The organism is Mangrovimonas futianensis (genome assembly GCF_021245805.1).
Taxonomy (GTDB): Bacteria; Bacteroidota; Bacteroidia; order Flavobacteriales; family Flavobacteriaceae; genus Mangrovimonas; species Mangrovimonas futianensis.
In genome coordinates, this window is sequence record NZ_JAJJNF010000005.1 from 288358 (window position 1) to 346028 (window position 57671).

Below are 57671 nucleotides of genomic sequence, written 5' to 3' on the forward strand. Positions count from 1 at the left end.
CCCTAACTCACCAATCCCAATGGTTTGTGATATGAGTAGTGATATCTTTTCGAGACAATTGGATTTCTCAAAATTTGATTTGATTTATGCTGGTGCCCAAAAGAACATGGGACCTGCAGGAGTAACCTTGGTAGTGGTTAAAGAAGATATCCTAGGAAAGGTGTCTCGTAAGATTCCTTCCATGATGGATTATAAAGTACATATTGATAAAAGCAGTATGTTCAATACACCTCCTGTTTTTGCTGTTTATACGTCTATGTTGACTATGGAATGGCTTAAAAACCTTGGTGGAATTGCTGCTATTGAAAAGGAAAACGAGAAAAAAGCACAGCTTATCTATTCTGAAATCGACTTAAATCCATTGTTTAATGGATTTACTGTAAAAGCCGATAGATCAAATATGAACGCGACCTTTACATTAGCAAATGAAGACTTAAAAGAAACTTTTGATACCATGTGGAAAGAAGCTGGTATCAATGGCTTAAACGGTCACAGAAGTGTGGGTGGATATCGCGCTTCCATGTACAATGCCCTATCGCTTGATAGCGTCAAGGTATTGGTGGAAGTCATGAGTGAATTAGAGAGAAAAGCATAATAATATACATTTAAAATATAGAAACAAACAGGCATGAAAGTATTAGCAAATGATGGTATTTCAAAAAGCGGTATCGAGGCACTCGAAGCTGGCGGATTTAATGTAAACACCACAACGGTTGCTCAAGAACAATTAATCGATTATATCAACGAAAATGATATTGATGTTCTTTTAGTTCGAAGTGCAACCCAAGTTAGAAAAGACTTGATTGATGCATGTAAGAATCTTAAAGTGATTGGACGTGGCGGTGTTGGTATGGATAATATCGATGTGGATTATGCCAGAAATAAAGGAGTTCACGTGATTAATACACCTGCGGCTTCTTCCCACTCTGTGGCAGAATTGGTTTTTGCGCACATGTTGGGGCTAGCACGTTTCTTACACAATGCCAACAGAGATATGCCTTTGGAAGGAGAAACTAAATTCAAAGCCCTTAAAAAGAGCTATTCCAAAGGAATCGAACTTAAAGGCAAGACCATTGGTATATTAGGTTTTGGAAGAATCGGTCAAGCGACTGCCAAAGTGGCCTTAGGATTAGGGATGAAAGTTGTGGCTTTTGACCCGTTTATGGAAGAAGCTTCTTTGGAATTAGACTTTTTTGACGGACAAACAGTAACCTTCAATATCAAAACCATTTCTAAAGAAGAGCTTTTAAAGCAATCTGATTTTATTACCCTTCACGTACCAGCGCAAGACGAATATGTAATTGGTGCACCAGAATTTGAAACCATGAAAGATGGTGTTATTTTGGTTAATGCAGCACGTGGTGGTGTGATTGATGAAGTGGCTTTGGTTAATGCAATTGACTCTGGGAAAGTTGCTAGAGCGGCATTGGATGTTTTTGAAAAAGAACCTACTCCAGAAATTCAATTATTGATGAATCCTTCCTTGTCGTTAACTCCTCATACAGGTGCGGCAACCAATGAGGCTCAAGACCGTATTGGAACAGAATTGGCAAGTCAAATCATTGCCATTTTTAAAGGGCAGGAAGCTTAAAATAAAATTGACTATATCTTAAAGTCCATAACAACTGCTTATGGACTTTTTTTTGTACCTTATTTTCTCATAACCAAAAATTTAAACACATGTCAGGAATACTCGATATACTGAATAGCGATTTAGGCCAATCCATCATCAGTGGTGCTGCCAACCAAACCAATCAACCTCAAGATAAAACCGCCAGCGTGCTTACCATGGCACTACCCGTCATGATGCAGGCCATGAAACGAAATGCTTCTTCTCCTGAAGGTGCCGCCAATTTGTTAGGTGCCCTCAACAATAGTAAACACGACGGAAGTTTATTGGACAACTTGGGAGGCTTTTTTGAAGGAGGTGTCAATGATAACATGTTGGAAGAAGGTAGCAAGATTCTGAACCATGTTTTGGGAAGCAAGCAACAAGGTGTTAATAAATTAATTGGCGACAAATCTGGAATGGATGCCAACCAAGTAGCTGAAATCCTTAAAGTGGCCGCCCCTATCCTATTGGGATTATTAGGAAAACAAACACGGCAAAACAACGTATCTAGTCCTGCCGGTCTAGATGATTTGTTGGGAGGTATGATCAAAGGTAATTCTGGTGATAACGAACAATCCTTCTTGGAAGCCATCTTAGATGCCGATGGTGATGGCAGTGTGGTTGATGATGTAGCCGGTATGGTTTTGGGGTCTAGTAAAAACAAAGGTGGGCTTGGTGGGCTTCTGGGTGGTTTATTTGGAAAATAAACATTACTCTATTTAAAGTTAAAATGGAGGCTCTTATGAGTCTCCTTTTTTATATGTAATAATGAATGTGGTGTTCTTGAGCTTAAGAAAATATAATTGCTAAAGAGGCACCAATTATCACGGTTGCTAGAATACCGATGGCTCCATTAAAATCCATATCATCATTTAGAAATTCTTTGAAACTTTTATCTGAACCCCATAATCTAGAAACTGCCCACCTTATCGCAGCACCCGGATATTGAAACAGCGCATAAACTATTACTTCAATAATGAATTCTCTCATGTTTGATTAGACTTTTAAATCAAGAAAAATCTTGTAAATAATTGCATCATAAACTTAGTTCAGAGTAGTTTTATTCTACATTTTCAGAATGTGTTTCTTTAGTGATCTTTGAATAATGACATCTTAATAGGTGCCACTTCCCATCTGTTTTTTGAAAGATCCAGGTTTCCTTGTACGGTGCATAAAGCTTCTCCCCTTCCGGCAATAAAAAAGTAGCCTCATTGACCACACCTACAAGAGCCCAATCTTCACCGCCTTCATACTCATATTGTGACAATGTCCGTTCTCTGGGATACCAAGGTTCGGTTGTTTTGATGATTTCCAACATCTCCTTGGCACTTGTTGTTACGCCACTATGGTGCACCAATTTGGTTTGAGGTGCCATCATTGCCTCCATCTGATCGTAATCTCTAGCATCAAAGGCTTTGAAAAAAGCACCAACCATTTGGGTCACTGCTGCTGAATCTGTTTTACGAGTCACTTGAGGATCTTCATCTAGTATTTCATTCCCCTTCTTTTGTGTTGGGTTGTTACACGACAAAAATGCCAAAACAGGGATAAAAAATAGATATTTCATGCTGGTATTGGTTTTGAGAATTAATGCTTTGGTATTGAATGTTCTCTAAAAAATGTGTATTCAATACATAATCAAAAAAGCTACTATTAATTCTAGGGAGTTAGGCTTAAAACTAGCCAATAATTTTCTTTAAGAAAAGGAATTGCTTGATAATTAGTTGATTTTAATGAAACCTATAAATAACTTCCAATATTATGTATTCTTCCTTTCAATTTATGCCTATTAAAATTACTTACTCGATTTTGATCTTGGCGGTTTAAAATGGCGTATATGAATACTGGAAATAGTAAAAAACCTACTACTGAATAAATTAAATAATGACTTGTTCCCGTTTTCAAAAAAGGATTAACCACTAAAAATATTAATGGAGTCCCCATCAACAAAACCAAACCTGAAGAAATCTGTGCTAACTTAGAGGGGTTAGCAAATAATTCATCGACGTGGAACTTTGTTTCGGTTTTACAACTCTTACACTTCAAGGTAACAAACTCTCCAATCCGCATAGCAAATTCAACTCGAGTATAAGCTTGAGTGATAAAGGGTATTTCAGATTGACACGATTGGCACTTTCCGAAAACTTTCATATTCTTTATTTTACTTTATCACAAGATTAATAAAAAATCTTTTTAACCTCTTATTAGTGCTAATATTTACTTAGATTAAAATTTTAACTTCAACAAAAGTGATTTCTAATCAAACTATAAGCTAACAGGACCGTTGCCACTGGTAGAAAGTTAAGAAAGACACTATAAATAATATAATAATTTTTATGCTTCAAATCTCCTTTGTTATCAACCCAAATTCCATCTGACAATTCATGACGATATGTTTGATATGGTTCTTTGTCAAATAATTTTCTAAATATAATGGTAGTCGCTTTTATAATATTTACTGTCAGGAACGGTGAAAAAGTGAGAAGGACGCAATTGATAGGACATAAATAATTCCAGCCCAATAATTCCATAGTAATACCTCCAAGCCCTATAAATAAGAAATATTTCCTATACCAATTGTAACGTTTTTCATCCTTTAAGTCTTCTGAAGTAAAAATCACGAAAAAGGTAAGACCGATACAAATGAAAATTACCATGTAAAAATAGACTTCTGAAAGGGTCATGTTTTCTATCTCTTGTAAAAAGGTTGTGTTTCGGTTAAAAAATATTGAGATAAATCATTTTTTGTGTCCAATTGAATAAAGTCAATAATCCCTTCTTTAAAAATTCTTTCAGCCAAAGGACCAGCTTCATTGGTAACAGCCTTCATAGTTCCATCCATATCAAGTGCAATCATTAAATGTGGGCGCGTTTCGCTTTGCCCCATGCTTATGGCGGCCAAATATGCCGCTTTAACAAGGCCTTGTCTCCTAAACAAATCACTCATAGCATTTACCAATTCTGTTGGATAGGCTGCTGGTTGACCAATTTGGATCTGGGTATCCTCTTCAATCACTTTATCGTTACTTTCTTCAAAAATGGAACCATCCATCAATTTTTCGATTTCTTGAGGAATAAGTTCCTTACCATAGTCAGAATAAGGATTTAGAATCAAGGTGGCACCTTTGGTCATTCCAAACAAATCCTGACCTCTAATGGCTAAATAAGGCACCTCCTCTTTAATGATGTCTTTATCAAAAATACGATTCGTTGATGTAAACACTGGAATTTGTCCATTTTCAAATGTAACTAAAGCCACGGTGCTATCTTTTTCCAATGTCTGCATCCCCTCTGAAATACCATGGTTACCATTGGTTAAAACAATAAGGTCATTCCATAGTAACTTTTGATAAAACTGCGGTCTAGCCGATGCTTTTGTAGCAGCTTCCATTAAGGTTTTTTCCAATTCATTTTCTGGAAAACTGCTTCCTATTTTCTTCTTTTTAAAGATGTCAAATAGTCCCATTTTATAGTTTTTTCAGATGTTAAAACTTAATCCATTTAATCACAATACTTCTTTTTTAATTCCTGGGCTTCCTCATAGGTGTTATACCCAATTAGCAGTAAACCTTCAGTGCAATTTATTCTACTAGCCTTCAATTGTTTGCCAACATATTCTCGGTACTCTTCATATTTCCTGTAGCGTTCTGGAATTAATTTGATGGACTTTTTAGCATCAATATATTTCAATTTTTCATGAATGACCAATTCATAAATATTTCGCTCCAAAACATTTTTATGAGATTCATTCTCAAGTTTAAAATTAAACATTCGTGTTTTTGATTGGTGGGTAATTTTCAAAGTATTACTAATTCCTAAACTTAGTTTCTCCGCAGGAGCTCGATTGGCTATATTAATTTTTTCATTGTAATAGGCATCAATAAACATTTCAAAATCAGTCAACTCTTCATATTTTATTTTCTCTGTATAGTTTAAAATCAATTCATCTGAACCCAATTCCAAAAAGCCAACTTTCTCATGTATGATTTTCTCAAAATCATAAAACTGATAAAATTGACTAAAGACCATAACCAAACTCCCAATGACAATTAAAGTCCAAACTGGAGGAATTCCAGGTATGAAGTAATAGGTGTTTTTAAACAGGTAATAAAAAATCACTCCAAAGACAAGGAAAACAAATCCAGACAAGGCTAGGATTTTTGTATTAGAAATTTCATGTTTCACAATATGAAATATATAGGCTTTAAAAGTCATGTCATTTTTATAACCCATGGTTACAGTTGTAATTTATTAGGAATTTCTTAAGGCCAAATATCAGGATTTCTACCACACCTTTTCACTAATACCCATTAACTTTTTCATTACTTGATTGTATCGATATACAATCCTTATTTTAGTTCTGTTTACTATACAACCAAAAAGGTATTCGTAATTCAAATCGTATTTTTCAGCTAACAGTTTATTTTTTTGAATGGTATAGTCGGATAAAAAACCGCCTGTACTGAAAAGACGTCGGATTCCGTTGTTGAAGTCTATATATGCCTGCTTTTCACTGTACTTATTATAGAATTCCGGTTCAACTAAAGAATCACGATAAACAGCTAATTTTCTATCAGATATCCGAAGTTTTAAAGTATCGCTAAGTTCGTATGAGTCGAACTTAAAAATTTCATTGAAAAAATTTGAATGGTGGTTTACATTAATATGAATGGAATCATTCAAATACGTTCTAAATTTGAAAATCCCACTGGAGTCTGTTTCTAATTCAAAGAGTCTGTTTTTTTGTTTTATCCTAATCTTGTGTTTTCGGTTGGTCAAATTTTGAATTGTCCCGTCTGGAAAGGATTCTAAAATTTTGTATTCGCTTTCCACCGACTTATAAAATTCAACTTTACCAACAATTTCCCTTTGTGAAAAAAGGAACTGTGGTATAACCAGACTCAATAATATGATAAAAAAAATTCTCAAAATAGGAGGAAGTCATTCTCTGTCTCTAAAAATACATTAATTTCTTACATTTTAACTACTAATATATTATGGAGACATTTAGAGGGAAACTAATATAATTTTGAGCAGGAAAATATTACTAAAGATATCTAAACTTCGAATTAGAGCTAGTTATTAAAACTAACCTTATAAGTTACAAAATATTATCCTAATATCATATGATTTCCATCATCCGAAAATTACAATTAAAAGCTTAAATTCAAACGCTTTAAGCACAAGCTTTACTCCTTTTTAGAGTATAAAATGGCTAGGTATTTTATGTACCGAATAAATCTTAACCAACTACCTTCCCGATCACCATTATTGGTACTATTCGATTTATTAATTTTAAATTTTTCAAAAAATGAAGCGTTTAAATTTAATTTGGATGGCCCCTATCTTATTGTTGATTTTCTTTTCTTGTTCTCATGAACAATTAGATTCTTATGAAGTTGCAAATAATGAATCCTTGCGAAAGGCTGAACCTAGAGCCGTCACGGTACCATTTAAGGCAACGTTCTATACGCTTAGAGATTATTCCTTTGCACTTGACTGTTCTGCCTTTGGGTCTGAAAATCCAGAAGAAGATTTTGGTGCTCCCGGAAATTATCAAGTTGGTGGTGGAAATGGAACGCATTTAGGTGAATTTATGACAACCATCTCTTTTTGTGGTGGACCTAATTTCCAGTATCGTGCAGGAGAAGGTGTTTTTGTTGCGGCCAATGGGGATGAATTGTATTTCAATATTCCACCAACAGACGTTATCGGACAAATTTACCAAGTATTTGATGACCCTCTCTACGAATTATGGTTTGGGGATGCCTTCGAATTTACTGGAGGTACTGGTCGCTTTGCTGGAGCAACTGGTAGTGGTACCACAGATAGTTGGGTGAATTTAATTGATGGAGGGTGGAGCAATTTCCCTGATGGTTTCATAGCTGAACATCAAACAGATCATGTATTTACAGGTACCTTAACATTTTATCCAGGCGCCAATTCCAATTAGAAAGTTATTACATTATGGAGCTACCCCAGGTAGCTCCATTTTTCTTGTATTAAGTAAAGTGTTGAAATTATTTAAATAACCGCAAACAACTTATTCATAAGGCACATCATATTTCAAACAATATTCGACTACTTCTAATCAAATTTAATTTTCGTATTTTTAAACTTATGAAACAATTATATCTCATAGGAATACTTGTTATGTGCATTTGGGCTTGTGGTTCAACCAAATCCAATTCTAACCAGTCAATTACCCAAGTAGCCAAGGATTCCATTAAAACTATTGAAAATGATACGGTAAGAATTGCTAATGAGGAAGTAGAATATGAAATCATTATTATTGAACCCGGTTTTAATACTTGGTTGCAATCTACTGCCAGACCTGAAGGTTTTTATACGCAGTCTTTCTTAGAAGGTCGAAACATTCAATATGTGACCGCTTGGAACCAAAGGGTACTTCAACCTCAAGTTTATAATCCCAGTCTTTATGAAATGCAAATCAATTACAGTCCAGGCATTGATTATGGCTATGATGTAAATTACAAACTTTATAATTATTTCATTTACTTTCAATTAAAATACAAACAACAATTAACAGGAATAGTTCCACGTATTTAGACTATATTTGCACCGCAATATAGCCTATGGAAACATTCAAGAAAAATTGGGAAATTCAACAGAACTGGCAACTCATTTTTCCGTTTTTGGGCTTGGTTGGTTTGGGCTATAGCTCCTATAAATTGGCTGCAGCACTTTTTAAGCATTTAAACCTTCTATTGTTTATTTGTACAACTGTAGTTATCTTTTTCATACTACTAAGAGTCACCCTATTCTTATTTAAAAAATTGGAAAAAAAATGGATTTTGCAATACCGTTGGGAAATGATTAGGGTGTTTATCATCTTTGCCATGACCGGAACCTCTTCTGTCTTTGTCAGCCGACCCCTTATCAAATTCATAGGAATTACTAAAGAAAACTTAAATCCCTTGCTGTATTGGGTACTATACCTTATCATTGGGCTTATTTTTTACCAAATTCTATTGGTTTTCTTTGGATGGGCCTTAGGCCAGTTTAAATTCTTCTGGGAATTTGAAAAGAAAATGCTTAGACGATTTGGTTTAAAGCGATTTGTGGATTAAGTGGAAAAACTAAAGCAACATATCATATTTAAAATAGCGGCCCTAGGTCTGATCATTTTGGTGATGATGCCAGCTGCTATTAAGTTACACCACAGTTTGGAATCTAAGCACAAACATGAAGTTTGTCAAGGAGAACCACAAGCACACTTTCACACTTGGGATGTAGATTGTGATTTTCAAAAGTTTAAAATCACTCCTACTTTCACTCTTTCAGTATTTGAATATAATCTTCTTAAAGAAGAGCACAACCACGAACTGATTCTTTCGCAATACCAGTTCATAAGTGAGTTTCAGAAATCACATATCAGCCTACGCGGCCCACCTTTTAATAGTTAATATTCGCCTCAAATCAATTTGAATCATTATTTACTATTAAACCCAATTATTTAAATGAAATTTTTATTTAAAGCATTGATTATGATGGTTATTCCATCAATCTATGCTCAAAATTCCGTCCAAGGAATTATTACCGATACAGATACCCAAGAACCCATTCCTTACGCCTCTGTGTATGTTCCTCAACTTGAAAAAGGAGCTGCCACAGATGAACAAGGAGTTTTTACAATAGACAATCTACCCACAGGTAATTACAAAATCGTTGTCTCCATTGTTGGTTATGAAACCTATTCCCAAACCATTGAGATTCCAATTCCTGAAACTTTAGTAATAGGTTTAAAATCGTCGGCAATTGAAATGGAAGAAGTAATCATTTCGACACCCTTTCACAAACTCCAAAGTGAGAATGTTATGAAAGTAGAACGTCAAAATGTTTCCGATTTAAAAAGTCAGGGAGCCGTAACACTTGCAGATGGGATTACCAACATAGCTGGTGTAGAAAGCGTTACCACAGGAACAGGAATAGGCAAACCGGTCATCAGAGGGCTTAGTTCAAATCGGGTTTTGGTATATACCCAAGGAGTTCGATTAGAAAACCAACAGTTTGGTAGCGAACATGGACTGGGCGTTAGTGATGCTGGAATAGAAAGTGTAGAAGTAATTAAAGGCCCTTCTTCACTTTTATATGGAAGCGATGCTTTAGGAGGAGTCCTTTACCTTAACCCAGAAAGATTTGCTTCTCAAAACAGTTCAGAAGGACATTTGGGTGCCACTTACTTTAGCAATACACTGGGTTATAACACTACTGCAGCTTATAAAGCGTCTGGTGACAAGTTCAAATTCTTGTTCCGAGGAAGTTTGGCAGAGCATTCCGATTATGAAACACCAAACTATCGAGTAACGAATACCCGATGGAATGAAAAGGATTTTAAAGGAGGTGTCGGCTTTCAGGATTCCAATTTCAAAACTGAATTTAGATACAATGTCAACCACAGCAAATTGGGTATCCCAGAAGAATTGACGTTACAGTCTAAAGCAAAATACCCCATGCTACCCTATCAAGATTTAACAAACCATGTGTTCAGTTCCAAATCAACGGTTTTCTTTGACAAATCGAGCTTAGAATTTAATCTAGGCTACATTTATAACAACCGTCAAGAATTTGAAGATGAGCACCACCACGAGGAACATGGCGAGGAAGAGGAAGACCACCATGAAGAAGAGGAACATGACGAGCATGAGGAAAACGAAGAGCTACATCCTGCACTTCAAATGAAATTAAAAACCTTTAATTATGATGTTAAGTATCATCTTCCCAAAATAGGAAGAACGGAAACCATTGTTGGGGTTCAAGGGATGCACCAAACCAATACAAATTATGGAGAGGAACAATTAATCCCAGATGCCACTACCAATGATGTAGGCGTTTTAGGAATGACCCACATTCATTTTGAAAAAGTAGATGTGCAAGTGGGTACCAGATTTGACCACCGATCTATCGAATTACCAGAAGGTTTGCAACGTGAATTTAATAGTTTTAATGGTGCTATTGGTGCCAAAACCAATTTGGCAAAAAACGTGACAGCCAGATTCAATGTAGCCTCTGGATTTAGAGCCCCTAATTTAGCAGAGCTTACTTCTGATGGCGTTCACCATGGTTCTTACCGCTATGAGATTGGTAATATAGATTTAAAGAATGAACAAAACATTCAGTTTGACCTTAATTTGGAATATAAAAATGACCACTGGGAGGTATTTGCCAATGGTTTCTATAACACAATCAACAATTACATTTTCTTATCTCCATTAGGAGAAGAAATACAAGAGTTTGCAGCTTATCAATATGTTCAAGATGATGCTGCTTTATATGGAGGAGAATTTGGCTTCCATTTTCATCCACACCCACTTGATTGGTTGCATGTTGAAGGTAGTTTTGAAACCGTAACCGGTAAACAACAGAACGATAACTACCTACCATTGATTCCAGCCAATTCTTTAAACAACACCATTCGTGTAGAATACAATACAGGTTGGCTTCAAAAAGGGTTTGCTTTTGTTAGATTAAAAACGACCTTTGATCAAAACCATGTAAGTCCGTTTGAAACCACAACAGCAGGATACCAACTGTTAAGTGCTGGTTTTGGAGGCACCATACAGGTGTTCAAAAGGGATTTGGATGTAACCATTTCTGGAAGCAATCTCCTTGATGAATCCTATATCAACCATCTTTCAAGATTAAAACCCGATGGTATTTATAATATGGGAAGAAACCTAACCTTTGGTTTATCTTACAGAATATAAAACAAAAAAAAGCTCAGTTTTACTGAGCTTTTTTCTTTAATTGTTGGACCTTACTTTAATGGGTTGAACCTCATTAGATTCTTTTTTGATAACATAGGTGTAAAGCCACATAAGGGTAAACGTAGGAATGATATCAAACCCTGGTAGCGCTTCCTCAATAAAGGAAATCACCCCTGCTACTTTACCTTTGGTTCCTTTGTACATATTGGCCATTAAATAACCAGATATAGGAGCCCAAATAATATCAAATAATGTAACCATACCAATAGCATCAAAAAGAATGCTTAAGGCTAATTTTTTATGCTTGCTTAAATTGCTTAAATTCATCATTTTCAGTTTAAAAGGTTACTATTATTATAACAAGAAGTGTACCAAAATAGATTAGGACAATTTTTCACTAATGAGCTTTAAAAACTCACTTCGAGTTTCAATCTTTTCAAACTGACCTCTAAAGCCAGAAGTTGTAGTAACAGAATTTTGCTTTTGCACCCCACGCATCATCATACACATATGAGACGCTTCAATCACCACGGCAACCCCTTGTGGTTCTAGCGTGTTATTAATACAATCCAGAATTTGTTCTGTTAGACGCTCTTGTACTTGAAGTCGTCGAGCAAAAACATCAACCACCCTAGGAATCTTACTTAAACCTACAATCCTGCCATTAGGAATGTAAGCGATGTGTGCTTTTCCAAAAAAAGGCAACATATGATGTTCACACAAGGAATATAACTCAATATCCTTAACAATAACCATCTCATTATAAGATTCTTCAAACATGGCACTCTTTAAGATTTCAGCAGCATCTTGATGGTATCCTTGTGTAAGGAATTGCATTGCTTTGGAAGCCCGTTCAGGAGTCTTTACAAGTCCATCCCTAGTGACATCTTCCCCCAAATCAGCAATAATACTTTTATATCGTGCCTTCACATCATCTGTGACCTGCATATTATATTCTTCAAAATGTTTGTATAGCATAGCTGTGTGTTATTATAGGTTAAAATTAGTCAAAAAAATGAAACCCGCAGAAATCCATTTGCCTTAACAGTTGCATGGAAGGTTTTAACTTTTTTTTAAGACCATGAAGGAGGATGACCCTATAGTTTTGTCAAAATTTTTGTAACAATTAAACTGGTTACTTGTCTTTATAATATCAATCAAAAAGACGAATTACAAATCAATGAAAACCAACCTTCTTTGGGTACTCTTTTTTTTGGGAGTACTAACCATCCAAGCTCAAAACAAGGATAAAAAGCAATTGCACATTCAAAGAACTGAAACTGCTCCTAAAATTGATGGTGTTTTGGATGATGTTGCATGGGTAAATGCTGAAGCAGCCACAGATTTTGTGCAATTTAGGCCTGATGTAGGTAATGCTCCAAAAGATTACCAAACAACTCAAGTCAAGGTTACTTATGATGACCACGCCATCTATTTTGCGGCCTACCTGTATGATCACCCTGATGAAATAATGAAACAATTTAATCAAAGGGATAATTTTGGACAACAGGATTTCTTTGGAGTGGTATTAAACCCAAACAATGATGCACAAAACGATGCTGAATTTTTTGTTTTTCCAACAGGAAACCAAGCAGATGCCTCCTACTCTCCATATAATGGTGAAGATTTTAGTTGGAATTCTGTATGGGATAGTGCCGTAAAGTTAGTAGATGATGGTTGGATTGTCGAAATAAAAATTCCCTATAGATGTTTGCGTTTTGCCAACAAAGAAGTACAAACTTGGGGGTTACAATTTCATAGGCATTTTAGAACTACTAGAGAGCAGTACACTTGGAATCCTATTGATCCTACTAAAGGAAACATAGGTTTATACCATGGTGAGATTATCGGTATTGAGAACATTAGTCCTCCTACCCGTCTTAGTTTTTACCCCTTTGCCTCTACCATTTTAGAAAGTTATGATGGTGAATTTGAAGATACTTATAATATAGGATTGGATTTAAAATATGGCATAAGTGAGAATTTCACATTGGATGCCACATTGATTCCGGATTTTAGTCAAGCCGCCTTTGATGATGTCGTTCTAAACTTGGGGCCATTTGAGCAGACCTTTGCCGAACAGAGACAATTCTTTACAGAAGGTGTGGATTTATTCAATAAAGGGAATCTATTTTATTCCCGTCGTGTTGGTGGAGCTCCGGTAGGAAATGTAGAATTGGAAGAGAACGAACAAATAAGAGAGTATCCAACTAAAATTAAAACCTTAAATGCCCTCAAGGTATCAGGAAGAACAAAAAAAGGTTTGGGAATAGGAGTCTTCAATGCCATCACTGAAAAAACCTATGCCACAATCGAAAATGTGTTGAATGGAGAAACCAGAAAAGAATTGATAGAACCATTGGCTAATTACAACATCTTTGTACTAGACCAACAATTCAATAAAAACTCAACCGTGAGTTTGATTAACACGAATGTAACTAGGAATGGTCATTTTAGGGATGGTAATGTTACTGCCGGTCTCCTTAACTATACCAATAAAAGCAATACATATAATGTGGACGCTCAATTTAAAATGAGCAATATCAATGAAGAAGACGGTACGAAAACAGGTTGGAGTTCCATTTTGGGAATTAGTGAGATAAGTGGTAATTATAGGTTCAGCCTATACAATACCATGGCAGATGATGATTTTGACATCAATGATCTTGGTGTGAACCTAAGAAATAACTATAACAATTTCTCAGCTGATGCTTCTTATCGCATATTTGAACCAACAGAAAAGCTCAATAATTTCTACGTTGGTGTATGGGCCAATTACAATAGGCTTTACGACCCGGGTACCTACACAGGGATGAATTTGGGTGCTAGTTTTAATGCTACAAACAAAAAAATTAATTCTTACGGTGCCAACATCAATTTTGAACCAGGAAAACAATACGATTATTTTGAAGCCAGAACCAAAGGGAAATACTTTATCTATGAAAACTGGTACAATTTCAATTTGTGGTACTCATCAAATTACAACAAAACCTTTGCGCTAGACACTAATTTTGGTGGTGCGGGCCTTATAGAGACAGGAAGGGATATGTTTAATTATTGGTTTGGTGTTAGTCCTAGATTTAAATTAAGTGATCGACTATTAATCGTTTACGACTTTCAATTTGACAATGTTAATGGTGATCGAGGTTACACAACCAAATATCAAGAAGAAATAGTTTTTGGACAAAGAGACCAACGCACCATTGTAAACAGTCTTTCTGGGAGTTATAATTTCAATGCTTACCATGCTTTGACACTCACCTTTAGAAATTATTGGTCAACCGTCAATTACAATGATGAATTATTTACTCTGCAGGACAATGGGCATTTATCCAAGGAATTGGGACTGCAAAAATCAGACATCAATGACCCGGATATTAACTTCAATACATGGAATTTAGATTTCGGTTATTCTTGGCAGTTTGCTCCTGGTAGTCAGTTATCAGCTCTTTATAGAAACCAATTGTTTAGCTACACTTCAGAATCCTTAAAAACCTATGGACGTAGTATGAAGGATTTATTTAATGAGCCCTTCCAACATGTTTTTTCCCTTAAACTCATTTATTTTATCGATTATAACGATTTGAAGCAAGCTTTTAAAAAGAATGAAAATTCCTAAAATTTCAGTAAAGTTGACCACCAAATCAACATAAAATGGTATTTTCACACTCATACTAAAAGTAATATGATTCAGGCAAAAAATATCCATAAATATTTTGATGGATTACATGTTTTAAAGGGAGTTGATCTACATATTGATAAAGGATCTGTTGTTTCTATAGTGGGTGCTTCTGGGGCTGGAAAAACTACTTTGCTCCAAATTTTGGGGACTTTAGATAAAGGTTCGTCTAAAGATCCTTACGAATTGATTATCAATGGAGAAAATGTCCATTTAATGAAAGAAAGAGCTTTGGCGCGATTTAGAAACGAACATATAGGTTTTATTTTTCAGTTTCATCAATTATTGCCAGAGTTTACAGCGCTTGAAAATGTCTGTATTCCGGCTTTTATTAAAAAAACAAAGAAGGAAGAAGCTGAAAAAAGAGCTAAAGAATTATTATCCTTCTTAGGCTTACAACACAGATACGACCATAAACCAAACGAATTATCTGGAGGAGAACAACAACGTGTTGCGGTGGCTAGGGCTTTAATCAACAATCCTGGGCTTATTTTTGCTGACGAACCTTCGGGTAATTTGGATAGTGAATCTGCAGAAAATCTTCACAATCTATTTTTTAAACTTCGAGATGAATTCGGACAAACTTTTGTGATCGTAACCCATAATGAAGAATTGGCTGATATGGCCGACAGAAAATTGACAATGGTAGATGGAAATATAATTTCTTAATTTTCTTAGGTTTATAGTTTTTATTACTTTAAAATCACTATCTTAGAAGATTAGATCCCTTAAAAAAATCCATGCAAACCTCAATCGTTAATTTTGATGAAAAAAAACGTCTGAAAGCCGTTAAAAGTTATCAATTAAGTAGAAGCCAAAATAGCTCTGATTTCAATAATATCACAGATTTGGCCATTGCTGCCACCAATTTACCCATTTCATTAATTTCCATTGTCGATGAGAATGATGTGTGGATAAAATCCGCAAAAGGAATGAATATTTGCAGTACGCAAAAGGAATTTTCATTTTGCAATCACGCCATTGGAGATCCAAATGACATTTTTATTGTTGAAGACGCTACCATCGATCCCCGATTCTTGAATAATCCATTTACACAAACTGGAACTAACCCTGTTATCTTTTATGCAGGAGTAAGTTTAATTGATAAAAATAATTACCGAATTGGTACGCTTTGTGTCGTGGATAGCAAACCCAATAGAATTAGCAAGGAACAAAAAGATGTTTTGATGCTATTGGCCAAACAAACGGTTAAACTTATTGAACTAAACAGATACAATAAAAGGTTAAAACGTACCAGAAAAAAACTGTCAGAGAAAAACAAGCAACTTAAAGATTTTGCTGGCCAGGTGGCTCATGATATGAAAATGCCTTTGGCTAATATGATTGTTACCTCAGACATCATAAAATCTAAATACAAATCTCAATTGGATAGTCAGGGAGTAGGTTATTTAGACAACTTAAAATCTTCTTCCCTCTCCTTGAGTGATTATATCAACAATCTATTGGGTTATTATGAGAGTAATACTTTTGAAAGTACTTTCCCTTCTGAAACCTTCTCCTTAAACCAACTTATTGAAGAGGTCATTGATATTTTAAATATTAAGATCAATTGCAGTATTGAAATTCCCAAAGAAGACATTGAATTACATACAAATAAGGCTGCTTTGGAGCAAATTCTCATAAACCTTTTGACCAATAGCCTGAAATACAATGATAAGGACGACCCAGAAATTATTATAGATCAGGAACGAAAGGATTCTCATGTGATTATTAGTGTAACAGATAATGGAATGGGTATCCCTAAGGAAAAAAAGAAACAAATTTTTGAGTTATTCTCAACCTTAGAGCATGTCGACCGATTTGGCAACAAAGGCCATGGTATAGGACTCTCAACGGTAAAGAAATTAGTGAATAGTTTGGGTGGCAAAATAAGGGTCAAATCCCAATTGGGGCAAGGAACGTCCTTTATCTTTTCAATCAAAACCGAATAACATTTTCAACGCTATTATTTATCAGCTTTATTGTTGATAAAAAATCTTTAATTTTTTATTCAGACCTAACATTTGAGGTTGATAACTCGTATTTTTAAAGGTACTATAAACCTATGAAGATATGCGTATTGAATATGAAATTAAGCTGGGATTCAAAGATGTCATGTTTCGCCCTAAAAGATCTACACTAAAAAGTCGGTCTGAAGTAGATTTAGAAAGAGAATTCACATTTCTAAACAGTGGATATAAATGGAAAGGCATACCCATTATGGGAGCCAATATGGATACTGTTGGCACCTTTGAAATGGCGCAAGCCTTGGCAAAGAAAAATTTGTTCACCGCTATTCATAAACATTATTCTTTAGAGCAATGGCAGTCTTTCATTCAAACATCTCATACTACTATCTACGACCATATTGCTGTCAGCACGGGAACAGGGCAAATGGATTCTGATAAACTAAAGAAATTATTTCATACGCTTCCTGAATTAAAGTTTATCTGTATTGATGTGGCTAATGGTTATTCTGAGCATTTCGTGGAGTTTGTCAAAAAAACACGAGAACAGTACCCTGATAAAGTGATTATAGCTGGTAATGTGGTAACAGGGGAAATGGTTGAAGAATTATTACTCTCTGGCGCAGATTTGGTAAAAGTAGGAATTGGACCAGGATCTGTATGTACGACACGTGTAAAAACTGGTGTAGGGTATCCACAATTATCAGCTATCATAGAATGCGCTGATGCCGCACATGGTTTGGGAGGACAAATTATAAGTGATGGTGGATGCACGTCTCCTGGTGATGTAGCAAAAGCGTTTGGTGCTGGTGCTGATTTTGTTATGCTTGGAGGTATGCTGGCTGGACATGATGAAAGTGGCGGAGAAATTATTCAAAAGGATGGGAAAGTTTTTAAACAGTTCTATGGCATGAGTTCATCAACTGCCATGGAGAAACACGTTGGTGGTGTAGCCGAATATCGGGCCAGTGAAGGAAAAACTGTAGAAGTTCCTTATCGCGGAGAGGTAGAAAACACCTTGCAAGATATTTTAGGTGGGCTTAGAAGCACCTGTACTTATGTTGGTGCACAACGATTAAAAGAACTTACTAAGCGAACAACCTTTATAAGGGTTTCTGAGCAGGAAAATCAAATTTACACATAAAAATAAAGCCTTGATTTCTCAAGGCTTTTTATATTAAGCGTGCTTTAGACTCCTTACGTGGTATTCTACTAAACCTTCAATTGGTCTTCTAATAAAATTTCCTGGTTTAAAGCCCATTTCTTCAGCGACTTCTATAATCTCATCCTTAGCAAAAAAAGCAATGGATCCTGCAAAATGAACTGGTGCCGTTTTAAGCTCCTCTTTGAATTGCATAATCATGTTTCTAGCAAAAGATCTAAATCCTCTTTTAATAAGCTCCTTCATGTATTCTGACTCTTTATTCAAAATCATGAATTCAGCAAAACCAGCCAAATAGGCGTTAGGATTGGGTTGTTTGTATAAATTGTACTTAATGTGATCTGCTTCCAAATTATACTTGTGTTCAAAGGCCACACTTAAGTTTGATGGCATGTGGTTATAGTAATAGTCCTTAATCAGCTCTTTACCATAGTAATTTCCACTTGCTTCATCCATTAAGCTATACCCTAAGGACTTTACTCTTTGATGTAGTTTAGTTCCATCATAATAGCTACAATTAGATCCCGTACCCATAATACAAACTACTGCGGCTTCGTCATCATGATTAATGGTAGATCGAACCGCTGCCATTGTATCCTCTTCAATTTCTACATGAGTAGAAAGAAAAATTTCATTCAGAACTTCTCTAAGCGCTTGCTTAGGTTTCTCTGTGCCACAACCTGCTCCATAAAAATATAAATGGGTGGCTTTATCCCTAAACGCCATCAGCTCTTCGCTCTCTAAAATTCGTTCACGAAGCTGATCTTGTTCAAGAATGGCAGGATTCAAACCTTTAGTCCTGATTTTCTCGGAAATTTGGTTTCCATTAAGGTCAACTGGCATCCAATCGCACTTAGTGGAACCGCTATCAACTATTAAAATCATAATTATATAAAGATACAAAAAAACCGCAGTAAGAAGTTCAGTCGCCCAAATGTTACTGCGGCCTTAATTCGTATATAAATTAAATTATAGTTTATTAACGTAAAGGGCTAAATCCACTAATTTGTTGGAATATCCAAATTCATTATCATACCAAGATACTACTTTAAAGAAAGTAGAGTTCAATTCGATTGCTGCATCAGCATCAAAAATACTTGTTCTAGCATCACTCACAAAGTCTTGTGAAACTACCAATTCATCTGTATATCCTAATACACCTTCCATGTCTCCTTCAGAAGCAGCCTTGAATGCCTTTTTGATTTCTTCTAAAGAAGTTTCTTTTTCCAATTTCACTGTTAAATCAACAACAGACACATCTGCGGTAGGAACACGGAACGCCATACCTGTTAATTTACCATTCAATTCTGGAATTACTTTACCTACCGCTTTAGCAGCACCGGTAGAAGCTGGAATGATGTTCAATAAAGCACTTCTTCCACCTCTAAAATCTTTTCTTGATGGTCCATCTACTGTCAACTGTGTAGCTGTAGTAGCATGAACAGTAGTCATTAAAGCTTCAACAATTCCAAAGTTGTCATTTAATACTTTGGCAACTGGAGCCAAACAGTTTGTAGTACAAGATGCATTAGATACAATCGTATCAGATGCTTTAGCTTCTTTATGGTTTACACCCATTACAAACATAGGTGCATCTTTACTTGGAGCAGAGATTACAACTTTTTTAGCACCTGCATCAATATGGTATTGTGCTGTATCCAAAGTAGTGAAAATACCTGTACATTCTGCAACTACATCGGCACCTACTTCATCCCATTTAAGAGCTTTTGGATCTCTTTCAGCAGTTATTCGGATGGTTTTTCCATTAACTACTAAATGGCCATCTTTTACTTCTATCGTTCCATCGAATTTTCCATGAACCGAATCATATTCTAATAAGTATGCTAAGTGATCTACATCAAGTAAATCATTGATAGCTACTACTTCTACATCTGGTCTGTTAACGGTAGCTCTAAAAACTATTCTTCCTATTCTTCCGAATCCGTTAATTCCTAATTTTAGTGTTGACATATTATTTAATTAAATTTTATGTGGTCATGATATCTGACACACGTAACAGTTCTAAGTTTATTTTTGATTGTCCTTTTATGGCTTGATCTAATGGAGTCAATGACATTTTATCATCATTAAGACCAACCATGAAATTGCTTTTTCCTTCCAGTAGGCTCTCTACTGCTTTTACTCCCATTCTACTTGCTAGTACACGGTCAAAACAAGACGGTGAACCACCACGTTGCATGTGGCCTAAAACAGAGACACGTACCTCATATTCGGTAAGATTTTCTTCTACATAATCTCTCAGTTCAAAGACACTCTTACCTATTTTATCTCCTTCAGCTACGATTACGATACTTGAAGTTTTTCCTGTACGTCTACTCCTTCTAAGAGATTCCAAAAGTCTATCTAATCCTAAATCTTCCTCAGGAATCAATATTTCTTCTGCTCCAGCACCTACTCCCACATTTAAGGCAATATGACCAGCATCACGTCCCATAACTTCAATAAAGAATAAACGGTTGTGAGAACTAGCAGTATCCCTAATTTTGTCAATTGCATCAACCACTGTATTTAAAGCGGTATCGTATCCCAAGGTGTGTGAAGTTCCGAAAATATCATTATCAATGGTTCCCGGAATTCCAATTACTGGAAAATTGTATTCACTATTGAAAATTAATGAACCAGTAAAAGTTCCATCTCCTCCAATAGCCACTAAGGCATCGATATTCTCTTTTTTAAGTTGTTCATAGGCCTTTTTTCGACCTTCTGGAGTACGAAATTCATCGGATCTTGCTGACTTTAAAATCGTTCCTCCTTTATTGATGATATCTTTTACACTTCTAGCATTCATGGGTTTAAAATCACCCTCAATCATCCCCTGATACCCTCGATAAATTCCTACACTTTCAATCTGATGGTAGGCACAGGTTCTTACTACCGACCTGATAGCGGCATTCATTCCTGGAGAATCTCCTCCAGAGGTGAAAACACCAATTTTTTTTATGCTTTTTGACATGATTTTTATCTTTCGGAAAGTAAAACTACTAAACAAAATGGAATTAAAACATGCTCTTTATCATTTATTTAGAGCATTCTTTGAATTCAATCGTTTTCGTTAATAATTTTTTAGAAATTGTTATAAAAATTGATCAAAAAAACAAAATTGGGGTATTATTCGTCGTTGTCTTTTTTGAATCCCATGTAGTCAGGAAGTACTTCATTATCTTGAATTTCTTCCTCTTTTTTCTCCTCTTCAACTTTTGGAGTTTTTACTTTGCCAGTGAAGATTTTTTGAAGCAATTCCCTAAATGTATCAAAATCGACACTGTAGGTAATTCCCAGTCCTTGTGTATAACCTATTTCTTCACCTAAATTACGAATACTGTTTTCTCTATTAAATACCGTAGCTGTTAGAGTTCCTTCTTCATTAAGTAAAAAATCAATTTGTACATCACCAGCGATAACAGATTGTTCAGCACCACCTACCGGCACCCCCACTTTACTATTAAGAACAATGCGGTCACTAATATTGGTTTGAAGAGTTAACCCTACCCTATCATCCGATTGATATTCTGGAGTAACTTGGCCCGCTTCATAATTAACACCTACATTTAATTTACCACCATCACTTGACAATATATTATTGACAATACCATTAAGCCGTTCTGCAAATGTACCAGTGAAATTAACGTTAGCTCCTCTACTAGAGAAAGAACCTGTTGCCAATAAAAATAAAGCTTGGTTATCCCTTTCCTCTTTAGCTTCCAGTCTATAATTCAACTCTGATTTAACGGTAGAATTTACATTTGGAAATTGGAAATCAAAATTGATATCAGGACGTTCCAATTTACCTGATAATGCAGTAACTAGATTAACATCTATACTCCTATTTATTGGATTATCTAATAGCGGTGAAGGATTGGCTCTTGTTTTATATAAGGCTTTAATATCTACTCTCGCGTCTAAAGGATCTCCTTCCCATATTAAATTCCCTTCCAATACATTAAATGTTTTTTGAACCACACCACCGTATCTAAAGTTATATACCCCGTCAATCACTACAAAATCTCCATACATATTAAACTTTCCGTTGGTGTTGATATCAATCAAAAGGGCTCCTTCTCCTCTGCCTCTAATGGTACTTTTGGAAACAGGATCAATCACTATTTCAATTTCGGCATCTCGAGTAATATCCAAATCAAAATCCAGTTCCAAACCTTTTACATCCCTAGCTATAAATTCTTCCCCCTTCAATTTGGCCGCCTTTTCTTCTGGAGATAAAAAGTGAATATAGGAATTGTCACCAATTGTTTCAGTTTCACTTAAAGGAATGACAAATACGGTTCCAGGATTGGTTTCTGCAATGACATCAATAACCAATTCATCAGATGGCCCTTTAATGGTTGCAGATCCATCAATAAAAGCCGTTCCGTAATAGAGTGCATCTTCTTTAGCTTCTGTATTAAGAACCAATAAATTGTCACTTGAAATAGCCAAATCAAGCCTCCAGTCCGAAAAATTAGTATGAGAAATGGAACCATCTATCTTGCCCTTGGTTTGATAAACAGAATCGGTAACATCCAATGAATTAAAAATAAAACTCTGTTTGGCCAGCGTCACTTCTGATTGATCTGCAAATTGAAAATCGGTGTTCAATTCAACGATATTCATTCCTCCTTTATTAAGAATTAAATCTCCAAAGAAGTCAGGATCACTTAAACTTCCACGGGCTATAGCCGTACCCGTTACCTCTCCCCTAATATTATTGATAACATCATCTAAAAATGGATTTAATAGGTCTAGTTTAAACTTATTAAATATCAGATCCAACTCCATAGAGGTGTCCCTCTGATCTGAATTAATGACCCCTATTATTTCAAAAGTTTTTTTAATATCATCTTTTATGGTTACATGCACGTTGTATTTACTTAAATCTTCATTACCTACAATGTTGGCATTAAAAGCACCTAAAAACATTTCATTAACCACCAAATCATCTACAGTTATCGAAGAAGACGGCAAGTACTTTCCCTTTATTTGATCAATATCCAAGCTGCCGTTTACTTTCCCTTCTAAGGAAAGATCTTCAACTTCTGGTGTTATATGACTTAAATAAACATCTTTAAAATGCAGCTGAATATCCTTAAATGTAGAATCTTTTGAGCTCCCTGTTAGCATGATCTCCTCTTCTTCATGAACCATTTTTAAACGATCCACTTGAAACTCTTTAAAATCGTGGTCAAACTCAAACCTATTTAAATTATTATTTTCCTTATTGATGATCCATTTATTGTTTCTAAAAGTAACATCAGAATGTTTAAAACCTATTACTGAACGATTCTCTTCATTAATTGTATGGTAGAAGTTTATGTTATATTCATCCTTGTTATTTTGCCCACCCTTGAACTCTGTTCGTATATGAAGAGTATCTCGAAATGTTTTATTTATCAAACTAAACTCAGATAAATTATAATATTTTGTGTTTAAGCTATCTACTTCAATATAAGCGTTATATATTGGATTTTTGTTATCCAACTGCAGTTCCAAACCTTCGGCAAAATAGTCAAACAACTTAATTTCGGGAGATTTGAACACCAATTGAAACTCCTCCTGATTGCTTTCAACACGCCCCTTTATAAAGGTATCCTTCCCTAGGTTTAAATCAGGTATAAAAACTTCAATAATCTTATTATAAATATTAAAGTTAAAATCAATATGCTGATTAGGCTTAACCTTGTAGGGTTTAAAATTTGAATAATTACTTCCTATAGCATTTTTGAAAAGCTTGGGAATCTCTTCAAAAACAAAAACACCGCTTAATTTTCCTTGAATAATATCTGGCGAGTTAACAGTAATAACACGCTCTTGCCCATTGAACCTTGAAGAGATTTCAAAATCATTAAAGACATATTCATCAGTTTGATTTTTATATACCGTGTTTGAGAAATAAATAACACCTTCGGCATCATTGATACCATAACCATTCATTTGCATATCGATATATCCCTTGAATATGGAAATGCTATCATTTTTAGCAAAATTCAGGGCCTTAAGGTTTGCATATTGAACATCAGCTACAAAATCATAGGAATTAGATTTTTCCTGAAAACTAATTAAACCGTTAAATTCCAGATTTAGATTTTCGTCACGCGAAACCAGAGATCCATTATAAAAGTCACTTGTTAAGTCTCCTGCAACTGCAACTTTTTTATAGGAGTAATTATTATAATTAAGATTAAAAATTTCCCCATCGATGTGTGTATTTAAATTCTCTCTCGTAAATCCTTTTCCGTCTATGTCCAAATTAAATGAAGTTACTCCCAAGGACCTATCTTCTACAAAAACACCTAAATCAAACTCATCAAAAACCACATTACCTATATAGGATGCATTATCAATATCATTTATTTTTTGCAATTCTAAATCAGAAACAATCAATCCCAAATCGGTCAAAATCTCAACATCAGCTTTGACCATGGTTGAAGTAATTTCGGTTTGTCCTTCAATTCTAAAATCTCCAAGACGATCAAAAGACGATGGAATGGCTTCTCCCAAGACATTAGGCAAAAGAGCCTTTAAATCTCTATAATTAGAAGTTAAATTGGTAAAGTCACCATTCATGTAAAAATTGTCAGCAGCGGCGTTAAATAAATTTTTAAAATTTATATCTCCATAAATTTTACTCCTTGAACTAGTGGTAGCTCTTAAATCACGAACCTGCATATCATTTAAAGTTCCTGAGATTTTGGCGCTCAGTTTAGCTCTTTGATTGATTCCAAACTCATTATAGAAGTGATTAAGTTCATTTAAAGCAATATCTGCTTTTTCAAATGTAGCATCGACTTGGACTTTATCAGTAAAATAAGCTAAATCTTCTCTGTTATATAGGAATTTAACTTCACCTTCTAACTCAGAATTAGTTGTTTTGATACTCAAATTTTCAAGTAAAATATTGGAAGGTGTATAGGTGAAATCACTTATTAAATTGTCTATATGTAAACCTCTGCTATCGTCGCAAGTAAGTTGATTGATACGCATACTTACATTACTCCCGTTGATTAAGAAGTTGGTTGTATTGATTCCAATATTTGTGAATTCCAATATTTCAGGAGTTTCCTTGTTCTCATCAATCAACCTAAAAACACCATCATAAATACTCACATCGCTAGAAGACATCAAAAAATGACTAGGTTCTTCACTGGGTGGATCCTCATCAAAAAGAGCTACAAATCGGTCGAGATTGGTTTCCACTTCCCCTTTATAGGTCTTTAAATTAAACACCAAGCCATAAACATCAATGTCCCCAAATGCCAATTTAGAATCCATTACATTTTTGAAATTAATAATGGAGGTATTGATTTCGTCTGCTCCAAAAAGTGTGTCCTTCGTATAATCTCTTACTAAAACCTCTTTTAATTCAACGTCACCATTAAATTGAAGCCCTACTTTACCAATATGAATGTCTGTTCCGAAATCTTCATTAAGTCTATTGGTTGCATAATTTCCTAGAGCGGTCTGTACGGCGGGAATGGAAAGTATCAAAACTAATATGATAAATAGCAGTACAATAATGCCTGCAATCTTTGCGAGTATTTTTAAATATTTTTTGATACGTTTTAAAGTTATAACTTTGGAGTCAAAATTAACAATTATTGTGCCTATTTTTAATTAATGGAATCGGAAAATATTTACATACTAGGTATTGAGTCTTCTTGTGACGACACGGCTGCAGCCGTGATTCATAACGGCAAAATTTTAAGTAATGTTGTAGCCAGTCAAAAAATACACGAAGAATATGGTGGTGTGGTTCCTGAATTAGCGTCCAGAGCCCATCAGCAAAATATCGTTCCGGTTGTAGACCGTGCCATTAAGAAAGCTGGTTTGACTGCCGATCAATTACATGCTGTAGCATTTACTCGTGGTCCTGGTTTAATGGGGTCTTTATTAGTAGGTACTTCCTTTGCAAAATCTTTAGCCTTTGGTTTAGACATTCCTCTCATAGATGTCAATCACATGCAGGGTCATATTTTGGCACATTATATTGATGAAGAAGGGTTTGATAAACCTCCCTTCCCCTTTTTAGCTATGACCATCTCTGGAGGACATACCCAAATCGTTAAAGTGTCAGGATATTTTGATATGGAAGTCATAGGAGAAACCATTGATGACGCTGTAGGTGAAGCCTATGATAAAAGTGGTAAGATATTGGGCTTAGGTTATCCTGCCGGACCATTAATTGATAAATATGCTCAATTGGGAAATCCTAAAGCATTTCAATTTACAAAACCTAAAGTTGATGGTTTGAATTTTAGTTTTTCCGGATTGAAGACAGCCATACTTTATTTCATTCAAAAGGAAATAAAAGCCAATCCAAATTTCATCGAAGAAAACCTTAATGACATATGCGCTTCCATACAGTATACTATTATTGGAATTCTCATGGACAAGCTAAAAAAGGCTTCAAAAGAAACAGGTATTAAGCATATTGCCATTGGGGGTGGTGTTTCTGCCAATTCAGGGATTAGAGCTGCCCTTAAAAATGCTGAATCCAAATTTGGATGGAAAACTTATGTGCCTAAATTTGAATTTACTACAGATAACGCTGCCATGATTGCCATAGTAGGATATTTAAAATATTTGGAAGCTGACTTTGCTTCTCAAGAAGTTGCTGCGGCCGCTCGGTTACCCATTCAATAAATTCAGTTGTTAAAACCTCTGTTGATAACTTTTGAGGAGTCGTAAAACGGCACCCCATTTTTTAGTTTCTTTATTTTAAATTCTAAACTAAATCCCAAATGAAAAAAACATTACTCACCCTACTTGTGGGCACTTCCATGCTACAGGCACAAAATGCTACCAAACAATTGGATTCCATTTTTGACATGAATCAAGCCGAAGCATTTTTAGAAACAAAAGCCTTTAAAGGCAAAATCATCACTTTTAATGAAGCCAAACATCAAACAAGCTTAGCCAAACAATTGTTTGATAAATCTATTGGTGGCTCCTTAACAGATGATCAAGGTTTTGAGTCTATACACTACAAGGTACTAGAGAAAAACATCGTGCCTAACTATCGCGTCAATTACATATTTTTTGATGGCAAGCAGATTTCTTATGATAAAATGAACGATTTGAGACAACGTATCCTTACCTCCTACGAAAATGGCATCCCGTTTGTGAAAATGGCCCAAGTCTATTCCATGGATAGAAATGCGAGCCAAGGGGGCGACACCGGTTGGTTTACAGAAGGCTCACTTCATCCCAAATTGGAAGAAGCTATTATTTATGGTGGTCACGCTAAAAATGATATCTTTATCGTCGATATTCCTGCGGAAGATAAATACTATATGGTTTTTATGACTCAAGCACCAAAGGAACTTACAGAAATAAAAGTATTACGAGTGATTGAACCAAAAGATTAATGCAGCTATTTTATCAATCAAACATTTCAGAAAATGCTTCTCAAATCTTCTTTGACAAAGAAGAAAGCAAACATATTGTAAGAGTTTTAAGAAAATCCGTTGGTGATACATTACATATCACCAACGGTAATGGTTATTTATTTGAGGCAGAAATCTCTGTGGCGGATTTAAAAAATTGTGTTGCCAACATTGTTAAAAGCACCTTACAGGCTCCAAGAGCTTATAGATTGCATTTAGCGGTAGCCCCTACAAAAATGAATGATCGCTATGAGTGGTTTTTGGAAAAATCTACAGAAATTGGTATCGATGAGATAACACCCATTATTTGTGACCATAGTGAACGTAAAGTTGTAAAAACGGATCGTTTTGAGAAGATTTTGCAATCGGCGATGAAACAATCTCTATCCTGTTATCTACCTAAACTCAATCCTCCTATACCCTATTCTACGTTTGTATCTCAGGATTATTCAGAAAAGAAATACATTGCACATTGTGAAGAATTGGATAAAAAATCCCTAAAACAGGAACTTAATCCCAAGGAAGATATTCTTATTCTTATTGGTCCTGAGGGAGATTTCAGTGTTAATGAAATTGAAATGGCCATCCAAAACCAATTTATTCCTGTAACTTTGGGGAACACTCGTTTACGCACCGAAACAGCTGCTATTGTTGCTTGTCATTCGGTTGCATTTGTCAATGAATAGCATGAAAAAATATCTATTTTTAATATTATTTAGTTGCGCTCTTTTAGGTCATTCCCAGCAAATTGCTCTTTTAAAATATAAAGGTGGTGGTGATTGGTATGCCAATCCAACAGCACTGCCAAATCTTATTACTTATTGCAACAATAACATCAATACGACAATAGAGACAAAACCAGAGACCGTTGAAGTGGGGAGTATGGATATTTTCCAGTATCCATTCATTCATATGACTGGCCATGGCAATGTTTTCTTTAGTGAGGAAGATTCTGAGAACCTAAGAAATTATCTTTATTCTGGAGGTTTTTTGCATATAGATGATAATTATGGAATGCAGCCTTACATAACAAAAGAATTGAAAAAAGTATTTCCTGATAAGGATTTGGTAGAAATACCTGCTAACCACCCTATTTTTTCAACGGCCTTTGCCTTTCCTGAAGGATTGCCAAAAATCCATGAACACGATGGAAAAAGACCTCAAGCCTTTGGTATTTTCCATGAAGGAAGACTAATCCTCTTATTTACTTTGGAATGTGACCTTGGTGATGGCTGGGAAGATGAAATAGTGCATAATGATCCTTCAAACGTTAGGGAAAAGGCGCTGAAAATGGGTGCCAATATCATTAAATATGCTTTTGACAATTAATAATCTACACCTGTAAAGTGCAATTAACGCATTACAACACCACGTTTAAAAAGAAATCCCATCCTATTGTTTTGGTTTGCGATCATATTTCTAATGCTCCAAATATTGGAAGCCTTTTCAGAACAGCTGATGCATTTGGAATTGAAAAGATTATTTTCATAGGAGGACCTATACCGAATGGAAGGAAAATGACCAAAACTTCCAGATCGACAGAAAAAGTGGTTCCTTATGAAATTAGAGAGAACATTGAAGAGACGGTTCAAATTTTAAAATCGTCAGGCTATGAAATAATTTCATTGGAAATCACAGACAATAGCAGACCTTTATCTTCTTCAAAGTTTCACAAACACCCTTTGGCTTTAATTGTTGGAGATGAAAATTTTGGGGTTTCAAATGAAGGACTAAACCTTTCAGATAGCGTCATACACATAGACATGTTTGGCCAAAACAGCAGTATGAATGTGGTTCAAGCGACATCTATAGCTTTATATGAAATCACTAAGCAATTAATGTAAAGCATTTTATATATTTACAAATATGAATGCAAAAATCATTTCCCAAGGTATATTAAGGGCTGTAGGAACCATTGGCGCCATAGCTTTGATTTTATTTGTTTTATACCAAATTAGTTCCATTATTGTCTATTTGGTGATTGCCGTGGTGCTTTCCCTTTTGGGTAGGCCCCTAATAATTTTCATGAAACGGAAATTAAAGTTTAACAATACGGTGGCTGTTGTCATTACCATTTGTATTTTTTTGGGCTTCTTTTTAGGGTTGGTTAGTCTATTTATACCTTTGATTGCAGAACAGGGAAGTAATTTATCTCTTTTGGATATTGATCAGTTACGAAGTAAAGTTGAAACGATTTATTCTTACACTTCAGATCATTTCCATATTGGCTCCACTACCCTAGAAGAAGAATTGGAAAAATCACAGCTTTTGAATAAAATTGATTATACCTTTCTTCCTGATTTTTTTAATGCCTTAGTTTCAGGATTAGGGAGTTTTGGAATAGGCCTATTTTCAGTACTGTTTATAGCCTTTTTCTTTTTAAGGGATAGTAAAATGTTTGATCGCATTATTTTGATCATTCTTCCTGACGACTGGGAAGATCATTATAAAAACTCATCATTAAAAATTAAAGATCTATTATCCAGATACTTTATTGGGCTTTTTGCTCAGATATCGGTACTCTTTGTTATTTACATGATTGGTTTACTCATAATTGGTGTTAACAACGCCATTGTGATTGCCTTTTTGTGCGCCTTATTGAATTTAATTCCTTATGTGGGACCTTTGATAGGTGGCGGACTCATGATTTTACTGACCATGACCAATTATTTGGACAGCAGTTTTAGTGAGGTTATTTTACCAAAAGCTTTGTATGTACTCATCGTTGTTGGTATAGGACAAGTGGTTGATAATTTCTTCAGTCAGCCCATAATTCTCGGGAAAAGTGTGAAATCACATCCTTTAGAAATCTTTTTGGTTATTCTTATAGCAGGTGTCCTTTTTGGGGTTATTGGTTTAATTGTTGCGGTTCCTGCCTATTCAAGTATCAAGGTTATTTTAAAAGAGTTTTTAGCTGATAATAAAATTGTAAAAGAACTCACCAAAGACATCTAGTAATTGTTTGAATAAAGCAATATTACATACTGAAAAACAAGACTTTATAAAAAATAATATTAACTCTAACATTAATGAGTTGATATTAAAAGGATCTCCATTTAATGATGTTGATATCAAAGAATTAGCAGAGCAAATTGAAGCCAAGAAAAAATGTCAAAACAAACTTCCTACTTGGTTTAAAACACCGGGTATCTACTACCCTAACAAACTCAATGTAGAACAAACCTCTTCAGAAGTCACAGCAGAGTATAAATCTAAAATTATTGAAGGAGATTCTTTAATTGATCTTACTGGAGGACTCGGAGTTGATGATTATTATTTCTCAAAAAAATTTAATCAAGTTGTTCATTGTGAGATGAATTCATATTTATCAGAACTAGCTCGCCATAATTTTGAAAAGCTCCATGTTTCAAATATTCAACCTTATTGTGGAGATGGCTTAGATTTCCTTGATAAAACAGATCAAACTTATGATTGGGTCTACATTGATCCTTCTCGGCGTAGTGAGATTAAAGGCAAGGTATTTCTTTTAGATGATTGTCTACCCAACGTCCCAAAGAATTTAGATTTACTCTTTTCAAAAACAAATCAAATACTCATTAAAACCTCACCGCTACTTGATATATCCATTGGCTTAGGTGAATTACAAAATGTCAAAGAAATACATGTAGTGGCTGTAAACAATGAAGTAAAAGAGCTCCTTTGGGTATTAGAAAAAGGGTTTACAAATGAACCAAAAATACAAACCATCAATTTAGGTCATGAAAATTCTCCATTTTCATTCTTTCCGTCTGAGGAAAAGGAACAAGAAGTTCTTTATGGAATGCCCAAAACATTTGTATATGAGCCTAATTCTGCCATTTTAAAATCCGGTGGTTTTAAAGTATTGACCAAATACTTCAACATAAAAAAACTTCACCAACATAGTCATTTATATACTTCAGATTCCTTATTGGAATTCCCTGGTAGGTCGTTTAAAATCCTTCAAATTTTAGCCTATAATAAAAAGGCCTTGAAGCAATTGAATATAACCAAGGCCAATATCACCACTAGAAATTTTCCTGAAAGCGTAGAGCAATTGCGTAAAAAGTTTAAGATAAAAGATGGCGGTGAAACTTATTTATTTTTCACCACCAATTGTGAAGGTGATAAAATAATTCTGGTTTGTCAAAAAACCTCATAGGTTCCATTTAAAAGCTTTAAATCTTTTTAACATCAAGATAAGTCAGCACTTTGTATCTTCGCGACAAAACAATTTATATGCTAAAAGCAGTACTTTTTGATATGGATGGTGTTATTGTAAACACCGAACCTTTACATCACAAAGCTTATTTTTCCATGTTCAAAAAAATAGGCATTGAAGTTTCTGACGATTATTACCGCACCTGGACAGGAAGCTCAACCCTAGATACCTGTAAGGGAGTTTGCAGAGATTTTAATTTAAGTCATGCCCCTCAAGAATTGGTGCAAATCAAAAGGGATAGTTTTAAAGAATTGTTTGTAACAGATAAGGAATTGAGTCTCATTGATGGTGTTTTAGAGCTAATTCAGAATTATCATGCTCAAGGTCTTAAGTTGGTTTTGGCCTCTTCGGCACATAGAAGCACAATCAACAGCGTATTTGACAGGTTTGAGCTCAACCAGTATTTTACAGAAAAGTTTAGTGGTGCCGAATTAAAAGCTTCCAAACCGCATCCAGAAATATTCCTTAAAGCCTATGAATCGACTTTATTTCAAAAACAGGAATGTATGGTTATTGAGGATTCTACAAACGGAATAAAAGCAGCTAAGGCGGCTGGACTATTTTGCGTAGCTTATGATAGTTTCCACTCAAAAGATCAAGATTACACACAAGCTGATAAAGTGATAAAAGATTATTCTGAAATACACCATGATTTGATTCAAAAGGAATTTCATTAATTATTCAAGAGGGCTAAAAAATATGATATCAGCACTTTAAATATTTTTTACGAAAAAAACCAAAAAATAGTTGCGTTCTTAAGCATGAAAAGTTACATTTGCATCCGCAATTAAAGAACGTTCTTTTATTTGTTTTTAAGGAGAGGTGCCAGAGTGGTAATGGAGCAGATTGCTAATCTGTCAACGCGTAAGTGTTGCCAGGGTTCGAATCCCTGTCTCTCCGCTGATTCGGGGTGTAGCGTAGCCCGGTTATCGCGCCACGTTTGGGACGTGGAGGCCGCAGGTTCGAATCCTGCCACCCCGACAGTTAAAATTTTCATCACGCACTAGCGTGATTGAGGGGTCGCGTAGCTCAGCTGGATAGAGCATCTGCCTTCTAAGCAGACGGTCACAGGTTCGAATCCTGTCGCGATCACAAAAAAAAGCCATATCAAATGATATGGCTTTTTTGTTTTATTCAGGATATTCAATCCTCAAATGATAAATATTCGCCAGTTTACGTTTTAGTGCCTTTTTCGTAAGATTGTGTTGTTGGTCTTAAGAATTAATTTAAGCCATTAATAGCTAAAAGAAATAAAAGGGTAAAAAAATATGAGGCCCATAAAATGGAAGCCTCATAGGTTATCAAATATCTTGATTTCAAATCTAAGTCACTGTAATTAATTTTGTTTTATTACCTTAAAGGTTTCTGTCGCTCCATTAACTAAGGTAACTTTACTTAAGTAAATACCTGATGATAAAGATTTAGTATTAAGAGAAGTTTCTTTAGAGTGGACCTCCTCTTCTAAAATAACTTGACCATTAATGTTATATAGTTTTATTACCTCAATAGTTTCTTTAGCTTTAATAGTTAACGTGTCCTTAATGGGGTTAGGATAATAGGACAAGCTTATATAGTCAAAATCTGAAACACTTAATGAAGACTCTGTACAGACACCATCAATTTGATATACATACTCACTTCCCTGAGGATTCAAGCTCCATTCAGAACCAGAATTGATTGCGCCCGCATATCCATTAGTTCCAGCCGTACTACCTTCCCATGCAAGAGCATCAGATTGAATTTCTACCCAATAAGTACCTTCTGTAAATGTGAAAGCATCATCTAAAACTACAGTATAACGATGGAAATAATATTCAAATCCAACTCCAGTTATCCAATCATACACTATATTTCCTGAAGTCGTGCCAATCTCAGAGCCTGGTAATCCATTGTTGTCTTCATAAAAATTAAATGTAAAATTAGTACCATAACTAACCACAGTAGGCGTAATACTTTGTACAGTAAACTCTTGTCCAGAATCTACTGTGAAATCTACTGCCAATGAAAAACTCTCAAAAGAATAAGCACTTTCAAAATCGTTAGCTAATGCAAATTGACCACATTCGTCTGGATCTAAAACATTAATAGTAATATCATGGTAAACAGATTCATCTTCCACTAATGAAGCTCTTGCAACTGCCTCACCAACAGAAATTCCTGTTACCAAACCAGTGTTAGTATTAATATTTAAATGATCGTTTCCTTCTATAATACTCCAAGAATATGCCTGATTGTTTGTCACTTCTGCCTCCAATTGCAATGTTTCACCTACATATATATCGGTATCTTCTCCATTTATTGTAGATACAATAATATCCATTGGAGTGCAATTACCAGTAATTTCAAAAGAACCGTCAAAACCTTCTTGCGGCACCCAACCGTTTTGATCAGTAATTTTGTAATAGTTGGAGCCTAAATCATAATCGATTATCACAACCCAATGAACACTGCTTCCTGACGCGGTTTCTACCTGAGGACTTACCCAATAATTTCCTTGTGTAAACGCTAATGGCTCTGGCAAATCAACTTCAACTTCGTACTGACTTCCAGCCAATCCTTGATCAGTAACATATTTAACAGAAGTTGGAACTAAATCAACCACGGTGTATAGTGCATCATCATTAGGTGTGCCTTGATCATCTGTTAAGAAATTCAGACTTACATTACTAATATTATTGCCTTGGGTTATAATATGAAAACGAAATTTGGAAACTTCAAATCTCATTCCTTCTTCAACAATAAAATCATCTGCACCTCTATAAAGTGTATTGGCGGTTATATTGTAGCCCAAACCAAATTCCCAAGCTCCTGTACCTTGAGTACAACCGTTTTCCCAAACATTAACCAAAATTTCTCCATAAATGGTTCCATCAATATGGGTTGCTCTAATATAATCTGAACCTTCAGCTAGCCCTGTCACCAAACCTGTTTGATCAACCGTTACTGTACCATTATCATTTACTACAGACCAAACTACATCTTGGTCTGCTTCTAAAGGTAGTACTGTGGAAAATAATTGAAGCGTATTACCCACTGCAAATATATCCGGAAAATTTCCAGTGGCAGTAACAACATCAACGGAGATGGGATCTACATCACTATCTTGATTGGTAATGGTCACCTCAATTGTATCAAAAATAGATGAGTTTTCAACTGAAGTAGCCTTTACCGTTACGATTGCGTTTGAAGCAATTGCCGTTACTAAACCGTTATTGTCTACTGTAGCAAATCCTTCCCCACTTTCTATACTCCATATCACATCTTGATTAGCTTCATTAGGTGATATAGTAGCTATTAGTTGTAAGGCTCCATTATCTTCTGTAATTTCTGCTAAACCTGTTTCAGGTGTTATTTCAATATCAGAAACAGCCGTGACATTTAAGTTTAAGGTTTTAACAGATAAAGCGGCTAGCTCAGAATCTGAAAATGATAGGAATAAATTCCCATTACTGTCTACAGCTAAGGAATTATACGTTGCTTGACCTTCTGAAGCATAACCAGTACCTGCTTGCCCCCAAGTACCCACCGCAGGGTCATAAGCCATAACATAATTTTTTAACAAATCCTCATCTTCCCAGTTACTGACAGCTACGTATATAATGTCGTTGGCACCTACTGCAATACTTGTATGTTTAACGCGATTGGCAGTGAAATTTGCTGAACCTATTTGAGACCAAGAAGTTCCATCAAATTTTTGCACATTCAATTTATTGCCCTCGGATGATCCAGAAACATAGGCCACATAAACATTATCTTCGCTATCAATTGCCAAGGATGAATTGTAATCTTCTGTATTAGGTGCTCCCGCTAAATTAGCTATACCCCCTACAGGTGTCCAAGTATCCGTTTCAGAAGCATTGACATCATTTTGGTACACATGTAAAAAACCATTATTGTTAAAACTAAGGTAAACGGTACCTGTACTAGAAACTACCATATCTAAGAAAAATGGAACTCCTCCCGTAAAACCGGTGGCACCTATTTGTTGCCAACTATCATTAATGTATTTTTTTACAGTACCATTGCTAGCATTATTTGCCGCAAAAAGAACATCATCAGGTGAAACATAAATTGTATTAAAATTCACCGAAGTGGTTGTTACATTTGGCAATTGACTCCAAGAATTATTTTCAAACTTTCTAATCTCTTGTCCAGTTGCTGGATAAGCCGCTTGATTTGAGAAATAGATAACTCCATCCGTATCTACAGCAAGGGAATTATAAGTGGTATATGCCCCTGTTATTCCTGCACTTCCTCCAACATAAGACCATGATTGATCTACTTGAGAATACTTTTGTACTGAACCATCAATAACCGATGTATCATAATATCCAACAATTAAATCATCGTTTTGATCACAAACAAGAGTTTGTCTTCCCGCAACACCAGCTGAAACTGCCGAGGTGGATCCTACATCTTGCCAAACCTGTCCGTAAGTAAATGGACTAAATAGTAAAGCAAAGAATAAAATAAAAAAGTAATTTTTTTTCATTGTAAATTGTTTTGTTTAAAAGATTATGAGAATTTTAAAAAGACTTAAGAAACCTTTTCACTTTTATTGAGGAATAAATATATTTACAATTGACACCTAATACATGCCAAATGGTGCACTATGAATTACTTTATCTAAAACCAATACATACACAACACATACTCTACTTTGAAAGTCAGTTAATTAAGCTTCTGAATCAAGTAAATTAAACCAAATATACAAATCGGTGTTTTTAGGAATATTCAATCTTTTTCGAATACGATACTTTTTATTTTGTACAGTTCGGGTTTCAATAAAGGAGTATTTAGCAATCTCTTTGGAAGATAAATTAAGTTTTAAAAGTGCACAAAATTCAATCTCCGATTGAGATAATTTGGGATTGATTGATAACAGCTGTTTAGAAAAATTTGGAAATATATTCTCAAATACATACCAAAAAGAAGGATCCTGATTTTTATAAAGTTCAAAAAGTTTGTTATACGAATCTTCAAGCGAACTTGGGGATTCCATATTTTGAGCTATATCCTTCGAACTACGTTTATAGATAAAAATTATAGTAAAGATTATTATTAACAAAATACCTACTATTAATATAGAAATCCAGAACGAATTGCTTTTATCATTTGATTTCTGCGGAATAGAACTTACTTTTCTTAAACTGTTATATTTATTTTGAAGGTGATCAATTTCAAGACCTCGAGCCATATTCTCATACAAAATCAAACTGTCATTCTGACCTAATTCTTCAAAAATATCTCGCATTGAAGAATAAAGTTCGTATAAATTTAAATTTTCACCTACTTCTTCACTTAATGAAACAGCATTTCTATAATTCTGTAATGCCTGTTCAAATTTTTTCTCTTCTTGATAAACTCTTCCTAAAACATAATAATTAGTTATCATAACCCTACCTTCAGGTTTTGCTACATTGCTTAATTCAATTGATCTAAGTGCATAGAATCTAGCCGAATCTAAATTGAAGGTTAGGTAACTACTAGCGATATTGCTATAATTAAGATATTGAAATTGGGCTACCGCATCATTTCGTTCTCCTAAAATAGTATAACTCTTAGCTACTTGTTGCAGTTTTCTTACAGCTTCTTGAGGTTGGTTCATTTCATTATAGACATCTGCCATACCATTCAAAACATTAGATTTAGCAAAGAAGATTCGCTTACTATTGTTATCGTCTTTCTCAAGAGCCGCATATGCAATCTTAAGTCTATCTAACGCTTCATTATAGTATTCATTGGTCTTATAAATCTCACTTTCATATACATTACCCATAGCCTCTGAATAGCTATCCTCATATAATTTGCCTTGGTTCTTAAGTAATTGAGATGCTTCAAATAAGCTATCCGATTGGTTTTTACTATAGAAATATCTACATTTTCTTTCAAGGAGCATCAACTCTGTAATCGTATCTTTTCTGTTTACAGCCTCTAGAAGTAAAATTCCCAGCTCTTTATAGGCAGCATCTATGTCCTGAATAAAGAGCTTACCGTTTTCATTAACTCTATGATGAAAACTATTTGTTTGACAAACCCCCGATATATTAAAACAAAAGAAAATAGAAATTAAAATAATCGGGAATCTATAGGATAATATAAATGTCTTCAAAAGTCTTGCTATCAAATCTCAAGTTTCTTAAAAAAATAAAAAATCTGTCTAGGAATTAAGACAAATAAAAATGCAACAATAGAATAAAAATAATCAAATATATTGAAATTAATCTTCCCTAGACATTCCCTTACTTTATTACATGAACCAATAGAATTAAAGAATTAATAAGTCATTTTCTGAATAAGGGAATGCATTTGATTATTACATAAGTGAAATCGTCAAAATATTATTTTAATTATGAGAAGATCACTTAAAGATACTATAAAGTTAATTGTTTACTCAGGATACTCAATCCTCAAATGATAAATATTCGCTAGTTTCCGTTTTAAAACCTTTTTAATGGATTGTATCTCTTTAAAGGTAATATTGGCATTCAAAAACTGTCCGTCAGCCATTTGTTTATCAATAATGTTTTCTACAAAGGCATCAATTTTTGTGGAAGTCGGTTCTTTTAAGCTTTTGGAAGCAGCTTCAACACTATCACACATCATTAAAATAGCTGTTTCTTTACTGAATGGTTTGGGACCTGGATAAGAAAATTCATCTACCTCCAATTCATCAAGCATTAAAGCTTCTTTTTCTTTCTTATAAAAGAAATAAACCACACTGGTTCCGTGATGGGTTCTTATAAAATCAATAATACGATCAGGAAGGTTATTCTTTTTGGCTATTTCAATGCCATTGATGACGTGATCAATAATGATTTTTGCACTTTCCCTAGCCGATAATTCATCATGTGGATTGATTCCCGTCGACTGATTTTCGGTAAAATAAGTGGGATTGGACATTTTACCTATATCGTGATACAACGCCCCTACTCTTACTAACATAGCATTAGCCCCTATTTCACTGGCTGCAGCTTCACACAAATTGGCAACATTCAAGGAGTGATGGAAAGTCCCTGGCGCCTTGTTAGAAAGTTCTTTTAATAACTTAGAATTGGTATCAGACAATTCCAATAGTGAAACGTCAGAAACCAAACCAAACAACTTCTCATAGGCATAAATAAGGGGTTGAGCAAATAGTGTCGCCAATCCACATAACACAAACATTCCAAAGGTCACCAACTGAATACCGTCTACACTTCCTTCATGAATCACATAAAAAGCGAAATAAGCTATTAAATATATTAAGGTAATCTGTCCTACGGAAATAAACAGATTGGCCCTTTTATAAAGTTCAGAAACCGTTAAAATAGTTACTATTCCTGCAATAATTTGCAAAAACATATATTCGTAACTATTTGGAACTATAAAACCTAGAAGCAAAACCGTCAAAACATGTGAGAACAAACCTAGGCGGGCATCAAAAAAGGCTTTCAAAACCAAGGGAAGGATGCATATAGGCACTACATAGATATACTGTGAATTATAATTAACCACCAAAGTGGTAAGGAATACCATCAATAAAATATTGAAAAAGATAAAAGTAACTTTGGTGTTGTTTTCATAGACTTCAAACCGGTATTTACGCAAAAAGAGTAATAGCATTAATAAGGCTAATGAGACTAGTAAGGTGTATGCCACCAAAACCCAGTTATAATTGGCTTTAGTCCATACTTGTGATTCATATTCAGCTTCTAGAGATTTTAATTTCTGAAACTTGTCACCCTCAACGACCTCACCTTTAGAAATAAGTAAAGTACCTCGTTCCACACTACCACGTGTGTAGGATATTTTATCGAGTTCGTTTTGAAGCGACTTTTCAGTCAAATTTTTGTTGAAGGTTAGGTTAGGCTCAATGATATCAAAGAACAAGGCTACAAACTGTGTGGTAAACTGTGATAAACCTTTCTTATTTAATTGATTGTTTAACATTGCCTTTATCTGGCTTTGCTTAATCAATTCAGAATAGTTTACTGTTTTCTTTTCTACGTTGTCGTCTAGTATTATGGCTTGTTTTTCTTCTGCAAAATCATAATCTTCACTCAAGACCCCATGAGCATAGAGATTGTTTAAAAAGTCTATTCCAAATTGGTAAACATCCCTTTTTCTACCAACCAAAATTGAATCTGGAAAATCTACTTTAAATTCCTCATCATAAATGTTTAAAACAGACTCTTTAACACTGGAATCTAAATTAAAATACAAGTAAGATTCTGATTGAATTTGCTTCTTTTCTTGGTCTATTTCCGTTTCAGATTTTTTAATGGCAAAATCAAAAGGGGCATAAAGATTTTCTGATTGCCAAGGTTTCCCTCTTTCAAAATCGTATTTAAATTTTCCACTCTTAGGAAATAGGTAAACGATTATAAATGTGGTACATACAAAAAGAAGAACTTTATACAGTAAGGAATGGTTCTTATAGAAGAAATTTACAAGGTCTTTCATTGATAACATTCAGAGTTTCAAATGTAATAAAAATATTGTCCAATGTCAGAAGTCCTAAAATCTGATTTGTTCTATATTCTTGTAAAATTTGATTAATTTTGCTCAACACAAAAAAATCACTAATTATGAGTAAACAAGTAGTTATTGTTTCTGCTGCTAGAACACCGATAGGAAGTTTTTTAGGATCGTTATCCACTATACCTGCGCCAAGACTTGGGGCTGTTGCCATTAAGGGAGCCTTGGATAAAATACAATTAAAACCAGAAATGGTTGATGAAGTTTTTATGGGCCATGTGGTTCAAGCAGGTGCCGGACAAGCACCAGCGAGACAAGCTGCTATTTACGCAGGAATACCAAATACCGTTCCATGTACCACAATCAACAAAGTATGTTCTTCTGGAATGAAAAGTGTTATGCATGCTGCACAAGCTATTGCTTTGGGTGATGCTGATATTGTGGTTGCTGGAGGTATGGAAAACATGAGTATGATTCCACATTATTATCATGCAAGAACAGGGACAAAATTTGGACCAGCTACTTTGGAAGATGGATTACAAAAAGATGGATTGGTAGATGCTTACGATAATAATGCCATGGGTGTATGTGCAGATGCTTGCGCTGTGAAGTATGAATTTTCAAGGGAAGACCAAGATGCGTTCGCAATTCAATCTTATAAGAGATCGGCTGATGCATGGGAAACTGGAAAGTTTGATAATGAAGTAGTTCCTGTTGAAGTACCGCAACGAAGAGGTGACGCATTGGTAGTTTCTAGAGATGAGGAATTCACTAATGTCAAATTAGATAAAATCCCTGCTTTAAGACCAGCCTTTACAAAGGATGGTACGGTAACAGCTGCAAATGCCTCTACCATTAATGATGGTGCTGGAGCCATGGTGCTAATGAGTAAGGAAAAAGCTGAAGAATTAGGATTGGAAATATTAGCTACAATAAAAAGTTATGCTGATGCAGCTCATGAACCTGAATGGTTTACAACTGCTCCCGCTAAAGCATTGCCAAAAGCACTTGCCAAAGCTGGAATATCTATAGATGATGTGGATTACTTTGAGTTTAATGAAGCATTTTCAGTTGTTGGATTGGCAAATATGAAAATTTTAGGTCTATCAGATGATAAAGTCAATGTGAACGGTGGTGCGGTATCATTAGGACACCCATTAGGATGTTCTGGAGTACGTATTCTGATAACCTTATTGAATGTATTAGAACAAAATAATGCTAAAATTGGTGCGGCTGCTATCTGTAATGGCGGTGGTGGTGCATCAGCAATGGTTATAGAAAGAAATTAAGCCATTATATTGAATGAAGTACGGAATCTGTAACCTTGGTATTGTTCCTTTAAGATTGGAGCCTTCAGATAAAACTGAATTGGTATCACAAGTCTTATACGGTGAATTTTTTAAAGTTCTGGAACAAAGGAAACAATGGAGCAGAATCCGTATTTCTTATGACAAATATGAAGGTTGGATTGACAACAAGCAATATCTTGAAATTTCGGAAGAAGATTACCTCAAGCTAAAATCGGAAGCTTCTATCCTTTCAACTGATTTGGTGGAATTTGTACAAGATTCAAATGACCAGCTTTACCCAATCCCAATGGGATCGACCTTAAACGGTTTATCACTTTTGAATCATAAACATGATGGTCATAAATGTCAGGGAAAAAAGGGTAAAGAACTTCTTTTAGAGACAGCTTTCAATTACTTAAACGCTCCTTACCTTTGGGGAGGGAAAACACCTTTCGGAATCGATTGCTCAGGATTCACCCAAATGGTATATCGCCTAAATGGTTACTCTATTTTTAGGGATGCTTCACAACAGGCTACCCAAGGAGAAGCGCTCAGTTTTATTGAAGAAAGTGAACCGGGTGATTTAGCCTTTTTTGATAATAATGAGGGGAATATAGTTCATGTTGGAATTATTATGAATGACAATTATATCATTCATGCCCATGGCAAGGTAAGGATTGACCGCATTGACCACTCTGGTATTTTCAATCAGGATTTAAGAAGACACACCCATAAACTAAGGGTCATTAAAAAGATTATATAAAAAAAGTCGCAATTTTTTCATTGCGACTTTTTTATTGTAGGTAAAAGGTTTATACTAGCCCTTACTCAATTCATCTACTTTAGCTTTCATTGCTTTAAATTTTGCAGTATCTCCTAAAGCACTATAAATATTCATTAAGGTTTTTGTTACCTCCAAGTTATCAGGATCTTGTTTCAAAACATTTTCTAAATATGGAACTGCACTCTTGTAAACCTGAGTTCTTTCCTCTTTTAGCTCATCATATCTTTTGTTATCAGCAGAAGAATTTCCAAGTCCGTTCATTTCTTCAACAATAGCAGTTTCTCTACCTAAAATCAAAGCAGCTAAATTGATTTCCGCATTTAAATAGGTAGGATCCAATTCAATCGCTTTTTTGTAATACTTTTCAGCCGCTTCCAAATCTTCAGACTCTTGAGCAACTACACCTAAATTAAATTGTAATTCTGGATTGTTAGGATCTTTAGCTGCTGCTTCTTCAATGGCACTTTTGAACTTATCTGTTTTTCCCATTTTGAAATACAGATTAGCTTGTGACATCAATAGATTCAAATCATCTGGATTTTCTTTTCTAGCTTCTTCCATAGCAGCTTCTGCCTTTTCATTTTCACCATTACTGATGTAAATAAGTGCTATGTTTTTAATGATTTCAGGACGTTTAGAATCTGTCTTTTGAGTGGAAGGCTTGATATGAGTTCCTGCTTTAACAGATAAATCCCTCATATTTTGGTCATCAAAAGTTTCTACTTCACCACTCTCTTTATTTGTAGCCACAAATTGAGTTTCAACGCCTTCATATCCTAAAGTATTCAATTCTTCATAAAGCGTCAACGCACGATCATATTCTTGAACACTTACCGCAGTCGCTGCTGCATAATATAGATATAAAGTATCTTTGGTAGAAGCTCTATAGGCATTTTCAAAATACTTTGAAGATGTGCTATAGTCCTTTTTCTCATAAGCATCATTTCCCTTAGTTAAGAAATTTTGTACCATTTGAGTTTTTAATTCTGCAGCTTCCGTTTGATAATCAGCAGTAACGTTTTCCAAGTCACCTAAAGCCGTTTTTATATCTGGATTGCTTCCGTTACCTCCAGCATATAAAGAAGCTGCTTTTAAATAGTAATACTTTGATTTTAACTTATCATCCATGGAAGACATTAAACCCTCCGCTTCAGACAATGCAGCTTTTGCTTCTGCATAATTATTATTCTTTATAGCCTTTTCAGCATTCTTCAATTCTTTTTTTTGAGCAAAAGAAAACGAAGAAATTGCCAATGTCAATGCTACAACTAATTGTTTTTTCATTGCGTTTCGTATTAATTTTAATGTTTATTGTTCACTGTCCTGTGTTGTATCAAGAGTTGTGCCATCATCAGTTTGATCAACAATATTCTCATTGCCTTCCAATTCTTCCATATCATCTTCATCTTGCTTTACTTTGGCAACGGCTGCAATGGAATCATTATTTTTCAAATTGATCAATTTAACACCTTGAGTTGCACGACCCATGGTACGTAAATCTTTTACTTCCATTCTGATGGCAATACCCGATTTATTGATAATCATTAATCCGTCGGTATCAGATACATTTTTAATGGCCACCAAATTTCCAGTTTTATCTGTAATTGAAATGGTCTTGACCCCTTTTCCTCCACGGTTGGTAATTCGATAAATTTCTTCACCAGTTTCTGGGTCATCAATAAACGTACGCTTTCCATAACCATTTTCAGAAACAACTAAAACGGTTTCTTCCTGTGGATTATTAATGGTAATCATACCAACAACTTCATCTTTATTGCTAGCAAGGGTGATCCCTCGTACTCCAGAAGCATTTCTTCCCATTGGTCTGGTTTTGGCTTCTTCAAAACGAATCGCTTTACCTGATTTTAAGGCAATCATAACTTGGCTTTCTCCAGTTGTTAACTTTGCTTCCAGTAATTCGTCATCCTCTTTAATTGTAATGGCATTGATACCATTCGTTCTCGGTCTGGAGTATTGTTCAAGAGACGTTTTCTTAACCTGACCTTTTTTGGTTGCCATTATGACATAATGACTGTTTATATAATCTTCGTCTTTAAGATCTTGTGTACAGATAAAGGCTTTTACCTTATCATCCTGCTCAATATTGATTAGATTTTGGATGGCTCTACCTTTTGAAGTTCTGCTTCCCTCTGGAATTTCATAAACCCGCATCCAGAAACACTTACCTTTTTGGGTAAAGAATAGCATGTACTGGTGGTTGGTACCAACAAACATATCTTCTAAAAAGTCTTCATTTCTTGTAGTAGATGCTTTCTGACCTACACCACCTCTATTTTGGGTTTTGTATTCAGATAACGGTGTACGCTTAACATAACCAGCATGAGAAATGGTAATAACTACCTTCTCATCAGGAATCATATCTTCAATACTTAAATCGCCACCAGCATATTCAATAACTGAACGGCGCTCATCTCCATATTTATCCTTAACCTCAAGTAATTCTTGTTTAATAATGTCCATTCTTCGATCCTTCTTATCAAGAATGTCCTTTAAATCCTCAATGGTCTTTAAAAGTTCTTCATACTCTGAACGAAGCTTGTCTTGTTCTAGACCAGTTAACTGACGCAAACGCATTTCTACAATAGCCTTTGCTTGAATCTCAGTCAACTTAAAGCGTTCCATTAATTTTTCTCGAGCTTCCTCAGCATTTGAAGACCCTCTAATGATCGCGATGACTTCATCAATGTTATCAGAAGCGATAATTAAACCTTCTAATATGTGGGCACGCTCTTCAGCTTTACGCAATTCGTAAGTGGTTCTTCTTACTACAACCTCATGGCGGTGTTCCACAAAATGAAGAATTAAATCTTTAAGATTTAACAATTCTGGTCTACCATTAACTAAGGCAATGTTGTTAACGCTAAAGGAAGATTGTAAAGCGGTGTATTTATAAAGCTTGTTTAAAACAATATTAGGAATGGCATCACGCTTTAACACATACACTATTCGCATCCCATTTCTGTCGGACTCATCACGAATGGTTGAAATACCATCTAACTTTTTATCATTAACCAAGTCTGCAGTCTTTTTAATCATTTCTGCTTTATTAACTTGGTATGGAATCTCAGTTACAATAATACATTCCCTTCCATTAACTTCCTCTATGTTGGCTTTGGCACGCATAACAATACGTCCACGCCCCGTGTGAAAAGCTTCTTTAACGCCATCATATCCATAAATTGTTCCTCCTGTTGGAAAATCAGGTGCTTTGATGTGAGTCATTAACTCATCAACGTCAATCTCATTATTATCTATATAAGCTACTGTACCATCAACAACTTCAGATAAGTTATGTGGAGGCATGTTGGTTGCCATACCTACAGCAATCCCAGAAGCCCCATTAACTAAAAGACCTGGAATTCTGGTTGGTAAAACAGTTGGCTCTTGTAATGTATCATCAAAATTTAAACGGTGGTCTACAGTATCTTTATCGATATCAGCAAGCATATCCTCTGATATCTTTCTCATTCTTGCCTCTGTATAACGCATCGCCGCTGGACTATCACCATCAACAGACCCAAAGTTTCCCTGTCCATCTACCAACATGTATCGCAGACTCCACTCTTGAGCCATACGTACCATGGTATCATAAACAGAAGTATCTCCATGGGGGTGATATTTACCTAAAACCTCTCCAACAATTCTTGCAGATTTCTTGTATGCTGTATTAGACCTTACTCCTAATTCATGCATACCGAAAAGAACTCTTCGGTGAACGGGCTTAAGACCATCTCTTACATCTGGTAAAGCACGTGACACGATGACCGACATTGAATAATCAATGTAAGCCGATTTCATTTCATCTTCAATGTTAATTGGAATGAGTTTTTCTCCTTCTACCATATATAAATTAATTAGTTAATTTCAAAAGTTTACATTCGTGCTAATATAACCATTATAGTAGTAATAGCAGGTGATTATAAACCCTTTTTTGGTTATTTTTATTAACAATAATATCATAAAATATTTAATAAGTAAAAGGTGAAAAATTTTGATTTTCGGAGGTTTTTTTATCTATTAGCATACACCCCGAAAATTAAGGTATAGTTTTTGTCTTTAATCTTTATGATTTTAGTATTTTTAATGTAGAAAGGATAATTTATGGATGATAATTTTTCCCCAAGAGTAAAAGATGTAATATCATTTAGCAAAGAAGAAGCTCTAAGATTAGGACACGATTTTATTGGTACCGAACACTTGATGCTTGGATTATTGCGAGATGGTAGCGGTAAGGCTATAAACATTTTAAACGCCTTGGATGTCGATTTAAGTCATTTAAGGCGAAAAGTTGAGATTTTAAGTCCGGCCAACCCTAATGTGGCTATTGCATCCAATGAAAAGAAAAACCTGCATTTGACTAGGCAGGCTGAACGCGCTTTGAAAACAACCTTTCTTGAAGCTAAATTGTTTCAAAGCAGTTCCATTAATACAGCACATTTATTATTGTGTATTTTAAGAAATGAAAACGATCCCACTACCAAACTTTTAAATAAGTTAAAAGTGGATTATGATAACGTTAAAGAACAATTCAAGTTTATGATCACAAACGACGAAGAATACATCGAACCTCGCGCCGAGGCATTTGATGACGATGCTCCAGAAGATGACACTTCTAAAGGAGACATCTTTAACACACCTTCAAGTAAATCTAACAAGAAATCCAAAACACCTGTTTTAGATAATTTTGGACGTGATTTAACGGCTCTAGCCGAAGAAGGAAAGCTTGACCCTGTTGTAGGTCGAGAAAAAGAAATAGAACGCGTTTCTCAAATTTTAAGCAGACGTAAGAAAAACAACCCTCTACTTATTGGGGAACCAGGTGTTGGAAAAAGTGCCATTGCCGAAGGATTGGCAAATCGTATTATTAAAAGAAAGGTTTCTAGAATTCTTTTCAATAAACGAGTTGTTACTTTAGATCTGGCAAGTTTGGTAGCAGGTACCAAATATAGAGGACAATTTGAAGAGCGTATGAAAGCCGTTATGAACGAGCTTGAAAAAAATGATGACATTATCTTATTTATTGATGAGATCCATACCATTGTTGGTGCAGGTGGCGCAACGGGAAGTTTAGATGCTTCTAACATGTTTAAACCAGCATTGGCTAGAGGAGAAATTCAATGTGTTGGTGCAACCACTTTAGATGAGTACAGACAATATATTGAAAAAGATGGTGCCCTAGAAAGACGTTTTCAAAAGGTTATCGTTGAACCCACTACTATTGACGAAACCATAGAAATCTTGAATAACATCAAGGAAAAGTATGAAGATCATCACAATGTTATTTATACACCAGAAGCCATAGAAGCCTGTGTCAAATTGACCAGCCGCTATATGACGGACAGATTCCTTCCAGATAAAGCTATCGATGCTTTGGATGAAGCGGGATCGCGTGTTCATATCAAAAACATCGATGTCCCAAAACAGATTTTGGATTTGGAAAAACAGCTGGAAGAGGTTAAAGAATCCAAAACTTCTGTAGTTAAAAAGCAGAAGTATGAAGAAGCTGCCAAATTGCGTGATGATGAAAAACGTTTGGAAAAAGAATTGGCGGTAGCTCAAGAGAAATGGGAAGAAGAAACCAAATTACACAGAGAAACCGTTACTGAAGATAATGTAGCTGATGTCGTTTCTATGATGACTGGTATTCCAGTTAACAGAATTGCACAAACCGAAAGCAATAAACTGGCTCAATTACCAGAAATGATTAAAGGCAAAGTCATTGGTCAAGATGAAGCGGTTGCCAAAGTGGTTAAGGCTATTCAAAGAAATAGAGCAGGATTAAAAGACCCTAATAAACCAATTGGTTCCTTTATTTTCCTTGGTCAAACGGGAGTTGGGAAAACCCAATTGGCAAAAGTATTATCCAGACTTTTATTCGATAGTGAGGATAGCTTGATACGTATTGATATGAGCGAATACATGGAAAAATTTGCCATTTCCAGATTGGTAGGTGCACCTCCAGGATACGTAGGTTATGAAGAAGGAGGCCAATTGACTGAGAAAGTACGACGCAAACCTTACTCTGTGGTATTATTGGATGAGATCGAAAAAGCCCATCCAGATGTATTCAATATGTTGTTGCAAGTTCTTGATGATGGTTATTTAACTGATAGTCTTGGAAGAAAAATTGATTTTAGAAATACTATTATCATTATGACTTCCAATATTGGGTCCAGAAAATTAAAGGATTTTGGAACCGGTGTAGGTTTTGGAACAGCTTCTCAAAAAGCTCAAGAGGATGCCAATGCTAGAAGTGTCATTGAAAATGCTCTAAAGAAAGCGTTTGCTCCTGAATTTTTGAACAGAATTGATGATGTTGTTGTATTTAATGTTCTAGAAAAAGAAGATATTGACAAAATTATCAATATTGAATTAGAGAAGTTATTTGTAAGAATAAAGAATATTGGATATGATCTAGAGTTAACAGATAGCGCCAAAGGATTCATTGCTGACAAAGGCTTTGATAAGCAATATGGAGCCAGACCTTTAAAGCGTGCTATTCAGAAATATGTAGAAGATACATTGGCTGAAGAAATCATTAATTCAAAAATAGAGGAAGGAGATAAAATCATTCTTGACTTAGACAAGAAAACCCAAGATCTAACAGTGACTATTAAAAAAACCAAAGAAAATACCACTGAGTCTTAAAAGCTTCTTAACATTATAAACCAAAAACTCCGCACTTTAGCGGAGTTTTTTAGTTTATAAAAGCGAATTATTTAATTTTAAATATGAGGCTTAAATTGACTTATAGTTTTGGTACTATTACCATCCATGATTTTTTCCTTGTTGGAGAGATGAATGAGGGTGTTTTGGTATCTTACGAATTAAACCAAGTTCTTATTGAAATTGCCTTAAAGTACTTCCCCAATAAACCAGTAATTTATATCTCTAGAAGGAAAAATTCTTATTCTGTAAATCCTAAGGTTTATTTAAAATCCATGCAAATTAAAAATTTGGTAGGAATTGCCATTGTTCTAGAAAACAATACAGTTATTGATAATACAGCTGTTGAAAAACTCTTTATCTCCAAACCATTCGAAATATTCAACAATTTTGAAGAAGCTAAGTTTTGGGCCACGAATCTATACAATGAAAAACTTGCCCTTTTTTAGTTTAGAACAACTCTTCAGAATCAATATCCAAAAATTCCAGGAAACGAATTGAAGCTTCTATATCATGATGCAATTCCCTGTCATTATGTACTACAGGCACTTCTGCTCGATATAAGCTCAAAACTGATTCGATAAACTCTGATGATTTCAAAGGATTTCTAAACATTAAGGCTTGCGATGCATTGAACAATTCAATTGACAAAATACGTTTCAAATTGGCAATCAAAGTAAAAGACTGGGTAGCAGCATTTGCTCCCATACTTACATGATCTTCTTGACCATTACTTGAAACAATACTATCAATACTTGCAGGAGTAGCAAGCTGTTTATTGGCACTAACGATGCTTGCCGCCGTATACTGAGGAATCATAAAACCCGAATTTAAACCAGGGTTCTCAACCAAAAAAGTAGGAAGTTCTCTTAATCCTGAAACCAATTGAAAAGTCCTCCTCTCGGATATATTCCCCAATTCGGCCATTGCTATTTTAAGGAAATCAAATGCCAATGCCAAGGGTTGACCATGAAAGTTTCCTCCGGAAATAATCTTGTCTTCTTGAACAAAAATATTGGGATTATCTGTCACTGAATTGATTTCAGTAATAAACGTTTTGGTTACAAATGCCAGTGTATCTTTTGATGCTCCATGAACTTGTGGCATACATCTAAAAGAATAAGGATCTTGAACGTGTTTCTTTTCTTGACTGATTAACTCACTTCCTTCCAAAAACTCTCTTACTCGCTCAGCTGTTTTCAATTGACCATTGTGAGGTCTAACTAGATGTACCAATTCATCAAACGGCTCAATTCTTCCGTCGAAGGCTTCTAATGAAACACTACCTATTAAATCTGCTAAATAACTGTATTTATGTGCTTCAAACAACAAATGAATTCCATAGGCGCTCATGAACTGGGTACCATTTAAAAGGGCCAAACCTTCCTTGGAATGCAATTCAATGGGTTGCCAATTAAACTTCTCTAAAATTTCAGCCGCATCATGTACTTGACCTTCATAAAATACCTCCCCTTTCCCTATTAACGGCAACGAAAGGTGTGCCAATGGAGCTAAATCACCTGAAGCCCCTAAAGAACCTTGGGTAAATACCAACGGTAATATGTCTTGATTATAGAAGTCTACCAGTCTTTGGACCGTTTCCAACTGCACCCCACTATGTCCATAGCTTAACGATTGTATCTTTAATAACAACATCAATTTAACTACTTGCTTTGGCACTAAATCACCTGTGCCGCAAGCATGGGACATCATCAAGTTTTCTTGTAGTTTTGTCAGATTTTCTTCAGAAATTTTGACATTATAAAGGGACCCAAACCCGGTATTTATTCCATAAATCGGGCTCTTTTGACTTTTCAATTTCTCATCCAAATAATTTCTACAAGTAATGATTTTAGTCTTAGAATCCTCAGAAAGCTCCAATTTGAAATTATTGGAAACAATTTCAAATAACTTTTTAAGTCCTAAATGATCTGAAGAAATTATATGGGTATCTTTCATGATTTGTCAAAATTTTGCGCAAAATTCCGCATTCACTTTAATATTTCCAAACATTTAATTATAAATCCAAAATATTTCTCATTTATTAGTTTTTCTAATTACATTTGACAAAACCCAAAATACGTAATATGAAAAAATTATTTGTTGTAGCCCTTGCCTGTTCTGTTTTGGCATGTAATGAAAAGGAAGAACAACCTAAAGATTATGTGACCTTTTCTGGCCAAATCACTAATATGAATAGTGACTCCATCTTTGTAAGAAGTAGAGATTATTCCAAAACCATTAAGGTGAATGCCGATGGTACTTTTAGTGACACATTGAAAATTAACGAGCCTGGTACTTTTACAGTTGGTGATGGTACTGAAGTAACCAGCGTTTTCTTAAAAAATGGGTATGATATAAAAATGACCATTGATACCAAGATGTTTGACGAAACTGTTAAATATACGGGCGAAGGGTCTGAAAACAGTAATTTCTTGGCCCAAAATAGCTTGAAGCAAGAAGCTCTTTTAGATTTGGATGAGCTTAGTAAACTTGAAGATACGGTTGCTTTAAATGAAAAGTTTGAAAGTCTAAAAACGGAATTCAACAACTTTTATGATGCCGATAAAACCATAGACTCTACCCTAATTGAATCTTCAAAAAAGCAATTAGATCCTATGCTAGGGATGTACAAGTCATTTGTAAAGCAAAAAATAGATTTAAACACCAATTTACCTAAAGGTGCTGATTCTCCTAATTTTGAAGGATTTGAAAATCATGCAGGTGGTAAAACTTCTTTAGCAGATTTAAAAGGAAAGTACACTTATATTGATATTTGGGCAACTTGGTGCGGACCTTGTAAAGCTGAAATTCCTTCACTTAAAGAAGTTGAAGAAAAATATCACGACAAAAACATTCAGTTTGTTAGTATTTCTATTGATGATGATAGAACTCACAAAGATGTAAACGGAAAACCTTCATGGGAAGAGGCAAATGCAGACTGGAAAGAGTTTGTGACTGGTATGGAATTAGGAGGTATTCAATTATTTGCGCCTAATGGATGGCAAACCGAGTTTATCCAAGACTATTACATTACAGGAATTCCAAGATTTATTTTGTTAGATCCAAACGGTAAGGTGGTTTCTGCAGATGCTCCAAGACCTTCTAGTGAAGAGCTTATAAAATTATTTGATGCTGAAGGCATTTAATTTAGCTCAAACAATAAATAAAAAACCACTCAAATGAGTGGTTTTTTTTGTTTCTATTTTTTAAGCTTTTTCTGGTTCTTCTTCAAGTACAGGTTCTTCTGGTTTTGCAAACAAATCCAAATAGGCTGCTCCAATACCTTCAATCACGTGGCTAGCTATCAAAGCTTGATATCCATATTTTTCAACTTGAATATCAGCTGATTTACCATGTAAATAAACTCCGAAAACAGCTGCTGAAATAGGATCATACCCTTGGGATATTAATCCAGTGATCATACCTGTCAATACATCGCCGCTACCTGCTGTTGCCAATCCAGGATTACCAGTTGTATTGACGTACATTCGATCCTTATATACAGTTATGGTGTTGGCGCCTTTGATAACTACAACCACATGATATTTCTTAGAAAACTTTTTGACTTTATTGAGCTTCTCGAAATCATCATTCCAGCTTCCTACTAACCGCTCTAACTCTTTAGGGTGAGGTGTTAAAACGGTTAATTCGGGTAACAATTTTAACAGAGTTTTCTTTTTTGCTAGTAAGTTGAGGCCATCCGCATCAATTACCAATGGAGCTTTGTTTGCTCCCAAAAATGACTCAAAGGCTACTAAGGTATTTTCATGAGTCCCCATTCCCATACCCAATCCTATGACAGTAGGTTCGAAATCAAATTGGATATTTGAAATTTTCCAATCATCCTCATCCGTTAATACCATAGCTTCTGGGAACGTTGATTGCAAAACCTGATAACCTCCATTTGGAATAAAAGCACTTACTAATCCTGCCCCTACAATTAAAGCTGCCTTAGTACTTAGAGTGACTGCACCCATTTTGCCATGACTTCCACCAATAACCAACGCATGACCAAAGTTTCCTTTATGTGAAAACTTATCCCTAGGTTGGTAAACAGAAAGCATTTCATATTTCCCTATGAGTTCTGCTTCGGTTTCTAATTTATAAAGATATTCGGGATCGATTCCAATATCCAAAACCTCCCATTCTTTAGTATACTTCGCTGTTTCAGGTAAAAAGAATACCAATTTTGGAGTTTGGAACGTCAAGGTATAATTGGCCCATACAACGCTATTTTCATCTTTTGGAACTTGATCTGTATATAATCCAGAAGGGATATCAATAGAAAGCGTAAAAGCTCCCGAATTCCTAAAATGCTGAAATAACTTTTGAACCCATTCATCTGCTGGACGATTTAAGCCAATTCCAAAAACGGCATCAACAATGATGTCTTTGACATTAATGCCGGGTAAATCTTTAGAATCGTCCAACAACACAGGCCAATCTTTAGTGGCTTGCTTGATGCGATCATAGTTAATCAAAAAATCCTTTGAACGTTTATCACTATAATTCACCACATACGTATGAACCTGATACCCATGATTGATCAAGTGTCTGGCAAGTACTAAACCGTCACCTCCATTATTCCCTATGCCACAAAAAACATGGATTGGCACTTGTGCTCCTTGCATTCTCAGATGAATCCAATTGAAAATTTGGGTAGCCGCACGCTCCATCAATTCAGTTGAGGAAATCTGCTGTTTTTCAGCGGTTATTCGATCACCTTCATATACTTGTTCTTTGGATAATATTTTCATTTTTTGTTAAAAACTTAATGGGTTTTCTGCTTTTTCCGTAAAAAGCTCGGATTTGTTTTTTTATTAAGGTAAAAATAATACATTTGATAAGTAATGATAGACAAGTTTACAAATAATATCAGCGCAATTACTGCTAATTCAATTAGTGGAACTACTGCTATTTTTGGAACTATTACTACAATTATTACAACCCGTTTGGGTTGTTATTAATTATATTCTCTCCGTCCTATTAGTGTTTTTATAAAACACGGAAATCAAAAGATTTTTATACTTAAATTAAATTACAATGAACGTTTTAAAGTTTGGAGGAACATCTGTAGGTTCTGTTGAAAATATCAATCAAGTCATAAGTATTTTAAAGGAATATTCCGAAGAAAATAAAGTGATAGCAGTTGTCTCAGCCGTAGGAGGCATTACCGATAAATTATTAAAATCTGGCTATTTAGCCCAAATAAAAGACGAATCGTATATTTCTGAATTTGAAGAAATTAAGGATATTCACTTAAATATTTTATCTAATTTAATTCCAAACTGCCCCAAACCAACATTGGAGGCGTTGGAAAAGAAATTGAACCGCTTGAAAAGTCTTTTGGATGGCATCTATTTAATAAATGAATTATCTCCTAAAACCTCTGATAAATTAGTGAGTTTTGGAGAGCTCCTCTCTTCTTTTATTATTGCAGAAGCGATGAAAGAAAGAGGATTGAACGCTGTCAGGAAAAACAGTCAAGAGCTCATAATTACAGATTCTCAATTCACAAAAGCCGAGGTGAAATATGACCTCACGTTCAATAATATAAAAAGTTATTTTAAATCCAACAATCAAAGCATTACCATATTACCAGGTTTTATCTCCAAATCTGAAGCAGGAGAAATTACAACGTTAGGTCGTGGTGGATCTGATTTCACTGCTGCATTGTTAGCTGCTGCCCTAGAAGTGGAACGTTTGGAAATCTGGACAGATGTAAGTGGTATGTTTACAGCCAATCCCAAATTGGTAAAACAAGCTTACCCCATTGAAAAATTATCCTATCAGGAAGCTATGGAACTATCTCACTTTGGAGCCAAGGTGTTATATCCACCAACCGTTCAACCTGTATTGAGCAAAAACATTCCTTTGGTGATAAAAAACACCATGGATCCCAAAGCACTTGGCACATTTATTTCAAATAATTATGGAGCAAACGGACTTACAGTAAGAGGAATCAGTAACATCAATAATATAGCCTTGTTAACCTTGGAAGGAAGTGGCATGGTTGGCATTCCTGGTTTTTCAAAGAGGTTGTTTGAAGCATTGGCAAATCATAAAATCAATATCATTTTTATAACCCAAGCATCGTCAGAGCATTCCATTTGCTTTGGAATTAATGCCTCTGACTCCCAACTAGCTCAGGAAGTGATTGATCAAACCTTTGAATATGAAATATCTCTAAATAAGATCAACCCTATTCTGGTTGAAGAAGATTTGGCTATTGTAGCATTAGTTGGAGACAACATGAAGAATCACCAAGGAATTAGTGGCAAAATGTTCAGTACCTTAGGTCGTAATAATATCAATGTAAGAGCCATTGCCCAAGGAGCATCAGAGAAAAATATTTCTGCCGTAATTGCTGAAAGAGACGTCAAAAAGGCCTTAAATTCTTTGCACGAGGTATTTTTTGAATCCAAAACCAAACAGCTCAATGTATTTATCACTGGCGTTGGTAATGTGGGAGAACGATTGGTTGAACAAATCCATCAACAAAAAAAATACCTTAAGGAAACCCTTAAAATTAATTTGCGCGTCATTGGTTTATCCAATTCTCGTAAAATGATTTTTAATGACGAAGGTATTTCACTCAAAAATTGGAAAGAACAATTAGAAGTCGGAGAGCCTGCTTCACTAGATGGTTTCTTCTTTAAAGCCAAGGCATTCAACCTAAGAAATAGCATTTTTGTTGATGTAACCGCCAATAAAGATGTGGCCAACCTCTATGACGCCTATTTACGAGAAAGTATCGCTGTAGTTGCCTGTAATAAAATTGCATGCTCCAGTAATTTTGCAAACTATGCACAATTAAAATTTTTATCACGAAAATACAACGCACCATTCCTATTTGAAACCAATGTGGGTGCTGGTCTGCCGGTTATTGATACTTTAAATAATTTAATAGCTTCAGGTGATAAAATCACTTCTATCCAAGCTGTTTTGTCTGGTAGTTTAAATTTTGTGTTTAATAATTTCAACAACCAAACCAAGTTTCACGATGTGGTGAAACAAGCCCAAGCAGAAGGCTATACAGAACCCGATCCTAGAATTGATTTAAGCGGTGTTGATGTAGCTCGTAAAATACTTATTTTGGCCAGAGAATCAGGCACCATCATGGAACTTGAAGATATTGAGAATGAATCCTTTTTAACTGAACCTAATTTAAGCAGTGACACAGTAGATGACTTTTATCAAACACTTATAGATGATGAAGCTCATTTCCAAAATCTATATGCTGAAGCTCAAGAAAAAGGCTGTAAATTAAAATATGTAGCCGAGTTTAATGAAGGAAAAGCGAAGGTGGGACTGAAAGAGATTCCTATGGGACATCCTTTTTATAATTTGGAAGGAAAAGACAATATCGTAATGTTCTATACGCAACGTTATGCAGATCAACCTATGATTATTAAAGGGGCTGGCGCTGGTGCTGATGTAACAGCCTCAGGTCTTTTTGCAGATATCATTAGAATAGGAAACGACTAGGATATGGATGAGATAAAAATATTTTCTCCCGCTACCGTAGCTAATGTTGCTTGTGGATTTGATGTCTTGGGGTTTTGTTTGGATACTGTTGGTGATGAAATGGTTGTTAGAAAAACTGCAAATAAAGGCATTTCCATCACTAAGATAGAAGGTTACGACCTACCCATGGAAACCAATAAAAATGTAGCTGGAGTTGCAGCAGCAGCTCTGTTAGAAAAAGTGGAGGTTGACTTTGGTTTTGAAATTGAAATCTATAAAAACATCAAGCCTGGAAGTGGTGTAGGAAGCAGCTCAGCTAGTGCATCGGGTGTGGTGTTTGCTATGAACGAACTCTTAGGAAGGCCATTTAATAAAACACAGTTGTCCTTCTTTGCCATGAAGGGAGAAGCGGTGGCAAGTGGCAGTGAACATGCCGACAATATTGCCCCCGGAATTTTTGGCGGCTTTACTTTGGTAAAGAGCACACATCCATTGGAAATTTTTGAATTACCTACACCCCATGACATGTATGCTACGATTGTTCACCCTCAGATAGAAATAAAAACTTCAGAGGCAAGAGCTATTTTACCTAAGGAAATAGTCCTACAAAATGCCATCACACAATGGGCAAACGTAGGCAGTTTAGTCCATGGCTTGCATATCTCTGATTATAACCTAATCAGTTCTGCTCTTAAGGATGTTGTGGTTGAACCGTTTCGTAAACAACTCATTCCCTATTTTGATAATGCAAAGAAAGCGGCATTGGAAGCAGGCGCTTTAGGTGTTGGTATTTCTGGTTCGGGACCTTCTATTTTCAGTTTAAACAAAGGCGAAGAAACGGCTCATAAAGTAGCTGCAGCCTTTAAGAATGTATATGACCAAACTGGTCTCGAATTTAATCTCTATGTATCACGAATTAATCCAAATGGAATAAAAATATTGTAAATGAACTACTATTCACTCAATCATAAAGCCCCTAAAACAAGCTTCAAGGATGCTGTTATAAAAGGATTGGCGCCAGATAAAGGACTTTATTTCCCAGAAAGTATATCACCCCTACCCGATTCATTTTTTGAAAGTCTTGATCAGCTTTCAGAAACAGAAATTGCTTTTGAGGCTATCAAACAATTTGCTACACCAGACATTCCAGAAGATGTTCTTAAGCAGATTATTGAAGAAACCTTATCATTTGAATTTCCGGTTGAAAAAATAACTGACCAGATTTCTTCATTGG

At 35.2% G+C, this 57671-nt stretch carries 48 protein-coding genes and 3 tRNA genes (2 of these 51 only partly in view); 31 read left to right on the forward strand and 20 right to left on the reverse strand.

Features of this window, described 5'->3' with window-relative positions; all coding sequences use genetic code 11:
- From serC to LOK78_RS10330, 3 genes are all read left to right on the forward strand, one after another.
- A protein-coding gene (gene serC, locus LOK78_RS10320) for a 3-phosphoserine/phosphohydroxythreonine transaminase (RefSeq protein WP_232634840.1) crosses the window boundary here: on the forward strand, positions 1-595 show its 3' portion. The gene continues 467 nt to the left of window position 1, outside the view; only the last 595 of its 1062 coding nucleotides appear in the window; its start codon lies beyond the left edge, outside the window; the stop codon is at positions 593-595.
- A 33-nt stretch (positions 596-628) separates the two neighbouring features.
- Positions 629-1591 carry a D-2-hydroxyacid dehydrogenase gene (locus tag LOK78_RS10325; protein WP_232634841.1) on the forward strand — a complete coding sequence of 321 codons (963 nt, stop codon included), beginning with the start codon at positions 629-631 and terminating at the stop codon, positions 1589-1591.
- 89 nt (positions 1592-1680) lie between these two features.
- Positions 1681-2319, forward strand: coding sequence for a DUF937 domain-containing protein (locus LOK78_RS10330; RefSeq protein ID WP_232634842.1), 639 nt, complete (start codon positions 1681-1683; stop codon positions 2317-2319).
- Positions 2320-2401: 82 nt separating this feature from the next.
- Here LOK78_RS10330 and LOK78_RS10335 read toward each other — a convergent pair whose 3' ends face one another.
- The 7 genes from LOK78_RS10335 to LOK78_RS10365 all read right to left on the reverse strand — a co-directional run bounded on the left by LOK78_RS10335 (position 2402) and on the right by LOK78_RS10365 (position 6517).
- Positions 2402-2602, reverse strand: coding sequence for a hypothetical protein (locus LOK78_RS10335; protein WP_232634843.1), 201 nt, complete (start codon positions 2600-2602; stop codon positions 2402-2404).
- Between the two features lie 70 nt (positions 2603-2672).
- Positions 2673-3179, reverse strand: a complete 507-nt coding sequence (locus LOK78_RS10340) for a YybH family protein (protein WP_232634844.1) — start codon at positions 3177-3179, stop codon at positions 2673-2675.
- A gap of 173 nt (positions 3180-3352) precedes the next feature.
- On the reverse strand, positions 3353-3763 hold the full coding sequence (locus tag LOK78_RS10345) for a hypothetical protein (RefSeq protein ID WP_232634845.1): 411 nt from the start codon (positions 3761-3763) through the stop codon (positions 3353-3355).
- An 89-nt stretch (positions 3764-3852) separates the two neighbouring features.
- Complete coding sequence (locus tag LOK78_RS10350) at positions 3853-4296, reverse strand: hypothetical protein (protein ID WP_232634846.1); 444 nt, start codon at positions 4294-4296, stop codon at positions 3853-3855.
- Positions 4297-4301: 5 nt separating this feature from the next.
- A complete protein-coding gene (locus tag LOK78_RS10355) occupies positions 4302-5078 on the reverse strand; it encodes an enhanced serine sensitivity protein SseB C-terminal domain-containing protein (protein WP_232634847.1) in 777 nt (258 codons plus the stop codon).
- A 35-nt stretch (positions 5079-5113) separates the two neighbouring features.
- Positions 5114-5827: a hypothetical protein gene (locus LOK78_RS10360; protein WP_232634848.1), complete on the reverse strand. Its 714-nt coding sequence runs from the start codon at positions 5825-5827 to the stop codon at positions 5114-5116.
- A 69-nt stretch (positions 5828-5896) separates the two neighbouring features.
- On the reverse strand, positions 5897-6517 hold the full coding sequence (locus LOK78_RS10365; RefSeq protein WP_232634849.1) for an FEKKY domain-containing protein: 621 nt from the start codon (positions 6515-6517) through the stop codon (positions 5897-5899).
- A 406-nt stretch (positions 6518-6923) separates the two neighbouring features.
- Between LOK78_RS10365 and LOK78_RS10370 the strand changes: the two genes are divergently transcribed.
- From LOK78_RS10370 to LOK78_RS10390, 5 genes are all read left to right on the forward strand, one after another.
- Positions 6924-7565 (forward strand): hypothetical protein, encoded by a 642-nt coding sequence (locus tag LOK78_RS10370; protein WP_232634850.1) that lies wholly within the window; start codon positions 6924-6926, stop codon positions 7563-7565.
- A 167-nt stretch (positions 7566-7732) separates the two neighbouring features.
- On the forward strand, positions 7733-8182 hold the full coding sequence (locus LOK78_RS10375; protein WP_232634851.1) for a DUF6146 family protein: 450 nt from the start codon (positions 7733-7735) through the stop codon (positions 8180-8182).
- 26 nt (positions 8183-8208) lie between these two features.
- Positions 8209-8703, forward strand: coding sequence for a DUF6787 family protein (locus tag LOK78_RS10380; protein WP_053969892.1), 495 nt, complete (start codon positions 8209-8211; stop codon positions 8701-8703).
- Entirely contained in the window at positions 8704-9039 is a 336-nt protein-coding gene (locus tag LOK78_RS10385) for a hypothetical protein (RefSeq protein WP_232634852.1), read from the forward strand.
- 54 nt (positions 9040-9093) lie between these two features.
- On the forward strand, positions 9094-11340 hold the full coding sequence (locus tag LOK78_RS10390) for a TonB-dependent receptor (protein WP_232634853.1): 2247 nt from the start codon (positions 9094-9096) through the stop codon (positions 11338-11340).
- 36 nt (positions 11341-11376) lie between these two features.
- On the opposite strand, the gene LOK78_RS10395 is transcribed toward LOK78_RS10390, so the two are convergent.
- Complete coding sequence (locus LOK78_RS10395; RefSeq protein ID WP_166959031.1) at positions 11377-11667, reverse strand: hypothetical protein; 291 nt, start codon at positions 11665-11667, stop codon at positions 11377-11379.
- Between the two features lie 54 nt (positions 11668-11721).
- Complete coding sequence (gene folE, locus LOK78_RS10400) at positions 11722-12318, reverse strand: GTP cyclohydrolase I FolE (RefSeq protein ID WP_053969888.1); 597 nt, start codon at positions 12316-12318, stop codon at positions 11722-11724.
- Between the two features lie 202 nt (positions 12319-12520).
- Here folE and LOK78_RS10405 point away from each other — a divergent pair, with 202 nt between their 5' ends.
- From LOK78_RS10405 to LOK78_RS10420, 4 genes are all read left to right on the forward strand, one after another.
- Complete coding sequence (locus LOK78_RS10405) at positions 12521-14959, forward strand: DUF5916 domain-containing protein (RefSeq protein ID WP_232634854.1); 2439 nt, start codon at positions 12521-12523, stop codon at positions 14957-14959.
- Between the two features lie 66 nt (positions 14960-15025).
- Entirely contained in the window at positions 15026-15688 is a 663-nt protein-coding gene (locus LOK78_RS10410) for an ABC transporter ATP-binding protein (RefSeq protein WP_232634855.1), read from the forward strand.
- Positions 15689-15759: 71 nt separating this feature from the next.
- Positions 15760-16971 carry a sensor histidine kinase gene (locus LOK78_RS10415; protein WP_232634856.1) on the forward strand — a complete coding sequence of 404 codons (1212 nt, stop codon included), beginning with the start codon at positions 15760-15762 and terminating at the stop codon, positions 16969-16971.
- 121 nt (positions 16972-17092) lie between these two features.
- Entirely contained in the window at positions 17093-18130 is a 1038-nt protein-coding gene (locus tag LOK78_RS10420) for a GMP reductase (protein ID WP_232634857.1), read from the forward strand.
- Between the two features lie 33 nt (positions 18131-18163).
- Here LOK78_RS10420 and LOK78_RS10425 read toward each other — a convergent pair whose 3' ends face one another.
- The 4 genes from LOK78_RS10425 to LOK78_RS10440 all read right to left on the reverse strand — a co-directional run bounded on the left by LOK78_RS10425 (position 18164) and on the right by LOK78_RS10440 (position 25648).
- A complete protein-coding gene (locus LOK78_RS10425; protein ID WP_053969883.1) occupies positions 18164-19033 on the reverse strand; it encodes an N-acetylglucosamine kinase in 870 nt (289 codons plus the stop codon).
- An 84-nt stretch (positions 19034-19117) separates the two neighbouring features.
- Positions 19118-20119 (reverse strand): type I glyceraldehyde-3-phosphate dehydrogenase, encoded by a 1002-nt coding sequence (gene gap / locus LOK78_RS10430; RefSeq protein WP_053969882.1) that lies wholly within the window; start codon positions 20117-20119, stop codon positions 19118-19120.
- A 16-nt stretch (positions 20120-20135) separates the two neighbouring features.
- Positions 20136-21122: a 6-phosphofructokinase gene (gene pfkA, locus LOK78_RS10435; RefSeq protein WP_166958285.1), complete on the reverse strand. Its 987-nt coding sequence runs from the start codon at positions 21120-21122 to the stop codon at positions 20136-20138.
- Between the two features lie 155 nt (positions 21123-21277).
- The gene (locus LOK78_RS10440; RefSeq protein WP_232634858.1) at positions 21278-25648 is read right to left on the reverse strand and encodes a translocation/assembly module TamB domain-containing protein; all 4371 of its coding nucleotides are present in this window, start codon (positions 25646-25648) and stop codon (positions 21278-21280) included.
- A 129-nt stretch (positions 25649-25777) separates the two neighbouring features.
- Between LOK78_RS10440 and tsaD the strand changes: the two genes are divergently transcribed.
- The 11 genes from tsaD to LOK78_RS10495 all read left to right on the forward strand — a co-directional run bounded on the left by tsaD (position 25778) and on the right by LOK78_RS10495 (position 32839).
- On the forward strand, positions 25778-26803 hold the full coding sequence (gene tsaD, locus LOK78_RS10445; RefSeq protein ID WP_053969879.1) for a tRNA (adenosine(37)-N6)-threonylcarbamoyltransferase complex transferase subunit TsaD: 1026 nt from the start codon (positions 25778-25780) through the stop codon (positions 26801-26803).
- Between the two features lie 98 nt (positions 26804-26901).
- A complete protein-coding gene (locus LOK78_RS10450) occupies positions 26902-27528 on the forward strand; it encodes a peptidylprolyl isomerase (protein ID WP_166958281.1) in 627 nt (208 codons plus the stop codon).
- The gene (locus LOK78_RS10455) at positions 27528-28232 is read left to right on the forward strand and encodes a 16S rRNA (uracil(1498)-N(3))-methyltransferase (RefSeq protein WP_232634859.1); all 705 of its coding nucleotides are present in this window, start codon (positions 27528-27530) and stop codon (positions 28230-28232) included. Before LOK78_RS10450 ends, LOK78_RS10455 begins: the two co-directional genes overlap by 1 nt.
- Before the next feature lies 1 nt (position 28233).
- Positions 28234-28875: a DUF4159 domain-containing protein gene (locus tag LOK78_RS10460; RefSeq protein WP_232634860.1), complete on the forward strand. Its 642-nt coding sequence runs from the start codon at positions 28234-28236 to the stop codon at positions 28873-28875.
- 17 nt (positions 28876-28892) lie between these two features.
- Complete coding sequence (locus LOK78_RS10465) at positions 28893-29390, forward strand: TrmH family RNA methyltransferase (RefSeq protein ID WP_166958277.1); 498 nt, start codon at positions 28893-28895, stop codon at positions 29388-29390.
- A 22-nt stretch (positions 29391-29412) separates the two neighbouring features.
- Positions 29413-30501, forward strand: a complete 1089-nt coding sequence (locus LOK78_RS10470; protein ID WP_232634861.1) for an AI-2E family transporter — start codon at positions 29413-29415, stop codon at positions 30499-30501.
- Positions 30502-30508: 7 nt separating this feature from the next.
- Entirely contained in the window at positions 30509-31687 is a 1179-nt protein-coding gene (locus LOK78_RS10475) for a class I SAM-dependent methyltransferase (RefSeq protein WP_232634862.1), read from the forward strand.
- A gap of 77 nt (positions 31688-31764) precedes the next feature.
- Positions 31765-32424, forward strand: a complete 660-nt coding sequence (locus tag LOK78_RS10480) for an HAD family hydrolase (RefSeq protein WP_166958271.1) — start codon at positions 31765-31767, stop codon at positions 32422-32424.
- 139 nt (positions 32425-32563) lie between these two features.
- Positions 32564-32647, forward strand: a tRNA-Ser gene (locus tag LOK78_RS10485).
- Positions 32648-32653: 6 nt separating this feature from the next.
- Positions 32654-32728: transfer RNA gene (locus tag LOK78_RS10490), tRNA-Pro, on the forward strand.
- A gap of 37 nt (positions 32729-32765) precedes the next feature.
- Positions 32766-32839: transfer RNA gene (locus tag LOK78_RS10495), tRNA-Arg, on the forward strand.
- Positions 32840-33083: 244 nt separating this feature from the next.
- Here the strand turns inward: LOK78_RS10495 and LOK78_RS10500 are convergent.
- The 3 genes from LOK78_RS10500 to LOK78_RS10510 all read right to left on the reverse strand — a co-directional run bounded on the left by LOK78_RS10500 (position 33084) and on the right by LOK78_RS10510 (position 40192).
- Positions 33084-36239: an Ig-like domain-containing protein gene (locus LOK78_RS10500; protein ID WP_232634863.1), complete on the reverse strand. Its 3156-nt coding sequence runs from the start codon at positions 36237-36239 to the stop codon at positions 33084-33086.
- Between the two features lie 183 nt (positions 36240-36422).
- The gene (locus LOK78_RS10505) at positions 36423-37859 is read right to left on the reverse strand and encodes a LuxR C-terminal-related transcriptional regulator (protein WP_232634864.1); all 1437 of its coding nucleotides are present in this window, start codon (positions 37857-37859) and stop codon (positions 36423-36425) included.
- Positions 37860-38137: 278 nt separating this feature from the next.
- Positions 38138-40192, reverse strand: coding sequence for an HD family phosphohydrolase (locus LOK78_RS10510; RefSeq protein ID WP_232634865.1), 2055 nt, complete (start codon positions 40190-40192; stop codon positions 38138-38140).
- Positions 40193-40317: 125 nt separating this feature from the next.
- On the opposite strand from LOK78_RS10510, the gene LOK78_RS10515 reads away from it, so the two are divergent.
- Complete coding sequence (locus LOK78_RS10515; protein WP_232634866.1) at positions 40318-41496, forward strand: acetyl-CoA C-acyltransferase; 1179 nt, start codon at positions 40318-40320, stop codon at positions 41494-41496.
- Positions 41497-41509: 13 nt separating this feature from the next.
- Positions 41510-42259 carry a C40 family peptidase gene (locus LOK78_RS10520; protein ID WP_232634867.1) on the forward strand — a complete coding sequence of 250 codons (750 nt, stop codon included), beginning with the start codon at positions 41510-41512 and terminating at the stop codon, positions 42257-42259.
- A gap of 54 nt (positions 42260-42313) precedes the next feature.
- Here the strand turns inward: LOK78_RS10520 and LOK78_RS10525 are convergent, their stop codons facing one another.
- Positions 42314-43564 carry a tetratricopeptide repeat protein gene (locus LOK78_RS10525; RefSeq protein WP_232634868.1) on the reverse strand — a complete coding sequence of 417 codons (1251 nt, stop codon included), beginning with the start codon at positions 43562-43564 and terminating at the stop codon, positions 42314-42316.
- Positions 43565-43588: 24 nt separating this feature from the next.
- On the reverse strand, positions 43589-46144 hold the full coding sequence (gene gyrA / locus LOK78_RS10530; RefSeq protein WP_232634869.1) for a DNA gyrase subunit A: 2556 nt from the start codon (positions 46142-46144) through the stop codon (positions 43589-43591).
- Between the two features lie 258 nt (positions 46145-46402).
- Here gyrA and LOK78_RS10535 point away from each other — a divergent pair, with 258 nt between their 5' ends.
- Entirely contained in the window at positions 46403-48949 is a 2547-nt protein-coding gene (locus tag LOK78_RS10535) for an ATP-dependent Clp protease ATP-binding subunit (protein ID WP_232634870.1), read from the forward strand.
- Between the two features lie 83 nt (positions 48950-49032).
- Positions 49033-49416, forward strand: a complete 384-nt coding sequence (locus LOK78_RS10540; RefSeq protein ID WP_232394754.1) for an uS8 family ribosomal protein — start codon at positions 49033-49035, stop codon at positions 49414-49416.
- A 1-nt stretch (position 49417) separates the two neighbouring features.
- Here LOK78_RS10540 and hutH read toward each other — a convergent pair whose 3' ends face one another.
- Positions 49418-50926, reverse strand: a complete 1509-nt coding sequence (gene hutH / locus LOK78_RS10545) for a histidine ammonia-lyase (RefSeq protein ID WP_232634871.1) — start codon at positions 50924-50926, stop codon at positions 49418-49420.
- A 128-nt stretch (positions 50927-51054) separates the two neighbouring features.
- On the opposite strand from hutH, the gene LOK78_RS10550 reads away from it, so the two are divergent.
- Positions 51055-52116, forward strand: coding sequence for a TlpA family protein disulfide reductase (locus LOK78_RS10550; RefSeq protein WP_232634872.1), 1062 nt, complete (start codon positions 51055-51057; stop codon positions 52114-52116).
- A gap of 60 nt (positions 52117-52176) precedes the next feature.
- On the opposite strand, the gene LOK78_RS10555 is transcribed toward LOK78_RS10550, so the two are convergent.
- Positions 52177-53727, reverse strand: coding sequence for an NAD(P)H-hydrate dehydratase (locus LOK78_RS10555; protein WP_232634873.1), 1551 nt, complete (start codon positions 53725-53727; stop codon positions 52177-52179).
- A 286-nt stretch (positions 53728-54013) separates the two neighbouring features.
- On the opposite strand from LOK78_RS10555, the gene thrA reads away from it, so the two are divergent.
- The 3 genes in view from thrA to thrC are tightly spaced (at most 3 nt apart) and all read left to right on the forward strand, a layout consistent with a single transcriptional unit that may run on beyond the window.
- On the forward strand, positions 54014-56458 hold the full coding sequence (gene thrA / locus LOK78_RS10560; protein WP_232634874.1) for a bifunctional aspartate kinase/homoserine dehydrogenase I: 2445 nt from the start codon (positions 54014-54016) through the stop codon (positions 56456-56458).
- A gap of 3 nt (positions 56459-56461) precedes the next feature.
- Positions 56462-57382 carry a homoserine kinase gene (locus LOK78_RS10565; protein ID WP_232634875.1) on the forward strand — a complete coding sequence of 307 codons (921 nt, stop codon included), beginning with the start codon at positions 56462-56464 and terminating at the stop codon, positions 57380-57382.
- Positions 57383-57671, forward strand: partial view of a threonine synthase gene (gene thrC / locus LOK78_RS10570; protein WP_232634876.1) — the start only. Its footprint extends 1004 nt past the window's final position; the window shows 289 of its 1293 coding nt (coding positions 1-289); its start codon is at positions 57383-57385; the stop codon falls past the right edge of the window.

What these genes read in the sequence shown, in the direction of transcription:
- LOK78_RS10325 (WP_232634841.1), top strand. Translation starts at nt 629, where the DNA reads ATGAAAGTATTAGCAAATGATGGTATTTCAAAAAGCGGTATCGAGGCA.
- LOK78_RS10330 (WP_232634842.1), top strand. Translation starts at nt 1,681, where the DNA reads ATGTCAGGAATACTCGATATACTGAATAGCGATTTAGGCCAATCCATC.
- LOK78_RS10335 (WP_232634843.1), bottom strand. Translation starts at nt 2,602, where the DNA reads ATGAGAGAATTCATTATTGAAGTAATAGTTTATGCGCTGTTTCAATAT.
- LOK78_RS10340 (WP_232634844.1), bottom strand. Translation starts at nt 3,179, where the DNA reads ATGAAATATCTATTTTTTATCCCTGTTTTGGCATTTTTGTCGTGTAAC.
- LOK78_RS10345 (WP_232634845.1), bottom strand. Translation starts at nt 3,763, where the DNA reads ATGAAAGTTTTCGGAAAGTGCCAATCGTGTCAATCTGAAATACCCTTT.
- LOK78_RS10350 (WP_232634846.1), bottom strand. Translation starts at nt 4,296, where the DNA reads ATGACCCTTTCAGAAGTCTATTTTTACATGGTAATTTTCATTTGTATC.
- LOK78_RS10355 (WP_232634847.1), bottom strand. Translation starts at nt 5,078, where the DNA reads ATGGGACTATTTGACATCTTTAAAAAGAAGAAAATAGGAAGCAGTTTT.
- LOK78_RS10360 (WP_232634848.1), bottom strand. Translation starts at nt 5,827, where the DNA reads ATGACTTTTAAAGCCTATATATTTCATATTGTGAAACATGAAATTTCT.
- LOK78_RS10370 (WP_232634850.1), top strand. Translation starts at nt 6,924, where the DNA reads ATGAAGCGTTTAAATTTAATTTGGATGGCCCCTATCTTATTGTTGATT.
- LOK78_RS10375 (WP_232634851.1), top strand. Translation starts at nt 7,733, where the DNA reads ATGAAACAATTATATCTCATAGGAATACTTGTTATGTGCATTTGGGCT.
- LOK78_RS10380 (WP_053969892.1), top strand. Translation starts at nt 8,209, where the DNA reads ATGGAAACATTCAAGAAAAATTGGGAAATTCAACAGAACTGGCAACTC.
- LOK78_RS10390 (WP_232634853.1), top strand. Translation starts at nt 9,094, where the DNA reads ATGAAATTTTTATTTAAAGCATTGATTATGATGGTTATTCCATCAATC.
- LOK78_RS10395 (WP_166959031.1), bottom strand. Translation starts at nt 11,667, where the DNA reads ATGAATTTAAGCAATTTAAGCAAGCATAAAAAATTAGCCTTAAGCATT.
- folE (WP_053969888.1), bottom strand. Translation starts at nt 12,318, where the DNA reads ATGCTATACAAACATTTTGAAGAATATAATATGCAGGTCACAGATGAT.
- LOK78_RS10405 (WP_232634854.1), top strand. Translation starts at nt 12,521, where the DNA reads ATGAAAACCAACCTTCTTTGGGTACTCTTTTTTTTGGGAGTACTAACC.
- LOK78_RS10410 (WP_232634855.1), top strand. Translation starts at nt 15,026, where the DNA reads ATGATTCAGGCAAAAAATATCCATAAATATTTTGATGGATTACATGTT.
- LOK78_RS10415 (WP_232634856.1), top strand. Translation starts at nt 15,760, where the DNA reads ATGCAAACCTCAATCGTTAATTTTGATGAAAAAAAACGTCTGAAAGCC.
- LOK78_RS10420 (WP_232634857.1), top strand. Translation starts at nt 17,093, where the DNA reads ATGCGTATTGAATATGAAATTAAGCTGGGATTCAAAGATGTCATGTTT.
- LOK78_RS10425 (WP_053969883.1), bottom strand. Translation starts at nt 19,033, where the DNA reads ATGATTTTAATAGTTGATAGCGGTTCCACTAAGTGCGATTGGATGCCA.
- gap (WP_053969882.1), bottom strand. Translation starts at nt 20,119, where the DNA reads ATGTCAACACTAAAATTAGGAATTAACGGATTCGGAAGAATAGGAAGA.
- pfkA (WP_166958285.1), bottom strand. Translation starts at nt 21,122, where the DNA reads ATGTCAAAAAGCATAAAAAAAATTGGTGTTTTCACCTCTGGAGGAGAT.
- tsaD (WP_053969879.1), top strand. Translation starts at nt 25,778, where the DNA reads ATGGAATCGGAAAATATTTACATACTAGGTATTGAGTCTTCTTGTGAC.
- LOK78_RS10450 (WP_166958281.1), top strand. Translation starts at nt 26,902, where the DNA reads ATGAAAAAAACATTACTCACCCTACTTGTGGGCACTTCCATGCTACAG.
- LOK78_RS10455 (WP_232634859.1), top strand. Translation starts at nt 27,528, where the DNA reads ATGCAGCTATTTTATCAATCAAACATTTCAGAAAATGCTTCTCAAATC.
- LOK78_RS10460 (WP_232634860.1), top strand. Translation starts at nt 28,234, where the DNA reads ATGAAAAAATATCTATTTTTAATATTATTTAGTTGCGCTCTTTTAGGT.
- LOK78_RS10470 (WP_232634861.1), top strand. Translation starts at nt 29,413, where the DNA reads ATGAATGCAAAAATCATTTCCCAAGGTATATTAAGGGCTGTAGGAACC.
- LOK78_RS10480 (WP_166958271.1), top strand. Translation starts at nt 31,765, where the DNA reads ATGCTAAAAGCAGTACTTTTTGATATGGATGGTGTTATTGTAAACACC.
- LOK78_RS10500 (WP_232634863.1), bottom strand. Translation starts at nt 36,239, where the DNA reads ATGAAAAAAAATTACTTTTTTATTTTATTCTTTGCTTTACTATTTAGT.
- LOK78_RS10510 (WP_232634865.1), bottom strand. Translation starts at nt 40,192, where the DNA reads ATGAAAGACCTTGTAAATTTCTTCTATAAGAACCATTCCTTACTGTAT.
- LOK78_RS10515 (WP_232634866.1), top strand. Translation starts at nt 40,318, where the DNA reads ATGAGTAAACAAGTAGTTATTGTTTCTGCTGCTAGAACACCGATAGGA.
- LOK78_RS10520 (WP_232634867.1), top strand. Translation starts at nt 41,510, where the DNA reads ATGAAGTACGGAATCTGTAACCTTGGTATTGTTCCTTTAAGATTGGAG.
- LOK78_RS10525 (WP_232634868.1), bottom strand. Translation starts at nt 43,564, where the DNA reads ATGAAAAAACAATTAGTTGTAGCATTGACATTGGCAATTTCTTCGTTT.
- gyrA (WP_232634869.1), bottom strand. Translation starts at nt 46,144, where the DNA reads ATGGTAGAAGGAGAAAAACTCATTCCAATTAACATTGAAGATGAAATG.
- LOK78_RS10535 (WP_232634870.1), top strand. Translation starts at nt 46,403, where the DNA reads ATGGATGATAATTTTTCCCCAAGAGTAAAAGATGTAATATCATTTAGC.
- LOK78_RS10540 (WP_232394754.1), top strand. Translation starts at nt 49,033, where the DNA reads ATGAGGCTTAAATTGACTTATAGTTTTGGTACTATTACCATCCATGAT.
- hutH (WP_232634871.1), bottom strand. Translation starts at nt 50,926, where the DNA reads ATGAAAGATACCCATATAATTTCTTCAGATCATTTAGGACTTAAAAAG.
- LOK78_RS10550 (WP_232634872.1), top strand. Translation starts at nt 51,055, where the DNA reads ATGAAAAAATTATTTGTTGTAGCCCTTGCCTGTTCTGTTTTGGCATGT.
- LOK78_RS10555 (WP_232634873.1), bottom strand. Translation starts at nt 53,727, where the DNA reads ATGAAAATATTATCCAAAGAACAAGTATATGAAGGTGATCGAATAACC.
- thrA (WP_232634874.1), top strand. Translation starts at nt 54,014, where the DNA reads ATGAACGTTTTAAAGTTTGGAGGAACATCTGTAGGTTCTGTTGAAAAT.
- LOK78_RS10565 (WP_232634875.1), top strand. Translation starts at nt 56,462, where the DNA reads ATGGATGAGATAAAAATATTTTCTCCCGCTACCGTAGCTAATGTTGCT.